The sequence below is a fragment of the Azospirillum sp. TSO5 genome (assembly GCF_003116065.1).
Lineage (GTDB): Bacteria > Pseudomonadota > Alphaproteobacteria > Azospirillales > Azospirillaceae > Azospirillum.
In genome coordinates this window covers 1-46,389 of record NZ_LGQY01000047.1, presented here as the reverse complement: position 1 = coordinate 46,389, position 46,389 = coordinate 1, and the positions used below count along the sequence as shown (strand labels likewise).

General features: G+C 68.6%; 40 protein-coding genes. 14 read left to right on the top strand and 26 right to left on the bottom strand.

The window, feature by feature from the left end:
- Positions 1-141: 141 nt before the first annotated feature.
- Positions 142-1,542 (bottom strand): glucuronate isomerase, encoded by a 1,401-nt coding sequence (gene uxaC, locus TSO5_RS14330; protein WP_109152211.1) that lies wholly within the window; start codon positions 1,540-1,542, stop codon positions 142-144.
- A gap of 297 nt (positions 1,543-1,839) precedes the next feature.
- Between uxaC and TSO5_RS14325 the strand changes: the two genes are divergently transcribed.
- Positions 1,840-2,622, top strand: a complete 783-nt coding sequence (locus TSO5_RS14325; RefSeq protein WP_109073397.1) for a GntR family transcriptional regulator — start codon at positions 1,840-1,842, stop codon at positions 2,620-2,622.
- Positions 2,623-2,650: 28 nt separating this feature from the next.
- On the opposite strand, the gene TSO5_RS14320 is transcribed toward TSO5_RS14325, so the two are convergent.
- Genes TSO5_RS14320 through kduI form a run of 3 tightly spaced genes read right to left on the bottom strand, consistent with a single transcriptional unit; the run spans position 2,651 to position 4,687 of the window.
- Complete coding sequence (locus tag TSO5_RS14320) at positions 2,651-3,022, bottom strand: cupin domain-containing protein (protein ID WP_109152210.1); 372 nt, start codon at positions 3,020-3,022, stop codon at positions 2,651-2,653.
- A gap of 58 nt (positions 3,023-3,080) precedes the next feature.
- Complete coding sequence (kduD, locus tag TSO5_RS14315) at positions 3,081-3,839, bottom strand: 2-dehydro-3-deoxy-D-gluconate 5-dehydrogenase KduD (protein ID WP_109152209.1); 759 nt, start codon at positions 3,837-3,839, stop codon at positions 3,081-3,083.
- 11 nt (positions 3,840-3,850) lie between these two features.
- Positions 3,851-4,687: a 5-dehydro-4-deoxy-D-glucuronate isomerase gene (gene kduI, locus TSO5_RS14310; protein ID WP_109152208.1), complete on the bottom strand. Its 837-nt coding sequence runs from the start codon at positions 4,685-4,687 to the stop codon at positions 3,851-3,853.
- Positions 4,688-4,919: 232 nt separating this feature from the next.
- Here kduI and TSO5_RS14305 point away from each other — a divergent pair, with 232 nt between their 5' ends.
- Positions 4,920-5,390 (top strand): methylglyoxal synthase, encoded by a 471-nt coding sequence (locus TSO5_RS14305; RefSeq protein WP_109152207.1) that lies wholly within the window; start codon positions 4,920-4,922, stop codon positions 5,388-5,390.
- Positions 5,391-5,406: 16 nt separating this feature from the next.
- Here TSO5_RS14305 and TSO5_RS14300 read toward each other — a convergent pair whose 3' ends face one another.
- On the bottom strand, positions 5,407-6,165 hold the full coding sequence (locus tag TSO5_RS14300) for a GntR family transcriptional regulator (protein WP_109152206.1): 759 nt from the start codon (positions 6,163-6,165) through the stop codon (positions 5,407-5,409).
- Positions 6,166-6,400: 235 nt separating this feature from the next.
- Here TSO5_RS14300 and TSO5_RS14295 point away from each other — a divergent pair, with 235 nt between their 5' ends.
- The 4 genes from TSO5_RS14295 to TSO5_RS14280 are packed head-to-tail and all read left to right on the top strand — an operon-like array spanning position 6,401 to position 13,308.
- Positions 6,401-7,681, top strand: a complete 1,281-nt coding sequence (locus TSO5_RS14295; protein WP_158282416.1) for an NHLP bacteriocin system secretion protein — start codon at positions 6,401-6,403, stop codon at positions 7,679-7,681.
- Positions 7,678-9,855 carry an NHLP family bacteriocin export ABC transporter peptidase/permease/ATPase subunit gene (locus TSO5_RS14290; RefSeq protein ID WP_247870758.1) on the top strand — a complete coding sequence of 726 codons (2,178 nt, stop codon included), beginning with the start codon at positions 7,678-7,680 and terminating at the stop codon, positions 9,853-9,855. Before TSO5_RS14295 ends, TSO5_RS14290 begins: the two co-directional genes overlap by 4 nt.
- Before the next feature lie 4 nt (positions 9,856-9,859).
- Positions 9,860-12,757: an NHLP bacteriocin export ABC transporter permease/ATPase subunit gene (locus TSO5_RS14285; RefSeq protein WP_109152203.1), complete on the top strand. Its 2,898-nt coding sequence runs from the start codon at positions 9,860-9,862 to the stop codon at positions 12,755-12,757.
- An 8-nt stretch (positions 12,758-12,765) separates the two neighbouring features.
- Positions 12,766-13,308, top strand: a complete 543-nt coding sequence (locus tag TSO5_RS14280; RefSeq protein WP_109152202.1) for a cyclic nucleotide-binding domain-containing protein — start codon at positions 12,766-12,768, stop codon at positions 13,306-13,308.
- 154 nt (positions 13,309-13,462) lie between these two features.
- On the opposite strand, the gene TSO5_RS14275 is transcribed toward TSO5_RS14280, so the two are convergent.
- From TSO5_RS14275 to TSO5_RS14260, 4 genes are read right to left on the bottom strand one after another with little or no spacing between them, the layout of a single operon-like run.
- Positions 13,463-14,479: an ABC transporter substrate-binding protein gene (locus TSO5_RS14275; RefSeq protein WP_109152201.1), complete on the bottom strand. Its 1,017-nt coding sequence runs from the start codon at positions 14,477-14,479 to the stop codon at positions 13,463-13,465.
- Positions 14,480-14,525: 46 nt separating this feature from the next.
- Positions 14,526-15,626, bottom strand: coding sequence for an ABC transporter permease (locus TSO5_RS14270; protein WP_109152200.1), 1,101 nt, complete (start codon positions 15,624-15,626; stop codon positions 14,526-14,528).
- The gene (locus TSO5_RS14265; RefSeq protein WP_109152199.1) at positions 15,623-16,495 is read right to left on the bottom strand and encodes an ABC transporter permease; all 873 of its coding nucleotides are present in this window, start codon (positions 16,493-16,495) and stop codon (positions 15,623-15,625) included. Before TSO5_RS14265 ends, TSO5_RS14270 begins: the two co-directional genes overlap by 4 nt.
- Complete coding sequence (locus TSO5_RS14260) at positions 16,485-17,297, bottom strand: ABC transporter ATP-binding protein (protein ID WP_199230903.1); 813 nt, start codon at positions 17,295-17,297, stop codon at positions 16,485-16,487. The genes TSO5_RS14265 and TSO5_RS14260 overlap by 11 nt, the downstream gene beginning before the upstream one ends.
- Positions 17,298-17,656: 359 nt before the next feature.
- Between TSO5_RS14260 and TSO5_RS14255 the strand changes: the two genes are divergently transcribed.
- On the top strand, positions 17,657-18,319 hold the full coding sequence (locus tag TSO5_RS14255; RefSeq protein WP_109152197.1) for a MarC family protein: 663 nt from the start codon (positions 17,657-17,659) through the stop codon (positions 18,317-18,319).
- Positions 18,320-18,321: 2 nt separating this feature from the next.
- Here the strand turns inward: TSO5_RS14255 and paaK are convergent, their stop codons facing one another.
- The 14 genes from paaK to aceA form a co-directional block, all read right to left on the bottom strand.
- The gene (paaK, locus tag TSO5_RS14250) at positions 18,322-19,647 is read right to left on the bottom strand and encodes a phenylacetate--CoA ligase PaaK (RefSeq protein ID WP_199230902.1); all 1,326 of its coding nucleotides are present in this window, start codon (positions 19,645-19,647) and stop codon (positions 18,322-18,324) included.
- Between the two features lie 62 nt (positions 19,648-19,709).
- The gene (gene pcaF, locus TSO5_RS14245; RefSeq protein ID WP_109152196.1) at positions 19,710-20,918 is read right to left on the bottom strand and encodes a 3-oxoadipyl-CoA thiolase; all 1,209 of its coding nucleotides are present in this window, start codon (positions 20,916-20,918) and stop codon (positions 19,710-19,712) included.
- A 68-nt stretch (positions 20,919-20,986) separates the two neighbouring features.
- Complete coding sequence (gene paaI / locus TSO5_RS14240; protein WP_109152195.1) at positions 20,987-21,430, bottom strand: hydroxyphenylacetyl-CoA thioesterase PaaI; 444 nt, start codon at positions 21,428-21,430, stop codon at positions 20,987-20,989.
- Positions 21,423-22,940 (bottom strand): 3-hydroxyacyl-CoA dehydrogenase PaaH, encoded by a 1,518-nt coding sequence (gene paaH / locus TSO5_RS14235; protein WP_109152194.1) that lies wholly within the window; start codon positions 22,938-22,940, stop codon positions 21,423-21,425. Before paaH ends, paaI begins: the two co-directional genes overlap by 8 nt.
- A complete protein-coding gene (paaG, locus tag TSO5_RS14230; RefSeq protein WP_109152193.1) occupies positions 22,940-23,746 on the bottom strand; it encodes a 2-(1,2-epoxy-1,2-dihydrophenyl)acetyl-CoA isomerase PaaG in 807 nt (268 codons plus the stop codon). Before paaG ends, paaH begins: the two co-directional genes overlap by 1 nt.
- Complete coding sequence (gene paaN, locus TSO5_RS14225) at positions 23,743-25,434, bottom strand: phenylacetic acid degradation protein PaaN (RefSeq protein ID WP_109152192.1); 1,692 nt, start codon at positions 25,432-25,434, stop codon at positions 23,743-23,745. Before paaN ends, paaG begins: the two co-directional genes overlap by 4 nt.
- Before the next feature lie 42 nt (positions 25,435-25,476).
- Entirely contained in the window at positions 25,477-26,556 is a 1,080-nt protein-coding gene (paaE, locus tag TSO5_RS14220; RefSeq protein ID WP_109152191.1) for a 1,2-phenylacetyl-CoA epoxidase subunit PaaE, read from the bottom strand.
- 175 nt (positions 26,557-26,731) lie between these two features.
- Positions 26,732-27,253 carry a 1,2-phenylacetyl-CoA epoxidase subunit PaaD gene (gene paaD, locus TSO5_RS14215; RefSeq protein WP_109152190.1) on the bottom strand — a complete coding sequence of 174 codons (522 nt, stop codon included), beginning with the start codon at positions 27,251-27,253 and terminating at the stop codon, positions 26,732-26,734.
- Positions 27,254-27,260: 7 nt separating this feature from the next.
- Entirely contained in the window at positions 27,261-28,025 is a 765-nt protein-coding gene (gene paaC / locus TSO5_RS14210; protein ID WP_109152189.1) for a 1,2-phenylacetyl-CoA epoxidase subunit PaaC, read from the bottom strand.
- Entirely contained in the window at positions 28,025-28,312 is a 288-nt protein-coding gene (gene paaB, locus TSO5_RS14205; protein WP_014189511.1) for a 1,2-phenylacetyl-CoA epoxidase subunit PaaB, read from the bottom strand. Before paaB ends, paaC begins: the two co-directional genes overlap by 1 nt.
- 26 nt (positions 28,313-28,338) lie before the next feature.
- The gene (paaA, locus tag TSO5_RS14200; RefSeq protein WP_109152188.1) at positions 28,339-29,352 is read right to left on the bottom strand and encodes a 1,2-phenylacetyl-CoA epoxidase subunit PaaA; all 1,014 of its coding nucleotides are present in this window, start codon (positions 29,350-29,352) and stop codon (positions 28,339-28,341) included.
- A gap of 458 nt (positions 29,353-29,810) precedes the next feature.
- Complete coding sequence (locus TSO5_RS14195; protein WP_109152187.1) at positions 29,811-31,508, bottom strand: methyl-accepting chemotaxis protein; 1,698 nt, start codon at positions 31,506-31,508, stop codon at positions 29,811-29,813.
- 252 nt (positions 31,509-31,760) lie between these two features.
- Positions 31,761-32,324, bottom strand: coding sequence for a DJ-1/PfpI family protein (locus tag TSO5_RS14190; protein ID WP_085092123.1), 564 nt, complete (start codon positions 32,322-32,324; stop codon positions 31,761-31,763).
- A 571-nt stretch (positions 32,325-32,895) separates the two neighbouring features.
- Positions 32,896-34,173 carry an isocitrate lyase gene (aceA, locus tag TSO5_RS14185; protein ID WP_109152186.1) on the bottom strand — a complete coding sequence of 426 codons (1,278 nt, stop codon included), beginning with the start codon at positions 34,171-34,173 and terminating at the stop codon, positions 32,896-32,898.
- A gap of 302 nt (positions 34,174-34,475) precedes the next feature.
- Between aceA and TSO5_RS14180 the strand changes: the two genes are divergently transcribed.
- The 5 genes from TSO5_RS14180 to TSO5_RS14160 all read left to right on the top strand — a co-directional run bounded on the left by TSO5_RS14180 (position 34,476) and on the right by TSO5_RS14160 (position 41,507).
- Positions 34,476-35,918 (top strand): short-chain fatty acyl-CoA regulator family protein, encoded by a 1,443-nt coding sequence (locus tag TSO5_RS14180; RefSeq protein ID WP_109152185.1) that lies wholly within the window; start codon positions 34,476-34,478, stop codon positions 35,916-35,918.
- Between the two features lie 249 nt (positions 35,919-36,167).
- On the top strand, positions 36,168-36,941 hold the full coding sequence (locus TSO5_RS14175) for a ferredoxin--NADP reductase (RefSeq protein ID WP_109073373.1): 774 nt from the start codon (positions 36,168-36,170) through the stop codon (positions 36,939-36,941).
- Positions 36,942-37,300: 359 nt separating this feature from the next.
- On the top strand, positions 37,301-39,082 hold the full coding sequence (locus tag TSO5_RS14170; protein ID WP_109152184.1) for a glycosyl hydrolase family 17 protein: 1,782 nt from the start codon (positions 37,301-37,303) through the stop codon (positions 39,080-39,082).
- Positions 39,083-39,170: 88 nt separating this feature from the next.
- Positions 39,171-39,797 (top strand): LysE family translocator, encoded by a 627-nt coding sequence (locus tag TSO5_RS14165; protein WP_109152183.1) that lies wholly within the window; start codon positions 39,171-39,173, stop codon positions 39,795-39,797.
- 162 nt (positions 39,798-39,959) lie between these two features.
- Complete coding sequence (locus tag TSO5_RS14160) at positions 39,960-41,507, top strand: response regulator (RefSeq protein ID WP_247870757.1); 1,548 nt, start codon at positions 39,960-39,962, stop codon at positions 41,505-41,507.
- A 33-nt stretch (positions 41,508-41,540) separates the two neighbouring features.
- On the opposite strand, the gene dapB is transcribed toward TSO5_RS14160, so the two are convergent.
- Positions 41,541-42,338, bottom strand: a complete 798-nt coding sequence (gene dapB / locus TSO5_RS14155) for a 4-hydroxy-tetrahydrodipicolinate reductase (protein ID WP_109152181.1) — start codon at positions 42,336-42,338, stop codon at positions 41,541-41,543.
- Positions 42,339-42,428: 90 nt separating this feature from the next.
- Positions 42,429-43,373, bottom strand: coding sequence for a zinc ABC transporter substrate-binding protein (locus TSO5_RS14150; RefSeq protein ID WP_109152180.1), 945 nt, complete (start codon positions 43,371-43,373; stop codon positions 42,429-42,431).
- A gap of 88 nt (positions 43,374-43,461) precedes the next feature.
- Here TSO5_RS14150 and znuC point away from each other — a divergent pair, with 88 nt between their 5' ends.
- Complete coding sequence (gene znuC, locus TSO5_RS14145) at positions 43,462-44,262, top strand: zinc ABC transporter ATP-binding protein ZnuC (RefSeq protein WP_199230901.1); 801 nt, start codon at positions 43,462-43,464, stop codon at positions 44,260-44,262.
- The gene (znuB, locus tag TSO5_RS14140) at positions 44,255-45,040 is read left to right on the top strand and encodes a zinc ABC transporter permease subunit ZnuB (protein WP_109152179.1); all 786 of its coding nucleotides are present in this window, start codon (positions 44,255-44,257) and stop codon (positions 45,038-45,040) included. The genes znuC and znuB overlap by 8 nt, the downstream gene beginning before the upstream one ends.
- 315 nt (positions 45,041-45,355) lie before the next feature.
- Here znuB and TSO5_RS14135 read toward each other — a convergent pair.
- Positions 45,356-46,389, bottom strand: a 1,034-nt coding sequence (locus tag TSO5_RS14135; protein ID WP_282183513.1) for an FtsK/SpoIIIE domain-containing protein, incomplete at its 5' end; no start/stop codon positions are given.

The following is a 46,389-nucleotide window of genomic DNA, read 5'->3' as shown; positions in this document are numbered from 1 at the left end:
CCCCCCCCCCCCCCGGGGGAGGGGGTTGGGGGGGGGGGGACGCACAGCGAGGATTCTCGGGATAGGCACGCCGTGCATCCCCCTCACCCCGACCCTCTCCCCGGGGGGGAGAGGGGGACTTGGGCGTTACAGCTCAACCAATCAAAGCTTGTAGGCGTTCTTGGCGAGGCGGTAGGCGAGGTCGACGGCCAGTTCCGCGGCCTCGTCCTCGGCCAGCCGGTGTTCGGCGACCAGACGGGCGAGGAAGCTGCAATCGACGCGGCGCGACACGTCGTGGCGGGCCGGGATCGAGCAGAAGGCGCGGGTGTCGTCGTTGAAGCCCACCGTGTTGTAGAAGCCGGCGGTCTCCGTGATCATCTCGCGGTAGCGGCGCATGCCCTCGGGGCTGTCGTGGAACCACCAGGCCGGGCCGACGCGCAGCGCCGGGTAATGGCCGGCCAGCGGCGCCAACTCGCGGGCGTAGCTGTCCTCATCCAGGGTGAACAGGATGATGGTCAGGTCACGCTCGTTGCCAAAGCGGTCGAGCAGCGGCTTCAGCGCCCGCACATACTCGGTGCCGCTCGGGATGTCGGCGCCCTTGTCGCGGCCGAAGCGCTGGAACACGAGGTCGTTGTGGTTGCGGAAGCTGCCGGGATGGATCTGCATGACCAGACCGTCCTCCAGGCTCATCCGCGCCATTTCGGTCAGCATCTGGGCGCGGAAGAGTTCGGCTTCCTCGGCCGTGGCGCCGCCGCGGCGCACAATGTCGAACAGCTTCTCGGCCTCGGCGCGGGCCAGATCGGCGGTCGCCGCCGTCGGGTGGCCATGGTCGGTCGAGGTGGCGCCGAAGCTCTTGAAATAGAGGCGGCGGTCGGCCAGCGCGGCGAGATAGCCGTCCCAGGTCGCGGTGTCCTTGCCGGTGATGCGGCCCAGTTCGGCAAGGTTGTCGCGGAAGCCCTCGAACTCCGGATCGACGACCGGATCGGGACGGAAGGCGGTGATGACCCGGCCCTTCCAGCCGCTCTCGCGGATCGCCTTGTGGTGCACCAGCGGGTCGAGCGGCGATTCGGTGGTCGCCAGCACTTCGAGGTTGAAGCGTTCGAACAGGGCGCGCGGGCGGAACTCCGGCTTGCGCAGGCACTCCTCGATCTGGTCATAGATGCGGTCGGCGCTGGCGGCGCTCAGACGCTCGGTGACGCCGAACACCGTCTCGAAGGCATGGGTCAGCCACATCGAGGTGGGCGTGCCGCGGAACAGGTGCCAGTTGCTGGCCAGCAGGCGCCAGATGGCGCGCGAATCGGACGAGGTTTCCCCGCCGTCCTTGCGCGGAACACCCAGCTGCTCCAGCGGAATTCCCTGGCTGTAGAGCATGCGGAATGCATAATGGTCGGGCTTGACGAACAGGCTGGCCGGGTCGGGGAACGCCTCGTTCTGGGCGAACCAGGACGGATCGGTGTGGCCGTGCGGGCTGACGATCGGCAGGGCGGCGACTTCGCCATACAGGCGGCGCGCGATGTCGCGTTGCGTCGGGTCGCTCGGGAAAAGACGGTCGGGGTGAAGCATCGGAAGCCTCTACGCTGCAAGAGAAGGACAAAAGCAGGGTGGGGGAAGGCGGGGTCCGTGCGGGGGACCGTCCCTACCGGCTGGCTGTATAATATTAATATATCAGATTAGATTGCAAGCCCAATCGTTCCCATTTCGCGGCATCGGTGCCAATGCGGCCTGCGCCCAGTCGCCGCACCCGATCCGTTTGAGAGGGTGGCGATGGATTTGACCTTGGTGAAGGGGGACGGGTAGATTGACGGGTATGACGAACATCCCACGGGCGGCGGTGCGCTGCCCGGATACATGCCTGCCGGAATGGAGCCATCGGTGAAGAAGGTCGCGACGACAGAGGATGAAGGCGGCCTGGTCTCCGCAACCGTGCGCCGCGCGGCGGCCCCGGCCGCGGCGGTCCGTCCGCCGCGCCGCGCCGCGACCGTGGCCTCGCGCATCTACCGCGATCTGCGGGCGGAGATCGTCTCGCTGAAGCGCAAGCCCGGTGACGCCATCGCCGAGAAGCAGATCGCCGAGGCCTATGGCGTCAGCCGCACGCCGGTGCGCGAGGCGGTGCTGAAGCTGGCCGACGAGGGGCTGATCGAGATTTTCCCGCAGTCCGGCACCTTCGTGTCGCGCATCCCGCTGGACGCCCTGCCGGAGGCCTTCGCCATCCGCAAGGCGCTGGAGGAGGCGACGGTGCGCTATGCGGCGGCGCGGGCCAGCCGCAGCCAGATCGCCGCGCTCCGCGCCAATCTGGAATTGCAGCGGGAGATGCAGGAAACCGCCAACTATGAGGGTTTCCATCAGGCAGACGAGGCGTTCCACGCGCTGATCGCGGAGATCGCCGGCTATCCCGGATTCTGGACGCTGATCCAGCAGACCAAGGTGCAGATCGACCGCTACCGTCTGCTGACCCTGCCGGTGCGCGGCCGCATCGCCGAGGTGATCGCGGAGCATGCCGCCATCCTCGAAGCGGTGGCGGCCAACGATCCCGCGGCCGCCATCAAGGCGCTGGACGACCATCTGGACGACCTGCAGATCTCGATCGCCGACATCCGCCGCGACTATCCGCGTTACTTCACCGCGCCGGGAGATCCGGTCTAAGGGGCCGGTCTGAACCGAGACCGCAGGCTTACGTCGCGTCGGCTTCCGCGGCGTAGGCCACCGGTTCGCCCAGGAAGTCCTCGCGGATCGGCGTGAAGATGTCGAGCAGAACGCCCGGCTCCAGCGCCACCACGCCATGCAGGATGTTGGACGGCACCATATAGCCGTCGCCGGCGTTCAGCCGCTTGGTGCGGCCGTCGATGGTGACGTCGAAGGATCCCTTCTCCACCACGGCGCACTGGACATGGGGATGGCGATGCTGCGCGCCGATGGCGCCGGCCTCGAACTCCACCCGCACCATCATCATCGTGTCGTTGTAGCCGAGAATCTTGCGGCGCACGCCGTCGCCCAGATCCTGCCACGGAATGTCGCCCGCGGTGACGAACACGTCGGTGGTCATCTTTCCCCTCTCCCTGCCGAGGTCCCCTCTCCGGCGGTGAGAGGGGCGTTGTTGCGGATCAGCGTGCCAGCCAGCCGCCATCGACCGGCAGGATGGTGCCGTGGACATAGTCGGAGGCGTCCGATGCCAGGAACACCGCCGGGCCGGCCATGTCGGTCGGCACGCTCCAGCGCCCGGCCGGGATGCGGGCCAGGATCTCGGCGTTGCGCTTCTCGTCGGCGCGGAGCGCGGTGGTGTTGTTGGTCTCGACATAGCCGGGGGCGATGGCGTTCACGTTGATGCCCTTGCCCGCCCATTCGCAGGCCAGCAGCTTGGTGATGCCGGCGACGCCGCTTTTGGAGGCCGTGTAGGACGGCACCCGGATGCCGCCCTGGAAGGACAGCATCGATGCGATGTTGATGATCTTGCCCTTCGCGTTCCGGCCCATGACGTGGCGGCCGAAAGCCTGGCAGAGGAAGAAGGTTGACTTGATGTTGACGGTCATCACCTCGTCCCAGTCGGCTTCGGTGAAGTCGATGGAATCGGCGCGGCGGATGATGCCGGCGTTGTTGACGAGGATGTCGAGCTTGCCCAGCCCGGCGACCGTCTCCTCCATGATGCGGGGAATCGGTTCGATGCTGGTGAAGTCGGCGGCGATGGAGACGAAACGCCGGCCGGCCGCCTCCACCATCGCCTGCGTCTCGACCGGCGGGGTGCGGCCGGCGACCGCGACGTCGGCGCCGGCCTGGGCCAGCGCCACGGCGATGGCCTGTCCGATGCCGGTGTTGGCGCCGGTGACCAGCGCCGTTTTGCCGGAGAGATCGAAGGGGGTCGTCATGGCGGTCGTCCTCAGCGCAGGCGGTCCATGGCGACGAAGTCCATGTCCGTGAAGTCCTGGTTGTCGCCGCCCATCGCCCAGATGAAGGTGTAGTTGCGGGTGCCGACGCCGGAATGGATCGACCAGGGCGGGGAGATCACCGCCTGCTCGTTGGCGACGACGAGGTGGCGGGTCTGCTCCGGCTCGCCCATCAGGTGGATGACGCGGGCGTCATCGGGCAGGTCGAAGTAGAAATACACCTCGCAGCGCCGGTCATGGGTGTGGCACGGCATCGTGTTCCACATGTTGTTCGGCTTGAGCACCGTCATGCCCAGAACCAGCTGCGCGGTGCGCACCACGTCCGGGTGGATCATCTGGTAGATGGTGCGCTCGTTCGACTGGGCCGGGTCGCCGAGATGCACGGCCTTGGCCTGACCGATCGAGATCTTCATCGTCTCGAATCGGGCATGGGCGGGGGTGCTGTTCAGGTAGAACTTGGCCGGCTCGCGGCGGTCCAGGCTTTCGAACGTGACGTCCTTGCTGCCCATCGCGACATAGAGCGCGTCGCGCGGCGCCAGTTCATAGACGGCACCGTCGACGGTGACGCGGCCGGCGCCGCCGACATTGACCACGCCCAGCTCGCGCCGGTCGAGGAAGTTGGGCGAGCCGATCTCCTTCGACGATTCCAGCTTCACCGGGCCGGCGACCGGCATGGCGCCGCCGACCACGAAGCGGTCGATGTGGCTGTAGGTGAAGACGGTCTCGTCCGCCTCGAACAGGGTCGGGACCAGGAAATGGTCGCGCAGCGTCTCGGTGTCGTAGCTGCGGACGGCATCGGGGTGCGAGGCGTGCCGGACGGAGATTTTCATGGGGTGGTCCTTTCAAATCTGTGCAGCCGGCTGTCCGGCAGGTCTGACGCCATCATACTAATATACTAGTAAGCGGAGCAAGGCTTAATGATGGAAATCCGGACATTTCATCAAACGGAGGGTGCGACAAAGATGCCGGGGGCGGTCGAACCGTGGCGGGGCGGGGGCGCCGCGTTGCGCCGGCGGCCAGGGTAATATATTAGTGGACGGTCCTCGTCCGGAGTGTCCAATCATGACTATCCCGCAATCTGGCCAACAATCTGGCCAGCAGCCCCGCAAGCGCATCGCCCTCGTCGCCCACGACGCCCGCAAGGCGGACCTCATCGCCTGGATCGGTGCCAACATCGCGGCGCTGGACGGCCACGCCTTCTGGGCGACCGGAACCACCGGCCAGAAGGTGCGCGACGCCCATCCCGGCCTGGACGTGACCCCGCTGAAGAGCGGCCCGCTGGGCGGCGACCAGCAGATCGGCGCGATGATCGCGGAGGGGCGGATCGACCTGCTGGTCTTCTTCGTCGATCCGATGACCGCCCAGCCGCACGACGTGGATGTGAAGGCGCTGACCCGGCTGGCGACGCTCTACAACATCCCGATGGCCTGCAACGAGGCGACGGCCGACATGATCGTCTCCTCCGCCCATTTCGCCAGCGGCTACGCCCCGCGCGCCGCCTGCTTCACGGCGTACGAGACGCGCAAGGTGTGAGCGCCCCCCGCCATCCTCAGGCAGTGAAATACTGCGGATAGGTCTGCCGGACGTCGGCGATGCCCAGTTGCAGGTCGGTCAGGTGGTGGCGCAGTTCGCCCACCGCGCGGTCGGGGTCGCGGGCGGCGACCGCCTCGACGATGGCGCTGTGTTCGCCCAGCGCCTTGTCCATCCTGCCGGCGGCCGGGAGGGTCAGGTGGCGGTAGCGGTCGATCTGCCGCTTCACCTGCTGGGTCACCGCCCAGAAGCCGGGATAGCCGGAGATCTCCGCCAGCAGCGCGTGGAACGCCTCGTCGGCATCGTGGAAGCCGTCGAAATTGCCGGCCTCCTTCATCTCGCGCTGCAGTTCCAAATTGGCGCGCAGGCGGGCGATCTGGCTGCCGGTCGCCTGTTCGGCGGCGTAGCGCACCGTCGCCTCCTCCAGCGCGCGGCGGATGGCGATGGCCTCCGGCAAGGCACTGATCGGAATGCGGGCGACGAAGGTGCCGGACTGCGGGAACACCTCCACCAGACCTTCGTCGGCAAGCTTCAGCATCGCCTCGCGCACCGGCGTGCGGCTGACGCCATAGGCCTCCGCCACCTCCTTCTCGATCACCGGTTCGCCCGGTTTGCGGCGCAACGAGACAATGTCGTCGCGCAGGTCGCGATAGATGGTGCCCGACACGGTGGCCCCACGATGGGCGGGTCTCGCGGTGGCACTGGCGGGCCGGCGACGACGGCGGCGCGCCGGTGCGGCCACGGCCACCAAATTCGAATCGCCCGCATTGGAATCCATGGTCGTCCCGATCCTGTCCTTCGGCCTGATGCCGCAATTACTAATATATCGCTGCGCTTCCATGGGCGAAAAGCCTTTTGCCGCCGGAAATTCATGGCTGCCCGGCGACAGCTCCTGTGACAGCTTGGGACGGGCGGTTCAGCAGGGTTGCAATGGCCGGGCTGCTTGTTTCACTCTCCACAACCTACCCATACGTATACCCACCTTTGCACCGCCCATTGCGAGCCCGATCCGTATGACCGCAGCGCCGACCACCCCATCGCCGTCGGAAAGGCTGTTCCGCAAGGCGGCGCTCGACCGCCTGTCGTCGCCGGAGGAACTGGACCGGCTGGTCACGCTGACCACGCCGCGGGGCTGGCTGGCACTGACCGCGCTGCTGGGGCTGCTGGCGCTGGCGCTGGTGTGGGCGGTGGTGGGGAGCATCCCGACGCGGGTGACCGGCTCCGGCCTGCTGGTCAGCAGCGGCGGCCGGGTGTTCGACGCGGTCGCCAGCGCATCCGGCGCGCTGGTGGCGCCGCTGGTCAAGCCGGGCGACACGGTGACCGCCGGCCAACTGCTGGCCCGCGTCGACAAGGCGGAGCTTGAACAGACGCTCGACCACGCGCGGGCGGTGGTGAGGGAGCGGGAGCAGGATCTGTCCCGCCGCACCAATCAGCTGGAGCGCGAGGCGCAGGCCCGCCGCGCCAATTTCGCCGCCCGCCGCGCCGCCCTGCGACAGGTGGTGGCCGCCGCCGAGACGCGCGTGCAGTTCCTCGACACCCTGCTGCGCGGGCAGGAGGACATCGCCAGCCGCGGCTTCACCACCCGCCAGCGGGTGGAGGACACGCGGCAGGAGCTGGCCGCCGCCCGCCAGAAGGTCAGCGACGCCAAGAGCCAGCTTCTTCAGATCGACACCGAGGAGCTGGACATGGCCAGCCGGGCCGAGCAGACGCTGACCGAGGGGCGCGACCGCGTCGCCGATGCCCGCCGGCGGGTGGACGAGCTTGCCCTGCAGTTGGAGCAGGACACGCGGATCCTCAGCCCGACCGACGGGCGCGTCACTGAATGGAAGGTGGCGGAGGGCGCCCGCGTCGCCGCCGGCACCCCGGTGGTCAGCATCGAAAGCGGATCGCGCGGCCTGCAGCTGGTGCTCTATGTCCCGCCGGAGCATGGCAAGAAACTGAAGCCCGGCATGGATGTCCGCATCGCGCCGTCGACGGTGCGCAAGGAGGAATACGGCACGCTGGTCGGCCGGGTCGCCGAGGTGTCGGACTTCCCCTCCACCCCGCAAGGCATGCAGGCGGTGCTGCAGAACGACCGGCTGGTGGCGCAGTTCTCCGCCAAGGGACCACCGTTTGCCGTGCGCGTCGATCTGGTGCCGGAGGCCGGCACGCCGTCCGGCTACCGCTGGTCGTCTGGCGCCGGCCCGGCGATGACCATCACCAGCGGCACCCTGGCCGAGGGCGAGGTGACGGTGCGCGAACAGCCGCCGATGGCCTTCGTCATCCCGGCCCTGCGCAAGGCGACCGGCCTGTGAGCGCAAAGCCGCCGGTTCGCCGTCAGAGCAGAGTCCGCACGCCCACCCTGCTGCAGATGGAGGCGGTGGAGTGCGGCGCCGCCTCGCTCGGCATCGTTCTGGCTTATTTCGGCCGCTGGGTGCCGCTGGAGGAGCTGCGCGTCGCCTGCGGCGTGTCGCGCGACGGCAGCAAGGCCAGCAACCTGCTGCGCGCCGCCCGGCGCTACGGCCTGACCGCCAAGGGCTTCAAGAAGGAGCCCGACGCGCTGGCCGACATGCCCTGGCCGATGATCGTCCATTGGAACTTCAACCATTATCTGGTCTTCGAAGGTTTCAAGGGCGATCACGCCTATCTGAACGATCCGGTCACCGGGCCGCGCCGCGTCACCCGCGCGGAGTTCTCCGAGGCCTTCACCGGTGTCGCCCTGGCTTTCGAGAAGGGGCCGGAGTTCGTCGCCGGAGCGAAGCCGCCCGGCCTTGCCGGCATGCTGGGGCGACAACTGAAACGGTCGCGCGCCGCGGTGGGATTCGCACTGGCCGCCAGTCTGGCGCTGGTGCTGCCGGGCATCGCCCTGCCGGCCTTCACCAAGGCCTTCGTCGACGAGGTGCTGATCGGCGGGCAGCGCAGCTGGCTGGTCCCGCTGCTGCTGGGGATGGGCGCCACGGCGCTGCTGCGGGCGGCGCTGACGGCATTGCAGCAGTCGGCCCTGCTGAAGCTGGAGACCAAATTCGCCATGGTGATGGCCAGCCGCTATGTCTGGCGGCTGCTGCAACTGCCGGTGCCCTTCTTCGGCCAGCGCCATCCCGGCGACATTGCCGGCCGCGTCGCCGCCAACGACCGGGTGGCGCGGCTGCTGTCGGGGGAGATGGCGACGGCGGCGATGAGCCTGCTGACGGTGGTCTTTTTCGGGCTGGTCATGCTGACCTACGACGTGGCGCTGGCGGCGGTGACCATCCTGCTGGTGCTGGGCAACGTGCTGTTCCTGCGCGGCGCCTCGCGCGGGCGGGAGGATGCGGGGCGGCGCCTGCTGTCGGAACAGGCCAAGTTGGGCGCCGTCACCATCGGCAGCATCCAGGCGATCGAGACGCTGAAGTCGGCCGGGCTGGAGGGGCAGGCGTTCGAGCGCTGGGCCGGCTATCAGGCGCGGCTGTTGTCGGTGCGCCAGACGCTGGGGGTGCATTCGGCGATGCTGACGGTGGCACCGACCTTTCTCAACGCGCTGGGCACGGCGGCGATATTGGGGCTGGGCGCGGTGCGGGTGATGGACGGGGCGCTGACCGTTGGCGCGCTGGTGGCGTTCCAGAGCCTGGCCGCCAGCTTTTCCGAGCCGGTCGCCAAGCTGGTCGGCATGGGCGGGACGCTGCAGCGGGTGAAGGCCGATCTGCAGCGGCTGAACGACACGCTGGACCATGCGCCCGACCCGCAGTCCGGCCTCGTCGCCGAGGGGGCGGAGATTGCGGACGGGCCGGCGCGGCTGAGCGGGGCGGTGGAGCTGGTCGACGTGTCCTTCGGCTACAGCGTGCTCGACCCGCCGCTGATCGAGGGGCTGTCGCTGGCGCTGGCGCCGGGGATGCGGGTGGCGCTGGTCGGCGGCTCGGGCAGCGGGAAATCCACCGTCGGCCGGCTGATCTGCGGCCTCGTCCAGCCCTGGTCGGGGCAAATCCTGTTCGACGGGCGCCCGCCGGCCGAGATCCCGGTGGGGCTGCGCGCCGCCTCCATCGCCTATGTCGACCAGGACGTCTTCCTGTTCGACGGCTCGGTGCGCGACAACCTGACCCTGTGGGACCGCACGGTGCCGGAGGCGGCGCTGACCCGCGCGCTGGAGGACGCCGCCATCCTGGGCGAGGTCGCCGGACGCCAGGGCCAGCTCGACGCGCCGGTCGCCGAAGGGGGCGCGAATTTCAGCGGCGGCCAGCGCCAGCGGCTGGAGATCGCCCGCGCGCTGACCGGCAACCCGTCGATCCTGGTTCTGGACGAGGCGACGGCGGCGCTGGACGTCGCGACGGAAAAGCTGATCGACGACAATCTGCGGCGGCGCGGCTGCACCTGCATCATCATCGCCCACCGGCTGAGCACGATCCGTGATTGCGACGAGATCATCGTGCTGAACCAGGGCCGGGTGGTGGAGCGCGGCAGCCACGAAGACCTTCTGGCGCGCGGCGGCGAGTATGCCTCGCTGATCGCGGCGGGGTGAGACGATGGACGTTCTGGACAGCCCCGCGACACTGCAGGCCGCCATTCTGGTGGAGGGCGGCAACCACCGGCCGCTGACGTTGGACGACCCGCGTCTAGGCTGGCGGGTGGAAGACGGCTATGTCGACCTGTTCCACCTCGCGGGCAACAGCGGCCGGCGCCGCCACCTGTTCCGGGCGGAAACCGGGGCGCTGCTGTTCGGGGTCGGCAAGCAGGAGGACGCGACCCTGGTGGCGGTCGGCTCCATCGGCTCGCGCCTCAGCGGGGTAGAGCGGGAAACGCTGGCCGGGGCGGAGGATTTCCTGCCCCATGCCGAGGCCTGGATCCTGCGCCTGACCGATGCCGCGACCGGCGGCGAGGCGGTCTGGCCCGACCGGGTGGCGGAACCGGGCGAGCGCTCGCTCGGTCCCGGCGAACGGCTGTATGCCGATCCGCGCCGGCCGCTGTGGCTGACGGTGGCGGAGGGGCATGCCGCATGGCTGGGCGGTCCGGCGACGGCGGCCGGCGAGCCGCCGCTGCCGATGGCCGACCGCGCCTGGATTGAAAGTACCGCCGGGGCCGCCGTTTCGGTGACCGAGGCGTGGCCCGATGCCGCCACTCTGTGGCCGGCCTTCGACCGCTTCCATGCGCTGGTGCTGAACCGCATCGGCAGCCGCGTCGCCGTCCAGGCCGACAGCGAGGCGAAGCGCGCCCTGCGCAGCCGGGACTCGGCACGGGAGTCGCTGGCCCAGGCGCTGGGCGGCCTGTCCGACCTCGTCGATGGGCAGGCGTCCACGGCCGCTCCGGTCCTTGGCGATCCGCTCTCGGGTGCGCTGGCCGCGCTGATGGCGCACATGGGGCTGGAGGAGCCGCTTCCCCGCATCGATGCCGCCGGCAAGCCGGCCAGTGAAATGCTGGACCTGATGCTGGCCGGGGCGCGCTTGCGCGGTCGCAAGGTGATCCTGCGCGACGGCTGGTGGCGGAGCGAAGGGGCGCCGATGCTCGGCTGGCTGGAGGAGGGTAGGGTGCCGGTGGCGCTGCTGCCCACCCCATCCGGCTTCGACATGCTGGTGTCCGGCGGCCGGCGCCGGGTGACGCAGGAGATGGCCGACGTCATGGCGGCGGAGGCGCTGCACCTCTATCGCCCACTGCCGGCCCGCGCGCTGGGTGCGGCGGAGGCGATCCGCTTTCCCCTGCGCGGCCTTGGCGGCGACGGCATGCGGCTGGGGCTGAGCGGGCTGGCGGCGGCGGTTCTGGGGCTTCTGGTGCCGGTTGCCACCGGCTTCCTGTTCGACAGCGCCATCCCGCGCGCCGATACCGGGCAGCTGGTCTTCATCATCGCCGGGCTGGTCGCCGCCGCTATCGGCGGTGCGGCGTTCGACATCGTCAAGGTGATGGCGGTGCTGCGGCTGGAAAGCCGGATCGACGGGGTGATGCAGGCGGCCTTCATCGACCGGCTGTTCGCCCTGCCGGTCGGCTTCTTCCGCCGCTTCACCGCCGGCGACCTCGCCGACCGGGCGCTGGGGTTGCAGACCGTGCGCGAGATCCTGGCGGCGAGCACGGTGACCGGCCTGCTGGGCGCGCTGTTCGGGTCGATCAGCCTGGGGCTGCTGGCGGTCTATGACTGGCGCCTCGCCCTGGTCGCGACAGGCTTGGCGCTGCTGTCGGCGCTGGTGACCGCGGCGCTGTCCTATGGCCAGCTGCGGCACGAGCGGGAGCATATCCGGCGTCAGGGCCGGCTCGACGGGCTGGTGTTGCAGCTGATCGTCGGCATCGGCAAGCTGCGCGTCGCCGGGGCGGAGCCGCGGGCGATGGCGGAATGGGCACGCGGCTTCTCGGCGCAGAAGTCGCGTGCGGTGGCCGCCCAGCGTTACGGCAATGCGCTGGAGACCTTCCACGCTGCCTTCCCGACGCTGGCGACCATCGCGGTGTTCCTGGCGGTGGCGCTGCTGATGGAATCGGACGCCAAGCAGCAGGCGTTGCAGGCGCTCGCCGCCACGCCGGGGCAGGAGGCGCCGGCCGCCTTCACCACCGGCAGTTTCCTGGCCTTCATCACCGCCTTCGGCCAGCTGCTGGCGGCGATGACCGAGATGGCGCACGCCCTGACCAAGAGCCTGACCGTCCTGCCGCTGCTGGAGCGCGCCCGCCCGATCCTGGAGACCGCACCCGAGGTTCAGGCCGGCCGCGACGCGCCGGGCGAGCTGCAGGGCGGCATCACCTTGAGCCGCGTCGGCTTCCGCTACGCCCCCGATGCGCCGCCGGTGCTGCACGACCTCAGCCTGTCGATCGAACCGGGGGAGTTCGTCGCCATCGTCGGCGCGTCGGGCAGCGGCAAATCCACGGTGATGCGCCTGCTGCTGGGCTTCGAGCGACCGGACCAGGGGGAGGTGTTCTTCGACGGGCGCGCCGCCGAACGGCTCGACCTCGCCGCCGTGCGCCGGCAGATCGGCGTGGTGCTGCAGAACGGGCGGATCACGGCGGGCAGCCTGTTCCAGAACATCGTCGGCACCGCGCCGCTCGGGCTGGACGATGCGTGGCATGCGGCGCGGCTGGTCGGGCTGGACCGCGACATCGAACAGATGCCGATGGGCATGCACACGGTGCTGATGGACGGCGGCAGCACCCTGTCGGGCGGCCAGCGCCAGCGGCTGATGATCGCCCGCGCCCTGGTGCATCGCCCGCGCGTCCTGCTGCTGGACGAGGCGACCAGCGCGCTCGACAACCGCACCCAGGCGGTGGTGACGGCGTCGCTCGCCAAGCTCAGCGTCACCCGCGTGGTGATCGCCCACCGCCTCAGCACCATCCGCGACGTCGACCGCATCCTGGTTCTGGACGCCGGGCGGCTGGTGCAGTCCGGGCGCTATGAGGATCTGATGGCGGTGGACGGACCGTTCCGCACTCTCGCCAGCCGGCAGTTGCTTTAGGGGGAATGATGCGCAAGGTGCTGTATATTCTGGGCAATCTCAGCGACGAGGACATCGAGTGGATGGCCCGCGCCGGCCGGCGGCTCGATCTGGCCGGCGGGCAGGTGCTGGTGCGTCAGGGGGAGGCGTCGGACTCGCTCTACATCGTGCTGGAGGGCCATGCCACCGTTGACGTCGCCGGGGTCGGGACGGTGGCGCGGCTGGGCAGCGGCGAGGTCATCGGCGAGGTGTCCTTCGTCGATTCGGCGCCGCCCTCGGCCACCGTGTCGGCGGACGGGCGCTGCATCGTTCTGGCGCTGGCGAAGCGGGAGATCGAGGCGCGACTGCGCAGCGACGGCGGCTTTGCCGGCCGCTTCTACAAGGCCCTGGCGATCTTCCTGGCCGACCGCCTGCGCGGCACCGTCGACCGGCTGAAATACGGCAAGGGCCAGACGATGGACGCCGGCCGGATCATGGAGGACGAGCTGGACGAGGGGCTGCTCGATCAGGTCTCGCTCGCCGGCGCGCGGTTCGAGCGGATGCTGCGCACGCTGATGGCGGCGCGGGGGTAGGGGGCGCGGGAAGCGCGGCCCCCTCCCTAACCCTCCCCCGCTCACGCGGGAGAGGGGACTGCCGCCGCTTCGCATAAGGCACCCTCTCCCGCTTTAGCGGGGGAGGGTCGGGGAGGGGGCACGCGAGGCGCCAACTCCCCAACTGACAACCGTCTTACAGCTTGGCCGCCGCGTCGAACACCGCGTGGCTGTAGGCGCCTTCCGGCTTCTTCGAGATGACCGGGGTGGAGGCGCCCGACATCAGGATGTCGACCGTGCGGTTGAAGTCGGCCGGGTCGAGATAGCCGGTGCCCTTGGCGCCGCCGTCGATCAGCTTGGCGACCTCCTGCATCATGGTGGTCTGGTGCTCCTCGGTCTGGGCGCCGGTGGTGTCGTTCTCCAGCACGATCTTGACCGCCTCGTCCTGGTTCTTGGCGGCGTATTCCCAGCCCTTGGCCGAGGCCTTCACGAACTTCGCCAGCTTCTCGACCATCTTCGGGTCGGACAGCGCCTTCTCCGTGGCGTAGAGGCCGTCCTCCAGGGTGGCGACGCCCTGGTCCTGATACTTGAAGACGGTCAGCTCGTCGGCCTTCATGCCGGCTTCGATCAGCTGCCAATATTCGTTGTAGGTCATGGTGGAGATGCAGCTGGCCTGCTTCTGCAGCAGCGGATCGACGTTGAAGCCCTGCTTCAGAACCTTGACGTCCGGGCTGGAGCCGGAGGTGGAATAGCCCAGCTTGCTCATCCAGGACAGGAAGGGATATTCGTTGCCGGAGAACCAGACGCCCAGCGTGTGGCCCTTGAAATCCTTCGGGTCCTTGATGTTTGCGTCTTTGCGGCAGGTCAGCATCATGCCGGACTTCTGGAACATCTGGGCGATGTTGACCAGCGGCACGCCCTTTTCCCGGCTGGCCAGCGCCGACGGCATCCAGTCGACGATCACGTCGGCGCCGCCGGCGGCGATGACCTGGGTCGGGTTGATGTCGGGGCCGCCGGCCTTGATGGTGACGTCCAGCCCGGCGTCCTTGTAGAAGCCCTTGGCCGCCGCGACGTAATAGCCGGCGAACTGGGCCTGGGTGACCCATTTCAGCTGGAGCGTCAGCGGATCGGCGGCGGCGGCCGGCGCGCCCCAGCCGGCGAGGCCGGTGAGCGCGGTGGCGGCGAGCAGGACGGCGGAGGCAAGGGTCTTCATCGCGTTCGATCCTCTTCTGGCTGGAGTTTGTCTTGGCTTGAGGCGGTCAGCGTTTGCGGAAAGACGGGTGCCAGGCGGTGACATGCCGCTCCGCCAGTGCAAGCGCACCGTAGAGCAGCGATCCGGTCAGGGCGGCGACGGCGATGGTCGCCCACACGATGTCCAGATTCATCCGGGCGACCTGGGTGGAGATGCGGAAGCCCATCCCCACCACCGGCGTCCCGAAGAACTCGGCGACGATGGCCCCGATAAGTGCCAAGGTCGAGTTGATCTTCAGTCCGTTGAACAAAAAGGGCAAGGCGCAGGGAAGCCGAAGCATCGCCAGCGTGCGCCAGTAGCCGGCGCCGTAGGAGCGCATTAGGTCGAGCTGGATGCGCTCGGCGGATTGAAGACCGGCCAAGGTGTTGATGAGCATGGGGAAGAAGGTCATCACCACGATGACGGCGGCCTTGGACTGCCAGTCGAAGCCGAACCACATCACCATGATCGGCGCGATGCCCACCACCGGCACAGCGCTGGCGAGATTGCCCAGCGGCAGCAGCCCGCGCGCCAGGAAGGGCACCCGGTCGGCCAGGATCGCCACGAGGAATCCGGCGCCGCAGCCGATCAGGTAGCCGCGCAGGACGGAGATCAGCACCGTCTGGCGGAAATCGTCCCACAGATCGGCGGCATTGGCGGCGAAGGCGGTTGCCACGAGACTCGGCGGCGGCAGCAGGATGGTCGGCACCTGAAAGCCGCGGGTCAGGATTTCCCACAGCATGACCAGCGCCAGCCCGAACAGGGCGGGACCGGCCAGCCGCGCCGGGCCGCTGATCCCCGCCAGCAGGGCCAGCACCCGCCACAGCAGCAGCGTCGCGCCGGCCACGGAGAGCCAAAGCCCGCCGGCCTGGGAGAGCGCGTAGCCCTGGCTCAGCAGCAGGAGCGGCGTTGCGTAGGCGGCGGCGACTCCGGCTAGTAGAAGCAGGGCTTCTCCCAGAGCGGAAGTGGGCAGGCGCCTCGCCAGAATGGTTGCGACGGTCAGCGCGAAGAGAGCCAGCGCCACCGGTATCTGCGGCAGATACAGGGCGGTGCCGTCGAGCGTGGCGAAGGGCAGCAGCGGTGCGGCCAGCATCACCAGCGGCCACGGGGACATGGCGGGGCGGCTCATCGCGCGCCTCCCCGGCCGCCCGGCACCAGCACCCGTTCGGCGAGGCCGACGGCGGCGACCAGCGTGACGCTCAGCAGGGCCGCCATCACCAGCGCGCTCCAGATCTGCACGGTCTGGCCGTAATAGGAGCCGGACAGCAGCCGGGCGCCCAGTCCCGCCTGTCCGCCGGTCGGCAGCTCGGCGACGATGGCGCCGACGACGCTGGCGGCGACCGCGATCTTCAGGCTGGTGAACAGGTAGGGCAGGGAGGCCGGCAGGCGCAGCAGGCGGAAGGTCTGGGCCGTTCCGGCGCTGTAGGTCCGCATCAGGTCCAACGTCAGCGGATCGGCGGAGCGCAGCCCCTTCACCATGCCGATGGTGATCGGGAAGAAGCAGAGATAGGCGGCGATGATCGCCTTGGGCAGCAGCCCGGTGAAGCCCATGTTGCCGAGGATCACCACGATCATCGGCGCAATCGCCAGGATCGGCACGGTCTGGGACGCGATGACCCAGGGCAGCAGGCTCGATTCCAGCGTGCGCGCCTGGACGATGCCCGCCGCCAGCGCCACACCCAGAACCACTCCCATGCCGAAGCCGGCCAGCGCCGCTCCGGCGGTGACGCCGGTGTGGTAGAGCAGGTTGCGGATGCTGGTCACCGGATAGCCGGTCAGGGAGTTGTAGAGGTCCAGCGCCACCTGATCCGGCGTCGGCAGGATCGGGCGCTTCATCGCCAGCGTGGCGCGGATCAGGTCGGCGGTGGTCCAACCCTGGCCGGCGCGGTTCAGCGCATCCGTCGCCATGGGCGCGTTCAGCCAGACCGCACCGGCGTACCACAGCACCAGCACCGCCAGCGCCATCACGACGACGGGGAGCGCGCGTTTAGTCGTCATAGCTGTGGCCCTCCATCAGCCCTTCGCGGACGCGGTGGGCGATGCGCTGGAACTCCGGGCTTTCGCGGATGTCCAGCGTGCGCTCGCGCGGCAGGTCGCGGTCGCAGTCGATGACGTCGAGGATGCGGCCGGGGCGCGGGCTCATCACCACGATGCGGGTGGAGAGGAACACCGCCTCGGCAATCGAGTGGGTGACGAAGATGCAGGTCTTGCGGGTGCTCAGCCACAGGCGGGTGAGCTGCAGATTCAGATGGTCGCGTGTGATCTCGTCGAGCGCGCCGAACGGCTCGTCCATCAAAAGCAGGTCGGGGTTGAAGGCGAGCGCGCGGGCGATGGACACCCGCTGCTGCATGCCGCCCGACAACTGCCAGGGAAATTTGCGCTCGAAGCCGGAGAGGCCGACGAGGTCCAACTGTTCGCGGGCGCGCTGCTGCCGGTCGGCCTTGGGCAGGCCCATGATTTCCAGCGGCAGCATGACGTTGCGCTCCACCGTCCGCCACGGGTAGAGCGCCGGGGCCTGGAAGACGTAGCCATAGGCGCGCTTCAGCCGTGCCTGTTCCGGCGTCATGCCGTTGACCGTCACCTCGCCGGAGGTCGGCTGTTCGAGGTCGGCGACGACGCGCATCAGCGTGGTCTTGCCGCAGCCGCTGGGACCGATCAGCGAGATGAAATCGCCCTTGGCGATCGACAGGCTGACGTCGCTCAGCGCATAGACCGGATGATCGGCGGCCTGATAGGTCAGGGTCAGGTTGCGGATGTCGACGATGGTGCGCGGCGCGGGGTCTGCGCCCGGCGGAACCAGAGTGAGCGGTGCGGGCTGGGCGGCTGGCACGGCGGTCGTCCCTTCGCGTTGTCGTCTGTCGCGGGGGACGGGAGCAAGAAGCGGACCAGATGGGATGGGGTTGAGTATTCAGCGGGTAGAGCTTTGTTTTTACAAAGAGAAAACTTGTCCATCGAGACAGGAACTGACGGTGTGGACAGTGTTCGGGCAGGTGTGCTTTTCGTAAGGCGCACAATTTTCGGGCTGAGGCTGTCCCGGTGGTGAATTTTCGGGCAGTGGAGGAATGCCCTCTCCCGGGGCGGGAGAGGGCGTGTCTTCCCCTTGCCAGTCCTGCCCCGTCCCCGCTAACTGTTGGGACGGCCGACAAATGCACGGGTCCCATGCTCGACAGTTTCCTGCTTGCCTTCACCGCCCTGTTCTCCATCGTCAATCCGCTGGCGATGGCGCTGATCTTCAGTCAGGTGACGGCGGACAGCAGTCCGCGCGACCGGGCGCGGCTGGCCGGGCTGGTCAGCATCTATTCGGCCATCGTCATGCTGACCGCGCTGTGGGCGGGTGCCTATGTGCTGAACTTCTTCGGCGTGTCGATGGCGGCGTTGCGGATCGCTGGCGGCTTCGTGGTGGCCGAACGGGCGTGGGCGCTGCTGACCGCGCCGGAACGGCACGAGGCGCGCAAGCAGGAACAGGCCGCCCCGACCGGCGACAACGACCGGCTGGCGGAATCGGCCTTCTTCCCGATGACGATCCCCTTCACCACCGGGCCGGGCACCATCTCGGTCGCCATCGCGCTGGGCTCCACCCGCCCGACGCACGGGGCCGGCGGGCTGATGGAGTTCTTCCTGGGCATGTCGGGGGCGGCGCTGGCGATCGCCGCCCTGGTCTGGCTGTCCTACCGCTCCGCCGACCGCATCGTCGCCTTCCTGGGTCCGACGCGGGTGCGGGTGCTGACGCGGCTGTTCGCCTTCCTGCTGTTCTGCGTCGGCGTCCAGATCCTGCTGACCGGTGTTCTGGACGCCTTCCCGCTGCTGTCGCAGAAGGGCTGACCTCAAGCCTTCGGACGCAGGTCCTGAACGCGCTTGGCCTTGCCGATGGAGCGCGCGATGCCACCGGGTTCGACGGCCTCGACGCGGGTGCTGATGCCGATCAGCGATTTGATCGAGTGCTGCAGGTGCTTGGCGTGGCCGTCCCATTCCGACGGGTGGATGTCCTCGTGCATCTCCACCCGGACGGCGAGGTTGTCCATGTGGCCGTCGCGGCTCACCACCAGCTCATAGTGCGGGGCGAGCGCCGGGATCTTGCAGATCAGCTCCTCGACCTGGGTCGGGAAGACGTTCACGCCGCGGATGATGAGCATGTCGTCGGAGCGGCCGGTGATCTTGTCCATCCGCCGCATGCCGCGCGCCGTCGGCGGCAGCAGCCGGGTCAGGTCGCGGGTGCGGTAGCGGATGACCGGCATGCCCTGCTTGGTCAGGGTGGTGAAGACCAGCTCGCCGTAGGAGCCGTCGGGCAGCACCTCGCCTGAGTCGGGGTCGATGATCTCGGGATAGAAATGATCCTCCCAGATCACCGGGCCGTCCTTGGTCTCGACGCATTCCGACGCCACGCCCGGACCCATCACCTCCGACAGGCCGTAGATGTCGACGGCGTGGATGTTGAAGGTGCGCTCGATCTCCTCGCGCAGCGCGCCGGTCCAGGGCTCGGCGCCGAAGATGCCGACGCGCAGGCTGGTGCTGCGCGGGTCGATGCCCTGGCGGCGCATCTCGTCGGCGATGTTCAGCATGTAGGACGGCGTGACCATGATGATGGTCGGCTTGAAGTCCTGGATCAGTTGGACCTGCTTTTCGGTCTGGCCGCCCGACATCGGGATGACGGTGCAGCCCAGCCGCTCCGCCCCGTAATGGGCGCCGAGGCCGCCGGTGAACAGGCCGTAGCCGTAGGCGATGTGCACCCTGTCGCCGCGCGTGCCGCCTGCGGCGCGGATGGAGCGGGCGACGACCTCCGCCCACACGTCGATGTCGCCCTTGGTGTAGCCGACCACCGTCGGCCGCCCGGTGGTGCCGCTGGAGGCATGGACGCGCACGATGTCCTCCATCGGCACGGCGAACATGCCGAAGGGATAGGCCTGGCGCAGGTCGTCCTTCACGGTGAAGGGGAACAGCGCCAGATCCTTCAGCTCCTTGAAGTCGTCGGGATGGACGCCCTTCGCCTCGCACTTGGCGCGGAAGGGCGCGACGTTGGCGTAGGAATGGCGGAGCGACCATGCCAGCCGCTCCGTCTGCATCGCCACGATCTCGTCACGGCTGGCGAACTCGTAGCGGTCCATGCCGGCTTTCGCGCCCTGGTTAACGCCGGTATCGGTCATGATGGACATGGTGCGCTTCTCCCCTTCGTACTGATGCCCGGCGCTTGGCGGCCGGTGATGCCGATTTTTGTTCAGACCCGCTCCACCATCATGGCGATGCCCTGGCCGACGCCGATGCACATGGTGCAGAGCGCGCGGGTCGCCTTGCGGTCCTCCAGTTCCATCACCGCGCTGGCGACCAGACGGGTGCCGCTGGCGCCAAGCGGGTGGCCCAGCGCGATGGCGCCGCCGTTGGGGTTCACATGCTCGGCATCGTCGGGCAGGCCCAACATGCGCAGCACGGCGAGGCCCTGGGCGGCGAAGGCCTCGTTTAGCTCGATCACGTCGACGTCGCCGATGGAGAGGCCGAGGCGGGCCAGCAGCTTCTGCGTCGCCGGGGCCGGGCCGATGCCCATGACGCGCGGCGCCACGCCGGCCACCGCGGTGCCGACGACGCGGGCGCGCGGCGTCAGGCCATAGCGCTTGACCGCGTCGGCCGAGGCGACGATCACCGCGGCGGCGCCGTCATTGACGCCCGACGCATTGCCGGCGGTGACGCTGCCGCCTTCCTTGCGGAAGGGGGTGGAGAGCTTGGCCAGCGTCTCCAGCGTGGTGTCGGGGCGCAGATGCTCGTCGGCGGCGACGATGGTCGGCTCGCCCTTGCGGCGGGGGATGGAGACGGGGACGATCTCGCGGGCGAGGCGGCCCGATTCCTGGGCGCGGCCGGCGCGCTGCTGGCTGCGGACGGCGAAGGCGTCCTGGTCGGCGCGGGAGATGGCGTAGTCGGCGGCGACGTTCTCCGCCGTCTCCGGCATGCTGTCGATGCCGAACTTCGCCTTCATCAGCGGATTGACGAAGCGCCAGCCGATGGTGGTGTCGAAGATCTCCGCCTGCCGGGAAAAGGCGCTGTCGGACTTGCCCATGACGAAGGGGGCGCGGGTCATGCTTTCGACGCCGCCGGCGACGATCAGCTCGGCCTCGCCCGCCTTGATGGCACGGGCGGCCATGCCGATACTGTCCATACCGGAGCCGCAGAGGCGGTTGACCGTGGTGCCGGGCACGGCGACCGGCAGGCCGGCCAGCAATGCTGCCATGCGGGCGACGTTGCGGTTGTCCTCGCCGGCTTGGTTGGCGCAGCCGAGGATCACGTCGTCGACGGCGGACCATTCGACGCCGGGGTTGCGCTCCATCAGGGCCTTCAGCGGCACCGCGGCGAGGTCGTCCGGGCGCACCGGGGCCAGCCCGCCGCCGTAACGGCCGAAGGGGGTGCGGACGGCATCGCAGATGTAGGCTTCACGCATGGTTCGCTCCAGAAACTATCAGATGGGGATCGTGACCGTGGCCGCCAGGGGCGTTGCCTTCGTTGGCTTCAGGCCACCGGAATCACGGTCCCCGCGATGCGTGCCGACTGGCCGCGGAACAGGCCGACCACCGTGCCGTCCTGGTTGGTGACGGTGACGTCGTAGACGCCGGAGCGGCCGCGCTTGTGCACCTCCCGGCATTCGGCGGTCAGCACGTCGCCCAGCTTGGCCGGAGCCGGGAAGGTGATGGAGCAGCCCGCCGCCACCGTCACCTCGTTCGCCGCGTTGCAGGCATAGGCGAAGGCGGTGTCGGCCAGCGTGAAGGTCATGCCGCCATGGCCGATGTCGTGGCCGTTCACCATGTCCTTGCGCACGGTCATCGCCATGCGGGCATAGCCGGGAGCGATTTCCAGCAGCTCGATGCCATGGGCCTGGGCGCAGTGGTCGCGCTCGTACATGCCGCGGCCGACCGCTTCGGCGAGGGATTGGGGATCGGTGTGGGTCTCAGCCATGGAAGCGGTTTCCTCCGGAGATTTTACGGCGCAGCAGGGCGGAGGCGCGGTAGCGGTCCTCGCCGTAGGTGCGGGCCAGCGCGTCGAGCACGGCCAGCACATGGGGCAGGCCGACGCGGTCGGCCCAGGCCAGCGGACCCAGCGGGTAGTTCACGCCCTTGGTCATCGCGATGTCGATGTCGGCGGCGCTGGCGACGCCCTGCATCGCCGCGTCCGCCGCCTCGTTGGCGAGCATGGCGACGGTGCGCATCACCACCAGACCGGGGGCGTCGTCGATCACCGACACCGCTTTGCCCAGCGCCTGAAACAGCCCGGCGGCGGCGGCGAGCGCTTCGGACGGCGTGCCGTCGGCGGGGGCCAGCGCCACGCGGGTGGCCTTGGCGTAGTCCAGCGCGAGGTCGAACAGCACCAGCGGAGCGATGCCGTCCTCCGCCGCACGGGCGGTGGCGGTGCGGCCGTCGGTCAGCGCCAGCGTGACGCCATCGGCGACGAGCACGCCGGTGCCGGCGGTCTCCTCGACGGCGATGCCGGCCTCGCGCAGCAGCCCGACCAGGGACGCTGCGGGGCCGAGGTCGCCCTGCACGGTGACACGCTGCGGCTTGGCGGCCGGTTCGGCGTTGCGCGGCGCCGGCTTGGCGGCGCCGGGGCTGTGGTCGTAAAAGCCGCGGCCGGTTTTGCGGCCGAGACGCCCGGCCTCGACCAGCTCCTGCTGGATCAGCGAGGGCTGGAAGCGCGGGTCGCCGAAATAGGCGGCGTGGACGGAGCGGGTGACGGCGAAGTTCACGTCATGGCCGATCAGGTCCATCAGCTCGAACGGCCCCATGCGGAAGCCGCCGGCCTCGCGGGCGACGGCGTCAATGGTGGCGGGATCGGCGGCCTGTTCCTGCACCAGCCGCAGCCCTTCGGCGTAGAAGGGGCGGGCGACCCGGTTGACGATGAAGCCGGGGGTGGAGCGGCAGCGCACCGGGCTCTTGCCCCAGTCCTTCGCGGTGTCGAACAGCGTGTCGAGCACCGCGGCATCGGTGGCGAGCCCGCTGACGATCTCCACCAGCGCCATCAGCGGCGCCGGGTTGAAGAAATGCAGGCCGGCCAGCCGTTCCGGCCGCTGAACCCCGGCGCCGATGGCGGTGACCGACAGCGACGAGGTGTTGGTGGCGAGAATGGCACCCACGCCGACGATGCCCTCAAGCTCCGCGAACAGGCGGCGTTTGACGTCGAGGTCCTCGACAATGGCCTCCACCACCAAACCGGCGGGGGCGAGGTCGGACAGGCCGTTCACGGCACGCAGCCGGTCGACGGTGGCGTCGCGTTCCGTCGCCGTGCGCTTGCCCTTTTCGACCAGGGTGGTCAGGGCCTTGGCGATGGACTCGACAGCGGCCTGCGCGGCGCCGGGGCGGGTGTCGACCAGCAGGACCGGGTGGCCGGCCTGCGCCGCGACCTGGGCGATGCCCTGGCCCATGGCGCCGGCTCCGACCACCGCGACGGTGACGGAGGGATCGAGCGCCGCCATCACCGCCCCTCGAACTTCGGCGCGCGCTTCTCGACGAAGGCGGCGACGCCCTCGCGATAGTCATGCGTGCGGCCAGCCTCGCGCTGGAGGTCGCGTTCCAGATCCAGCTGGGTGTCGAGGTCGTTGGCTGAGGAGGCGTTGAGCGCCTGCTTGATGAGGGCGAGGCCGCGCGTCGGCTGGGTGGCGAGCTGGCGGGCGAGCGCGCTGGCCTCCGCCATCAGCTTGTCGTCGTCCACCGCCTTCCAAATCATGCCCCAGGCTTCCGCCTGCTCGGCCGTGACCTTGTCGCCCAGCATGGCGAGGCCCATGGCGCGGGCATGGCCGACCAGACGCGGCAGGGTCCAGGTGCCGCCGCTGTCGGGGATCAGCCCGATCTTGCAGAAGGCCTGGATGAAGCTGGCCGACCGCGCCGCCAGCACGATGTCGCAGGCCAGCGCAATGTTGGCGCCCGCCCCGGCGGCGACGCCGTTGACGGCGCAGACCACCGGCATCGGCAGGGCGCGCAAGGACCGGACCAGCGGGTTGTAGTTGGTCTCGATCGACACGCCGAGGTCGGGGCCCTGGGCGCCCGGCGCGACCGCGCGGTCGGACAGGTCCTGCCCGGCGCAGAAGCCGCGCCCGGCGCCGGTCAACAGCAGGCAGCGCACGGCCTTGTCCTCGCGCACCTCGCCGACGGCCTCGCGCAGCTCCTCATGCATCGCCGCGGTGAAGCTGTTCAGCCGGTCCGGACGGTTCAGCGTGATGGTGGCGACGCCGTCGGCGATGTCGAGAAGGATGGTCTTGTCAGTGGTCTGCCGGTCGCTCATTGGGCGGCCTCCAGAACCGGAACGCGGCTCTGCACCACGCGGAAGCGGTTGGCGACGAAGGCGAGGTCGCACAGCGCCGCATTGGCCGCCGGGTTGGCGCCGGTGCCGTGGAAGTCGCTGAAGGCCGCGGACTGGTTGACAAAGACGCCGCCGGTCAGGTTGACCGACAGGGCGACGCCGGCCTCGACGCAAAGGTCGGTGGCCTGCTCGATCAGCTGCGGGTCGGTGCTGTAGAGGCCGGTGGTCAGCGCGCCCTTGGTCCGGGTCAGGCGGGCGGCGCGCTCCAGGCTGTCGGCGGTGCTGTCGGACCTCACGATGATGGAGATCGGGCCGAACAGCTCATGGCCGTACTTGTCCTCGTCGGCCGCATCCATGGTCAGGATCAGCGGCGTGCGGATGCGGGCGTCGGGGAATTTCGGATGGGTGATGGCGCGCGAGGGCAGCACGACGGTGCCGAGCTTGGCGGCTTCATCGATGCGGGCCAGCGTGGCGTCGGACTGGATGGCGCCCAGCACCTCCACGGCGCGTTCCGGGTCGGACAGGAACTTGTCGACGCCGCCGGCGAGCGCGGAGACGACCTGATCGAAGCTCATCCGCTCCGGGCCGGCCTGGATGCCGTCCTTGGGCACGAAGATGACCTGGGTTGTCGTGCACATCTGGCCGGAATAGAGGCTGAGCGTGAAGGCGAGGTTGCGCACCATGCCCTTGGGATCGTCGGTGCCGTCGATCACCACCGTGTTGACGCCGGCCTTCTCGGTGTAGACCTGGGCCTGACGGGCGTTCTGCTCCAGCCAGTCGCCGAAGCTGGTGGAGCCGGTGTAGTCGATCACCGCCACTTCCGGCCGCAGGGCCAGATCCTTGGCGACGGTGTCGCCGATCGCCAGCGTGACGAGGTTGGGGTCGAGCCCGCACTCCGCCAGCACTTCGCGCGCGATCTTCACGGTGATGGCGAGCGGCAGGATGGCGGTGGGGCCGGGCTTCACGATCACCGCGTTGCCGGTGACGAGGCTGGCGAACAGGCCGGGATAGCCGTTCCAGGTCGGGAAGGTGGCGCAGCCGATGACCAGCCCGACGCCGCGGCCGACCACCTCGAAGCGCTTGTCCATCACCAGCGGCGGGTTCTTGCCCTGCGGCTTCTCCCAGCGCGCCGTCGGGGTCTGGTCGGTCATCGCCTTCCAGCCATAGGCGACGGCCTCCAGCCCGCGGTCCTGGGCATGCGGGGCACCGGCCTGGAAGGCCATCATGAAGGCCTGCCCGGTGGTGTGCATCACCGCGTTGGCGATCTCGAAGCTGCGGGCGTTCAACCGCTTGAGGATTTCCAGGCAGACGCCGGCGCGGCCGTTCGGCCCGGCCTTGCGCCAGCCCGGCATCGCCGCCTTGGCCGCCTTCACCAGTGCATCGACGTCCGACACCGGATAGGTAATGCCGAGGTCGAAGCCGAAGGGCGAGCGCTCGCCACCCACCATGCCCCCCTTGGCGCCGGTGACGCCCGGCTGGTCCAGTTCGAAGGGCTTGTCGCGGTAGGCCGCGAAGGCCGCCTCGCCATCCGCCGCCGCCGTCTCGCCATAGGCGCGCGGGCTCGGCATTTCGGGGAAGGCCGACCAATAGGCGCGGCTGCGGCAGGCCTCGACGGCCTTCTGCAGCGTCGCCTCGTGCGTCTCGAACAGACTCTGCGGGGTGGTGGTCATGGCGGGGCGTTTCCTTTTTCTCGTTGATTAGGCGGCGTCGGATCAGGCGGCGTCGAAGTCGATGACGACCCGTTCGGTCAGCGGGCGCGACTGGCAGGTCAGGACATAGCCGGCCTCGACCTCCCACGGCTCCAGCGAGTAGTTCTCGGCCATCTCCACCTTGCCTTCGCGGACCTTGGCGCGGCAGGTGCAGCAGACGCCGGACTTGCAGGAATAGGGCAGGTCGGCGCCATGCCGGTGGGCGGCGTCGAGGATGCTCTCGCCGTCATAGGGCAGCGTGAATTCCTTGCGCTTGCCGTCCTGCAGGATGGCGATGGTCGCGGCGTCGGTGGGGGTGTCGGTCGCCACCTTCCTGACCGTCGGGCGCGCCGGGGTCGTGGTGCCGAACAGTTCGACGTGGATGTTGGCAGGCGGCGTGCCGCAGGCGGCCAGGGCGTCGCGCACCTCCTCCACCATCGGCTGGGGGCCGCAGAGGAAGGCCGCGTCGATGTCTTCCGCCTTCAAGGGACCGGCGCAGAGTTCGTGCACCAGACCGGCGCCGATGCGGCCACCCAGCAGCCCGGCCTCTTCCGGCTCGCGGCTCAGCACATGGTGGATGACCAGCCGGCCGATGTAGCGGTTCTTCAGATCCTCCAGCTCTTCCCGGAAGATGATGGAGGAGACGGTGCGGTTGCCGTAGACCAGGACGAACCGGCTCTTCGGCTCCTGCGCCAGCACGGTCTTCAGGATCGACATCACCGGGGTGATGCCGCTGCCGGCGGCGAAGGCGACATAGGTGCGCGCCGCGTTCGGGTCGATGGGGGTGTGGAAGCGCCCCATCGGCGTCATCACCTCCAGCACCGCGCCGGGCGCCAGCGACTGGTTGGCGTGGGTGGAGAACAGGCCGCCATCGACCTTCTTCACCGCCACGCGCAGTTCGCCCTCATCCACGCCGGAGCAGATGGAGTAGGAGCGCCGCACCTCCTCGTTCCCGATGTGGGTCTTGAGGGTCAGGTACTGGCCCTGGACGAAGCGGAAGCGATCGGCGAGATCGGCCGGCACGTCGAAGGCGATCGACACGGTGTCCGCGGTCTCCCGGCGGCACTCGCGGATGGTCAGCGGGTGGAAGCTGGGGGTGGTCATGGGCTCGGGATCCTTGTGGAGCGGATGCGACGATGCCCCCTCCCTAACCCTCCCCCGCTCTCGGCCGGCCGGAGGCCGGTCCGATTGCGGGAGAGGGGACTGCCGTCGATCTGGCGCGTGCTCCCTCTCCCGCAAAGCGGGGGAGGGTTGGGGAGGGGGCATCCACCGAAAGCACTCAATGGCATTTGAACACGTCGAACGGTTCGAGGCAGGCGTTGCAGGCGTGCAGCGCCTTGCAGGCGGTGGAGCCGAAGCGGCTGATCTGGCGGGTGTCCTGCGATCCGCAGCGCGGGCAGGCGATCACCTCGTCGGGCGCGGTCAGCGACCGCTTGCCGGATGCCGGCGGCGGGACGATGCCGACCTCGGCCAGCTTTTCGCGGCCGGTGTCGCTGATCCAGTCGGTCGTCCAGGGCGGGGCGATCACCACCGAGACGCGGGCGTCGAGCTTGGCACGGGCCAGCGCGGTTTCCGCCTCCAGAACGATGACATTGGTGGCGGGGCAGCCGGAATAGGTCGGCGTCAGCGCCACCGACAGCCGCCCTTCCGCGTCGGCGGACACCGCGCGGACAATGCCGAGATCGACGATGCTCAGCACCGGAATCTCCGGATCCATCACCCCGGCCAGCGCGTCCCAGGCGGCCTTTACGACCGCATCGGCGCCCGGTTCCGGTCCCCAGCAGCCTGCTGCATCCGGCATCTCGGCCTCACCAGGTCGCGTCGGGATAGGCGCGCGGCAGGAACTGCATCTCGGCCAGCAAATAGCCGAGATGCTCGCTGTGCTCGCCGCGGCGGCCGCCCTTCTGCATCCAGCCGTCGGCCGGGCGGTCGAGCGTCGCCTCCTCCAGCACCGCCTCGACGCGGGCGGTCCAGGCGGCCTTCATCTCGGCCGGGTCGGGGACGATGCCGGCGGCGACCAGCGCCTGTTCGGCCTCGTCACGCTCGAACATCTCGCCGGTGTAGGGCCAGAGGCGACCGAGCGCGTCGGCAACCTTGGCGTGGCTGACGTCGGTGCCGTCGCCCAGCCGCACCAGCCAGTCGCCGCTGTGGCGGACATGGTAGCGCACCTCCTTCACCGCCTTGGCGGCGATGCCGGCCAGCGTCTCGTCCTTGGAGGCGCAGAGCCGCTCATACAGCCCCACCGACCAGGCATCGTGCAGAAACTGGCGGACGATGGTGTGGCCGAAGTCGCGGTTCGGCTGCTCGACCAGAAGGTGGTTGCGGTAGTCGAAGACGTCGCGCCGGTAGGCGAGGCGATCCTCGTCGCGGCCCTTGCCCTCCAGCTCGCCGGCATAGGTCAGCAGCATGCGGGCATGGCCGACGAGGTCGAGCGCGACGTTGGTCAGCGCGATGTCCTCTTCCAGCTCCGGCGCATGGCCGCACCATTCCGACAGCCGGTGCCCCAGCACCAGCGACGTGTCGCCCAGCCGCAGCGTGTATGCGAACAGGGCCTCTTTGAGATCCATGCTCATCAGATGTTCTTCACGTCTGCAGGGATGTCGTAGAAGGTCGGGTGGCGATAGACCTTGTCGTCGGCCGGATCGAACAGGCTGGCCTTCTCCGAGGGGTCGGAGGCGGCGATGCTGGCGGCGGGGACCGCCCAGATGCTGACGCCCTCGCCGCGGCGGGTGTAGACGTCGCGGGCGTTGTCCAGCGCCATGCGGGCGTCGGCGGCGTGCAGGCTGCCGACATGCTTGTGCGACAACCCGTTCTTCGGCCGGATGAAGATCTCGAACAGCGGCCAGTCCTTACGATCCATGGTCTCGTTCCCTCGGAATTCTTTGGTCAGCCGGCCTTCTTCAGGGCGCGCTGCTTGCGTTTGGCGGCATGGGCGACGGCGGCCTCGCGCACCCAGGCGCCGTCGTCCCACGCCTTGCGGCGGGCCTCGATGCGCTCGCGGTTGCAGGGGCCGTTGCCCTTCAGGATCTCGTTGAACTCGGTCCAGTCGATGGCGCCGAATTCGTAATGGCCGGTCTCGGCGTTGAAGCGCAGCTCCGGGTCCGGGATGGTCAGGCCCAGGAACTCGGCCTGCGGCACCGTGGCGTCGACGAAGCGCTGGCGCAGCTCGTCGTTGGAGAAGCGCTTGATCTTCCAGGCCATGTTCTGGGCGGAGTGGGCGGACTGGTCGTCCGACGGGCCGAACATCATCAGCGACGGCCACCACCAGCGGTTTAGCGCGTCCTGCGCCATCCGCTTCTGCTCCCGCGTGCCCTGGGCCAGCGCCAGCATCAGCTCGTAGCCCTGGCGCTGGTGGAAGCTCTCCTCCCGGCAGATGCGGACCATGGCGCGGGCATAGGGGCCGTAGGAGCAGCGGCAGAGCGGCACCTGATTCATGATCGCAGCGCCGTCGACCAGCCAGCCGATGGCGCCGATGTCGGCCCAGGTCGGGGTCGGGTAGTTGAAGATGCTGGAATACTTGGCTTTGCCCGACAGCAGCTGGCCGACCAGCTCGTCGCGCGACACGCCCAGCGTCTCGGCGGCGCTGTAGAGATAGAGGCCGTGCCCGCCCTCGTCCTGCACCTTGGCCAGCAGGGCCACCTTGCGGCGCAGAGTCGGCGCGCGGGTGACCCAGTTGCCTTCCGGCAGCATGCCGACGATTTCCGAATGGGCGTGCTGCGAGATCTGGCGGACCAGCGTGCGGCGGTAGCCCTCCGGCATCCAATCGCGCGGTTCGATCTTCTCTTCGGCGTCGACGCGCTCCTGGAAGCGGCCCTGGAGAGCGGCGTCCTGTTCCGTCACCAAGCGGGGAGACGGTTGAGCGCCCTGCTCGGTCTTGGCATCCAAACCCTGCGTGTACATCGGCATCCCCGAGATGGATCGCGTGTCCAGCGAACATTTTCTGAAAGCAAAATATGATACAGATCAAAGACTGTAAAGCGGATTTGTGTGTCGCTTTTGGGGTGGGGTGGCAGGTCTCAAAAATTCTTTTGAAAATCAGAAACTTGCCTTCGCGATTCAGCGCATGTCTTTGGTCTCGCTCGACCGGATGAGGGCGTGCGTGGGCCTGCACCGATACACAGTCGATGCGGATTTTAAGTTTTTGTGCGATGCAGAAGAGGCAAGACGAAGGGGGAGGGGCGCTGCCGGGCTCATAACCGACAACGGCGCTCTGGTTTGGGCGGCGGAGTGGCAAGAGTCCGCCACGTCCGCATGCGCCCTCTGCCGGCCCCCTATCTGTCCGACGGGTGTCCGGCTTGCTTTACGGTATTTGCGACGGCCCTCGGGCTCGCCGTAGGCAGAGGAGAATCGATGGGGGCTTACGACGCCCGCAATGCCCCCAGGAACCCGTCCACCTCCTGCCGCATCCGACCGGCATCGCCGGTGACGGTGTCGACCGACCGCACCATGACGCTGCTCGCCTGTTCGGCGGACGCGGCGGCGGCGGTGACGGCGGCGATGTTGTCGGAAACCGTGCGGGTGCCGTCGGCGGCGTCCTGGATGTTGGCGGCGATCTCGCCCACTGCGGCACTCTGCTGTTCGACCGCGGCGGCGACCTCGCTGGCGATCTCGTTCAGGCGGGCGATGGTGCGGGTGACGGCGCCGATGGTGTCGACCGCGGTGCCCGACGCGCTCTGGATTTCGGCGATGCGCGCCTGGATCTCGGCGGTCGCCTTGGCGGTCTGGCCGGCGAGCTGCTTGACCTCGCTCGCCACGACGGCGAAGCCTTTGCCGGCCTCTCCGGCGCGGGCCGCCTCGATGGTGGCGTTCAACGCCAGCAGGTTGGTCTGGCCGGCGATGCCGGAAATCATGTCGACCACCTTGCCGATCTCCTCGGCGGCTTCGGCAAGGCTGCCCATCACGGCGGTGCTGCGTTCGGCATCGCGGGTGGCGTCGGCGGCGATGCCGGCGGAATCGGCGACCAGCTGCGAGATGCCGGCGAAGCTGGCCGACAGTTCGGCGGTGGCGGCGGCGACGCTGTCGACATTGGCCGAGGCACGGCCGGCCGCCGACGACACCGCGTCGGAATGGCGCGCCGTCTCGGCGGCACCCTCGGCCATCGCTGCGGCGGCGGCGGTCATCTCGGTGGTGGAGGCCGACAGCGCCTCGACAAGGCGCTTCACCGTCGCCTCGAAGCCGTCGGCGAGCGTGCGCAGTTCGCGGCGGCGTTCCTCGGCGGCGGCGGTCTTCAGCCGCTCCTGCTCCTGCTGCAGGCGTTCGGTGTCGAGCATGGTGTCGCGGAAAACGCGGGCGGCGGTGGCCATGCGGCCGATCTCGTCGCGGCGGCCCTCTTCGAAACTGGCGGTGAAATCGCGGGCGGCCAGCCGTTCCAGCGAACTGGCGACATCGAGGATCGGGCGGGAGATGCCGCGCACCAGCACGGCGCCGAAGCCGAGCGCCAGCAGCGTGCAGAGCGTCACCCCGCCCAGCACCATGCCGTGAGCGCTGTTGTAGACCGCCGCGCCCTGGTCGGCGACGGCGCCGGCGTCGACCATCGTGCCCTCGACCAGCGCGTCCAAAGCCTCCTGCACGCGGGCGAAGGCGACGGCGCTGGGGCGCTTGAAGACGCTGACGGAGGATTGGGCGTTCCCGTCGCGCGAAAGGCCGCGCACCCGTTCGGCGGCCGATGCGTAGGTGGTCCAGGCCTCGTCGAACGCCGCCAGCCGCGCCGCACCCTCGCCGCCGGTGAAGCGGGATCCTGCGGCCTGACGGCGCGCCGTCACCTCGGCCACCGCGTCGGTCCAGCCCTTTTCGGCCTGGTTCACCTGCATCTCGTTGGTGGCGAGCGCATAGGCGGCTTCGGCGATGCGATGGCTCTGCGCGGCGGAGGTCAGTTGACCGGCCAGCTGGGTCGCAGGCAGCGAGCGGCTGCGCATCGTCTCCGCGGCATTGTTTAGGATTTCCAGCCGGCTGAGCGTGAACAGTCCGAAGGCGGCGGCCATCACCACGGTGCCAAGCACGGCGACGATGATCTTGGCGCGGATGGTGAGACGTCCGAATACACGAATTTTAGCCAATTTGTCCGCACCCCCGCCAAGCTTCCGGCAAGAAGACATCCCGCCCGAAGGAATTATTCGACCCTCAATCTTACTAATCCGAACGTTTAAAATTATCAACGCGGAAGGTGAGTGAAATGGTCGGAGATCGCGGGGAACCGGGCAATGGTCACAGTCCGGGGAAGGACGCGGGCGGGGAAACGGCCCCAAAACGAAACGGCCGCCGCACCCGGTTGGTGCGGCGGCCGTTTCGGGACCGGCTGAGGATGGAGATCAGGCGGCCTTGCGAACGGAACCCAGCTCGGTGAACAGCTTCACCACGGCTTCGACGAACTCGTTCAGCTGGTCCTGGCCCAGGGCCGAGACCGTGATGTCGTCGACGACCAGAGCCTCTTCGCTGATCCGGCCACCGGCGGCGGTCAGGTCGGCGCGGTAGGCTTCCGGGGCGGCCAGCAGGCGGCCGCGCAGCTTGCCGGGGATCGCCAGCAGCTGGATGCCCTGGTCGATGGCGGCGATCGGCTTGCCGGCATCCAGGAAGTGGCCGACGATGCGGCGGGTGTGGGCCGACTGCTGCAGCTTCGCCACGCTGCGCTCACCGCCCGGCAGCAGCAGCATGTCGAAGTCGGCGCCGAGCGCCTCGCTCAGATGCTTGTCCACCGGGAAGTAATGGCCCCAGGACTTGCCGTGCCAGCCGTTGACCAGACCCGTCTCGGTGGAGATGGTCCGCAGCGTCGCGCCGGTCTTGATCAGGGCGCGTTGCGGCTCGGTCATCTCCGCTTCTTCGAAGCCGTTGGAGACGAGGATGGCGATGGACTTTCCTGCGAGCGATTGATCCATACTGTCTTGTCCTTTCATCGTTTCACCAAAGAACGCCGGAGCATCTCCGATGGCATGTCCGCCAGGGGAGAACCCGCCGGGGCAAGTGGCGGTCGGGAAACGGTCATCGCCGCGCACGGGAATGCGCGGCGGCCAGTTCCGCCCGCCGGTGGCCCAAAGTCGGGTGCCGGCGTGTGGGACCTTTACGTCCCGGATCGGTTTGTTTTCAGCATGCGGACTTAATTGGTCCCGATGCGGTCCCAAGTCAACAAGGGATTCCGCGGCGCACCCAAGACCGGGGCGGCCCTGAAACCGGCCATCGCAGTGGATTTGTCCGCATTTTCCAGCCCAGTTCAAGACTTTCGGGCCAGCCGGGCCGTACCACCGGTTGATGCCATGCAGGGCTGCCATACCATGGAGGCGTGGCTTCACCGACGGATTATCGCCGATGACCCTTGCCGGATCCGTTCGGGCATAAAAAAGCGGCCGGGGGGAAGGCCCCCGGCCGTCGGCAAGTCAAAGCATCAGCCGTTCGAAAAGATCCAGCTCGCACACTGGATCACGGACCAATCCCGATGATCGGAACCTGCGATCAATGGAACTGGTCAGCCTCGGTGGAGTCCTTGTACGCGGTGGTCGAGGAGGTGCCGCCGGAGATCGCCGTGGCGACCGCGTCGAAGTAGCCGGTGCCGACTTCGCGCTGGTGCTTGGTGGCGGTGTAACCGTCCTTCTCGGCCGCGAACTCGGCCTGCTGCAGTTCGGAGTAGGCGGCCATGCCGCGCTCGGCGTAACCCTTGGCGAGCGTGAACGCCGAGTAGTTCAGGCTGTGGAAGCCGGCCAGCGTGACGAACTGGAACTTGTAGCCCATGGCGCCCAGCTCGCGCTGATACTTGGCGATGGTGGCGTCGTCCAGGTTGGCCTTCCAGTTGAAGGACGGCGAGCAGTTGTAGGCCAGCATCTTGCCCGGGAACTGCTTGTGCACGGCCTCGGCGAAGCGGCGGGCTTCGTCCAGGTTCGGCTTGGAGGTCTCCCACCACATCAGGTCCGAATACGGCGCGTAGGACAGGCCGCGGGCGATGCAGTGATCGACGCCCATGCCCTTCTTCAGGCGGAAGAAGCCCTCGGTGGTGCGGCCGCTGTCGAAATCGATGAAGGGATGGTCACGCTCGTCGATGTCCGAGGTGATGAGCTGCGCCGACTCAGCGTCGGTGCGGGCGATCACCAGGGTCGAGGTGCCGCAGACGTCGGCGGCCAGACGGGCGGCGTTCAGCGTGCGGATGTGCTGCTGCGTCGGGATCAGAACCTTGCCGCCGAGGTGGCCGCACTTCTTCTCCGAAGCCAGCTGGTCTTCCCAGTGCACGCCGGCGGCACCGGCCTTGATCATCGACTTCATCAGCTCGAAGGCGTTCAGCGGGCCGCCGAAACCGGCCTCGGCATCCGCGATGATCGGCGCGAACCAGTAGGTGTCGCCCTTGCCCTCGGAGGTCTGGATCTCGTCGGCGCGCTTGAAGGTGTTGTTGATGCGCTCGACGACCGCCGGGACCGAGTTCACCGGATACAGGCTCTGGTCCGGGTACATCTGGCCGGCCGTGTTGGCGTCACCGGCGACCTGCCAGCCCGACAGGTAGATGGCCTTCAGGCCGGCCTTGACCGCCTGCATCGCCTGGTTGCCGGTCAGCGCGCCCAGCGTGTTGATGTAGGGCTCGGTGTTCAGCAGCTCCCACAGGCGGCGGGCGCCCAGCTCTGCCAGCGTGTACTCGATCTTGACCGAGCCGCTCAGACGCTTGACGTCGTCCATGGTGTAGTCGCGGCGGATGCCCTCGTAACGGGCGGCGTGGATGGCGGCCTTGGTCTTTTCATCGAGCGACATGGGTCAGGTTCCTTGTTGTCCGGTGCGCCCGGTTGATCGGCGCGGAACTGGGGTCTCGGGGCGGGCCTTTTGTCGGTCCCTGCGGCTGTTGTGCAGCGGCGTTTCCTCCCGCCGGTTTCATCTGCACTTTTCCGTCTTCGGGGCCGCTTGCGCTTTACAGCGCGGCCGTGAACCAAGACTTAAACCTGCCCTGAGTGCGTTGCAATAAGCCCTTGTTTGTAAAAAGGTCCGTTTGTAAACTGCCGTCTTCACAAAGCTGTAAATCGGTAAATCTTGTAAAGCGGAGAGGCGCGGTGGCGACTATGGAAAAGAAGGCGATGCTGGGTCCGAAGGTCCGCCGCCTGCGCCGCGACCACGCCCTGACCCAGGCGCAGATGGCCGAACAGCTGGGCATCTCCCCCAGCTATCTGAACCTGATCGAGCACAACCAGCGCCCGGTGACGGTGCCGCTGCTGCTGAAGCTGGGCCAGCAGTTCGGCGTCGATCTGCAGGCATTCGCCGAGGATGAGGAAAGCCGGCTGGTGGCGGGCTTGCGCGAGGTGTTCTCCGACCCGCTGTTCGACGGCTCCGACATCAAGAACCAGGATTTCCGTGAGCTGGCGGCGGTGGCGCCGACGCTGGGGCAGGCGGTGGTGGCGCTCTATCGCGGCTTCCGCGGTGCGCGCGACGATCTGCAGGCCCTGGCGGAGCGGGTGGCCGACCGCGAGAAGCTGCATCTGGTGCAGGCCACCGGCTTCCCGCAGGACGAGGTGCGCGACCTGTTCCAGGCCCATTCCAACCATTTCCCGGAATTGGAGGCGGCGGCGGAAAGCCTGTGGCAGGACGGCAAGCTGGAGCGCGGCGACCTCTATCGCGGGCTGGTCGACTGGCTGAACACCCAGCACAGCGTCCGCGTCCGCCTGCTGCCGTCGGAGGTGATGGGTTATGCCGTGCGGCGCTTCGACCGCCACAGCCGACGCATCCTGCTGTCGGAGATGCTGGCGCCGTCGGGCCGCACCTTCCAGCTGGCCTGCCAGATCGCGCTGCTGCGCCACCGCGACCTGCTGAACGGCATCGTCGACGCCGCCAACCTGTCGGACGACGAGGCGCGGCGGCTGACCCGCATCGGGTTGGCCAACTATTTCGCGGCGGCGGTGCTGATGCCCTACGACCGCTTCCACGAGGCGGCGACCCAGCTGCGCTACGACATCGAGATCCTGCGGCGGCGCTTCGACGCGTCGTTCGAGCAGGTCTGCCACCGGCTGACCACGCTACACCGGTCGGGGGCCAAGGGCGTGCCCTTCTTCTTCATGCGGGTGGACAGCGCCGGCAACGTGTCGAAGCGTTTTTCCGGCGCCGGTTTCCACTTTGCCCGCTTCGGCGGCGGCTGTCCGCGCTGGATCGTCTATGAGGCCTTCCGCACGCCGGGCAAGATCCACAGCCAGATGGCGGAGATGCCGGACGGCACCGCCTATTTCTCCATCGCCCGCACGGTGGTGAAGGCGGGCGGCGGCCACCGCAGCCCGCCGCAGCAATTCGCCGTCGCTCTCGGCTGCGATGTCCAGCATGCGGCTCAGGTCACCTATGCGGACGGGTTCGACCTGTCCAACACCGACGCGGCGACGCCGATCGGCGTGAATTGCCGGCTCTGCCCACGGCTGGACTGTTCTCAGCGGGCGTTTCCGCCGCTGAATCATCGGCTTATCGTCGATGAGAACCTGCGCGGCCTCTCCCCCTATCTGTTCGCGCCGCCCAGCGCAGAATAAGGAGCGGAATAGCGGGCGAATTGACCGGGATCAATGTTGTACGGCGTCGTTTGTGTTGTTTGCCGGAAAGCCCGTCATTCGACTGGTAGAAATCCGTGGCCTTTGACCGGGTTTGTTGATAGGTTTCGACCGTTGCGTCGCGGCAGCTCCGCTCGCGTCCTCGCGCACCGGCCACCTGAACGCAGCGTCCCGGACTTTGGTATTGAACATTGCCAACCGAGTTGGCCTCGACAGGTTTTGGAACGCCCCATGAGCAACTTGATCAAAGAGCGCGTGCTGACCGTTCACCACTGGACCGACACGCTGTTCAGCTTCACCACCACGCGCGATCCGTCCTTCCGCTTCCTGCCGGGGCAGTTCACCATGATCGGGCTGGAGGTCGAAGGCCGGCCCCTGCTGCGCGCCTACAGCCTCGTCAGCGCCCATTACGAGGAGACGCTGGAGTTCTTCAGCATCAAGGTGCAGGACGGCCCGCTGACCTCGCGCCTGCAGCACCTGAAGGAAGGCGACACGCTGCTGGTGAACCGCAAGGCGACCGGCACGCTCATCACCGACAACCTGCTTCCCGGGCGGAACCTGTATCTGCTGAGCACCGGCACCGGCCTGGCGCCGTTCCTCAGCATCATCAAGGACCCGGAGATGTACGAGAAGTTCGACCGGGTGATCCTGACCCACGGCACCCGTACCGTGGCGGAGCTGGCCTATGACGACCTGATCCACCACAGCCTGCCGGAGAACGAGTTCTTCGGCGAGCAGGTGAAGGAAAAGCTGCTCTATTACCCGACCGTGACGCGCGAGCCCTTCCGCAACCAGGGCCGGCTGACCACGCTGATGGAAACCGGCAAGCTGTTCACCGACCTGGGCCTGCCGGAACTGGACGCCGAGAAGGACCGCGTGATGATCTGCGGCAGCCCGGCGATGCTGGCCGAGACCACCGCGATGATGGAAAAGCGCGGCTTCGTCATGGGCACCAACGGCGAGCCGGGCGGATTCGTCATCGAGAAGGCGTTCGTGGAGCGGTGAGATTGGGGGGTGTCGTCTTACGAATGCCCCCTCCCCAACCCTCCCCCGCGTTCCGCGAGAGAGGGAGTAAGTGCAAGAGCGGCGGCAGTCCCCTCTCCCACAAAAGGTGGGGGAGGGTTAGGGAGGGGGCCAAGGACTTCCCCACAAAGTCACACTTCCCGCCGGAATAAACTCCCCCTCCCGCCGGTTTACCATTCCGTGACGAAGGCACGTCACTCAATCCTTGACCGACTGGGCGCGCTTCCTCCGGGGGGCGCGCCCATTTTCTGTCCGCACCCGGTGAATAAAATCGCCGTCTGGCCTGTTGGTGCGACGGTCACCGTTCAAACCGTCAAGCCTTTGGTGTAGACATCCCGCCCATGCGCCTGATCCTCATCCTCGCCGCGATGATCGTCGCCGGCCTCGCGAATCTCGCCGTCTGGTCCCTGCCCAACCGCCCGGTGCCGCTCGATCCGCCGCCGGGGGGCAAGCTGCGCAGCGTGTCCTTCGCGCCCTTCCGCGACGGGCAGAGCCCGCTGACCGGCGTCCTGCCCTCCACCGCACAGATCGAGGAGGACATGGTCGCCCTCGCGCCGCAGGTGGCCGGCATCCGCACCTACACCTCGCTGGAAGGCTTGCAGGTGGTGCCGGAACTGGCGCGCAAGCATGGTCTGCAGGTCACCATGGGGGCGTGGCTGTCCTCCCGGACCGACAAGAACGAGGCGGAGATCGCCTCGCTGATCGACCTCGCCAACCGCTATCCCGACGTCATCACCCGCGTCATCGTCGGCAACGAGGTGCTGCTGCGCCGCGAGCTGACGCCGGAGCAGGTCGCCGGCTACATCGACCGCGTCAAGGCGGCGGTGAAGCAGCCGGTGTCCTATGCCGACGTGTGGGAATGGTGGCTGAAATACCCGCAGATATCCTCCCACGTCGATTACCTGACCATCCATCTGCTGCCCTATTGGGAGGACGTGCCGGCCGGCGTCGAGGGCGCGACCGAGCGCATCCGCCAGAGCTACCGCACCATCGCCCACCGTTTCCCCGGCAAGCCGATCCTGGTCGGCGAGACCGGCTGGCCGACGCAGGGCCGCTCGCGCGGGGCCGCCGTGCCGGGGCTGGTCAACAAGGCGAAGTTCGTCAACGCCTTCGTCCGCATGGCCGAGCAGGAGGGCTTCGATTACAACGTGATCGAGGCCTTCGACCAGGAATGGAAGGCGAAGCTCGAGGGCACGGTCGGCGGCCATTGGGGCCTCTACAACGCCGATCGCACGCCGAAATTCTCGCTGGCCGGGCCGGTGGTCGGCAATGTCGCGTGGCCCTGGCTGTTCGCGGTGTCGAGCGGGCTGGCGCTGGTGCTGCTGGGCGGGCTGGCGCTGCTGCGCCGCCATCTGCCGGGCACCGGCTGGGTGGCGCTGATCCTGCTGGCGCAGGCGCTGTCCACCCTCTATGTCCGTGCCGCCTTTGTGGCGGAGCATGGCAAGCATTACTGGCAGGACACCACGCTGGCCGTGGTCATGCTGGCGCTGACCGCCGCGCTGGCGCTGGCGGTGCTGCTGACCGCCCACCGCACGTTGGCGAGCGGCGGTCTGGCGCGCGAGCCGCTGGTCGGCCTGCGCCACGCCCGCCCGGCCCTGACCCGCACCGAGCGGGTGGGGCGGTGGAGCGCCGTCGCGCTGGGCGCGGTGGCGCTGGTCTGGTCGCTGCTGATCGTCTTCGACGGCCGTTATCGCGACTTCCCCAACCCGTATCTGCTGATCCCGGCGGTGGCGCTGCCGGCGCTTGGGCTGATCCGCGCCGCCCGCCGGCCGGTCGGGACGGAGACGCGCAACGCGCTGGGCATCGCCAGTCTGTTCCGCCCGGCCGTCCCCACCGCCGACGGCGAACCGCGCGGCCTGTGCGGCGCCGTCCGCCGCCTGCCGGTCGAGTCGGCCCTGGGCTTCTCCTTGCTGCTGGGGGCGCTGCTGACGGTGCTGGCGGAGGGCTTCGTGCCGCTGGAATCGCTGATCTACGGCCAGCTTCCCTTCATGGAGGCGCTGCACGAGGTCGATTGGACGCGGCCGAACTGGGAGGCGCTGGGCTGGGCGGCCCTGCAGATCCTGCTGGCTCTGCCCTTCCTGGCCGGGGTGTGGAGCGCCTGGCGTCCGCTGCGGCGGATTTGACGCCAGTCGGCCGCCAGCCAGCCATTGCGCCGGCCGCCGCGCTGTGGATTGATGGACGGGTCCTTGGCTCTACCCGGAGACCCGTCCGATGTCCCCCGATCTGTGGCTCGCCTTCGCCGCCGCCTCCGCCATCATGCTGATGATCCCCGGACCGACGGTGCTGATCGTCGTGTCCTATGCGCTGGGCCATGGGCGGCAATCGGCGATGGCGACGGTGGCGGGGGTGGCGCTGGGCGATTTCACCGCGATGACCGCCTCGATGCTGGGGCTGGGGGTGTTGCTGTCGACCTCGGCGGCGCTGTTCACCGTGCTGAAATGGATTGGCGCCGCCTATCTGGTCTATCTCGGCATCAAGCTGTGGCGGGCGCCGGTCAAGGGGGTGGAGACGGTGGCCGACGAATCGGCGGTGCGGCCCTGGCGCATGATGCTGCACACCTATGCCGTCACCGCGCTGAACCCCAAGAGCATCGTCTTCTTCGTCGCCTTCCTGCCGCAGTTCCTCGACACCGGCCGGCCGCTGACCGGGCAGATGGTGGTGATGGAGGCGACCTTCCTGGTGCTGGCGACGCTGAACGCCGCCGGCTATGCCCTGCTGGCTTCGGCGGCGCGGCGCGCGGTGCGGAGGCCGTCGGTGCAGCGGGCGGTCAACCGGGTCGGCGGGTCGCTGCTGATGGCGGCCGGGCTGCTGACCGTCGCCTGGAAGCGGACGGCCTGACGCCGACGCCGGTTTGTTGACAGATCGTGATGGCTTCATCGAAAATTGTTGGCGCATTGGGAGATGCACGCGCCGGTAAATTTTCGGAATGCCGGCCGAGCGAATCGAACCGCGGGGGCGGTGATGGCCGACGGCTGCGACAGGGGCGGGAACGGCGACGGCATGGATGATCGCCGGCGGGAACCGGCAAGCGATGTGCTGGAATTCGCCGCCGAGACCGAAGACGCCGCCGATCATGATGGAGACGGCTGGCGGCGCAATCCGCCCTGGCTGATCCTGATCGTCGACGACGACCACGAGGTCCATGCCATCACCCGCGTCGTGCTGGGCGAAATGAGCTTCGAGGAGCGGCCGGTCCGTTTCCTGTCGGCCTACACCGCGCGGCAGGCGCGGTCGCTGCTGGTCGAGCATCCGGGCATCGCCGCCATCCTGCTGGACGTGGTGATGGAGACCGACGATGCCGGTCTGAAGCTGGTCCGCCATATCCGCGAGGAGATGGGAAACCGGCAGGTCCGCATCATCCTGCGCACCGGCCAGCCGGGGCAGGCGCCGGAACGGCAGGTGATCGCCGCCTACGACATCAACGACTACAAGGCGAAGAGCGAGCTGACGGCGCAGAAGCTCTACACCGCCGCCGTCGCAGCATTGCGCTCCTACCAGCACATCGCCACCATCGAGCGCGGCCGGCAGGGGCTGGAGCGGGTGATGGAGGCGGCCGATCATCTGGCCGGGCTGCGCTCGCGCTCGCAATTCCTCGCCGGGCTGGTCGGTCGGGCGGCGGCGCTGCTGACCGATGTCCAGTCCGCCATCCTGTGCGGGATGGGGGAGGGCGACCAGCCGTCGATCCTGGCGGAGGCCGGACTGCCGGCCGACCTGCCGGCGGAGGTTGCGGCCGACATCGTGGCGGCGCTGGGCGATGGTCAAGCGCGCTGGGGGAGCCGGCATGGGGTGACGGTGTTGCGCAGCCGCGATGCGGCACCGCTGGCGCTCTGCCTGCTCGGCGGCCCGTTCGCCGAGGGCGACCGGCCGCTGGTGGAGTTGCTCTGCACCAAGGCGGCGGTCGGGCTGGACAATCTGCGGCTCTATGAACGGCTGAACCAGGCGCAGATCGCCACCGTCCATGCGCTGGGCAAGCTGGCCGAATACAAGGACGAGGTCACCGGCGACCATGTGAAGCGGCTGGGCCGCTGGGCCACCGCCATCGCCCGCGAGTTGTACGCCCGCAATGCCTTCGCGGAGGAGCTTGACGACTGGTTCTGCGACACCATCGGGCTGGCCAGCGTGCTGCACGACGTCGGCAAGGTCGGCATCCCCGACGCCATCCTGCGCAAGCCGGGCCGGCTGGACGAGGCGGAGATGGCGGTGATGCGCGACCATGCGTCCATCGGCGGCAACATCCTGCGCGACGCCTGCGGCGGCGACCGCCGCGGCTATCTGTCGATGGGAGCGGAGATCGCGGAGAGCCATCACGAGAAGTTCGACGGCAGCGGCTATCCGCAGGGGCTGGCCGGCGACGCCATTCCGCTGGCCGGCCGCATCGTCGCCGTCGCCGACGTGTTCGACGCGCTGCTGCACCGTCGTCCCTACAAGAAGGCGTGGGACATCGGCGAGGTTCTGGAGTTGCTGCGGGCGGAGGCCGGCAGCCATTTCGACCCGCGCGTGGTCGACGCCTTCCTGGCGGTGCTGGAGCGCGAGGGGGCGGGGGTGTAGGACCTGCCGCCCCTGTCGCAAGCGCTATTGGGGTCAGACGCCCAGCACGTCGCGCATGCTGTAGAGGCCGGGCGTCTTGTCCTGCGCCCACAGGGCGGCGCGGACGGCGCCCTTGGCGTAGATCTGGCGGCCGGATGCCTTGTGGGTCAGCTCGACCCGCTCGCCTTCGCTGGCGAAGATCACGGTGTGGTCGCCGATGACGTCGCCGCCGCGCAGGGTGGCGAAGCCGATCTCGCCGCGCGGGCGGGCGCCGGTGTGGCCGTCGCGCACCTTCTGCCAGACATCCTCCAGCGCCACCCCGCGTCCGGCCGCTGCGGCACGGCCGAGGCCGAGCGCGGTGCCCGACGGCGCATCGACCTTGCGGCGGTGGTGCATTTCCAGGATGTCGATGTCGAAGTCGTCGTCCAGCGCGTGGGCGACCTGCTCCACCAGCGCCAGCAGCAGGTTGACGCCCAGCGACATGTTGGGCGACTGGACGATGGCGGTGTGGGTGGCGGCGGCGGCGATGGCCGCCTGCTGCGACGGGTTCAGGCCGGTGGTGCCGACGACCAGCACGGTTTCCGACTGGGCGGCCAGCGCGGCGTGCCGCTCCGTCGATTCGGGGCTGGTGAAGTCGATCACCGCGTCCGCCTCCGCGAACAGGGCGACCGGGTCGTCGATGGCGGTCACGCCCAGTGGCTCCAGCCCGGCCAGAATGCCGATATCCTTGCCCAGCGCCGGGCCGCCCACCCGCTCGGTCCCGCCGGCCAACGTGCAGCCCGCGGTCGCCGCGATCTCGCGCACCAGCATCTGGCCCATGCGCCCCGCGCACCCGACGACACCGATCTTCATGACGCCCGTCCTCCGTTCAGCTCTGCCGGCCAGATCTTCCGGCCGTACCTTCCCGCCCTCCCAGCGGTTTAGCACAGGCCCGGCCGGGGCTTAAGCACCAAGGCAGCCGCGCAGCGATGCGGCGAGATTGCGCATCAGGGTGGGGTAGAGCGCCTCGCCCTCCGGCAGGTCGGCGCCCTCGGGGTCGAGCACGCCGGTCTTGGCCTTGGTGCCCTCGACCACCGTGCGGACCAGCGTCGGTTCGAACTGCGGTTCGGAGAAGACGCAGGCGGCGTTCAGCCCGGCGATCTTGGCGCGGATGGCGGACAGCCGCTTGGCCGAGGGACGACGGTCCGGGCTGACGGTGATCGATCCCACCGCCGACAGGTCGTAGCGCGCCTCGAAATACTGGTAGGCGTCGTGGAAGACGACGAAGGGTTTGTCCTTCACCGGTGTCAGCGTGGCCTTCAGCTCCGCATCCAGCGCGTCGAGCGCCTGCAGCGTGCGGTCGGCGTTGGTGCGGTAGGCCTCCGCATCGGCCGGGTCCTTGGCGGCCAGCGCGTCCGCCGTCGCCGTGACGATGGCGCGGGCGTTGGCGGGATCGAGCCAGATGTGGCTGTTCAGCTCTTCATGTTCGTCGGCATGGCCGTGCTGCTCATGGCCATGGTCGTGGGCTTCCCAGGCGCCGCCCTCGCGGGCTTGCAGCAGGGTCAGGCCTTTCAGGTCCATCAGGGTCAGCCGCGTCGCCTTCGGCGCGTTGGCCTGCAAGGGCTTTTCCAGGAAGCCCTCCAGTTCGGGACCGACCCAGACCACCAGATCGGCAGCGGACAGCGCCTTCGCGTCCGACGGCTTCATCGTGTAGCTGTGCGGGGAGGCGCCGCCACGGACCAGCAGAACCGGCTCGCCCACCCCGTGCATGACCGAAGCGACAAGGGAATGGATCGGCTTGATCGACACCACCACCTTCGGCGCCTCTGCCCAGGCCGGTAGGGCGGTGGTGGCGACGAGAGCGCTCATTGTGCCGGTCAAAAGGGTGGACAGCGCGAATCGACGCATGGGAGGGATCCTCTCGACTTGCTGGACAGGTCGCTGGTTTCAGCGCATAGGGAAGTCACGCTCAACTGGTGTCACGTTATAACATAACATGTCAACACCCGCTCTTTCCCGGGATGCGTCCGCGCTGGTCGCCGGCCCGCTTGCCTGGACCGAGGATCTGACCGTCCGTTTCGGCCGCCGCACCGTGCTGGACCGCGTCAACGTCGCCGTCCAGCCGGGGGAGGTGGTGACGCTGATCGGCCCGAACGGCGCCGGCAAGACGACGCTGGTCCGTGCCGTGCTGGGGCTGGTGGCGCCCGACGGCGGGCGGGTGCTGCGGCGCCCCAACCTGCGCGTCGGCTACATGCCGCAACGGCTGTCGGTGGATCGCACACTGCCGCTGACCGTGCGCCGATTCCTGGCGTTGTGGCGGCCGGTGACCGCCGACAAGGTGGAGGCGGCGCTGGAAGAGGCCGGGGTGACGCGGCTTGCAGACTCGGCGGTGCAGACGATTTCCGGTGGCGAGATGCAGCGGGTGCTGCTGGCCCGCGCCCTGCTGGGTGAACCGGACCTGCTGGTGCTGGACGAACCCGACCAGGCTGTGGACGTGCATGGGCAGGCGGAGCTGTTCAACCGCATCGCCCAGGTGCGGCAGCGGCGCGGCTGCGGCGTGCTGCTGGTCAGCCACGACCTGCACACGGTGATGGCGCGCACCGACCGGGTGATCTGCCTGAACAGCCATGTCTGCTGTTCCGGCCGGCCGGAGGATGTCAGCCGCCATCCGGAATATCACGCGCTGTTCGGCGGCCATGCCCGCGATCTGGCCGTCTATGTCCATCACCACGACCACGCCCATGCCGAGGATGGCAAGGTCGTGCATGACCATGACGGGGATTGCTGCCATGGATGAGTTCGTGATCCGCGCCCTGCTGGCCGGCGGTGGCATCGCCCTGCTGGCCGGGCCGCTGGGCTCCTTCGTGGTGTGGCGGCGCATGGCCTATTTCGGCGACACGCTGGCCCATTCGGCCTTGCTGGGCGTGACGCTGGGCTTCCTGCTGGGCGTCAATCCGATGATTGGCGTGATGGTGGTGTGCGTGACGCTGGCGCTGGCGCTGGTGGCGTTGCAGAGGCGGCGCAATCTCGCGGCCGACACGCTGCTGGGCATCCTGTCGCACGGCTCGCTGTCGCTGGGGCTGGTGGCGCTGGCCTTTCTGGAGACCTTGCGCGTCGATTTGATGGCCTATCTGTTCGGCGACATCCTGTCGGTGACCGATGGCGACCTGATGGCGATCTACAGCGGCGGCGCGGTGGCGCTGACCGGCTTGGCGCTGCTGTGGCGCCGGCTGCTGGCGGTGACGGTGGACGAGGATCTGGCGCGGGTGGAAGGCATGCCGGTCGACGCCCTGCGGCTGGCCTTCATGCTGCTGATCGCACTGGTGATCGCCATCGCCATGAAGATCGTCGGCATCCTGCTGATCACGTCGCTGCTGATCATCCCGGCCGCCTCCGCCCGCCGCTTCGCCCGCACGCCGGAAGGGATGGCGGTGCTGGCCTCGGTCCTGGGCATTCTGGCGGTCATCGCCGGGCTGCTGGCGTCGCTGAACTGGGATTTGCCGGGGGGACCAAGCGTGGTGGTGGCCGCCGCCGCCCTGTTCCTGCTGGGATCGCTTGTGCCTGTGCGGCGTTGATGTGCGGCGCTGACCGCAATTAGGGAAAGAATACGACTGCGTGAGTTTCCCGTTTGCGGACGTGCCCGCCTGCGCCATAGTCCGCCGGCGGACGCAGTGGCGGATGGGCCGCCACTGCCGCCGTACCAACGGAGGGCTGGAGGATGGAGAAGATCCTCACTCTCCTGATCCTGGTGCTGGAGATCGTCAAGCGGCTGCTTGACCTTCTGATGCACTAAGATCGGGCGGGCGGGCCGGGGAGTACCATTCCTCGGCCTGCCTACCCCCGATATTGGTGCGGCACCCGCCCGCTGTCAACGGGGTGCCAGAAAACACTCATTCGTCGATATTGCGCGCCAACACTTCGCGTTTGCCGGAGTGGTTGGGCTTGCTGACCACCCCTTCGGTTTCCATCCGCTCGATCAGGCGGGCGGCGGAGTTGTAGCCGATGCGCAGCTGGCGCTGGATGAAGCTGGTCGAGGCCTTGCGCTCCCGGCAGACCACCGCCACCGCCTTGTCGTAGAGGTCGTCGCCCGATCCGCCGCCGGTGCCGGGCAGGCTGCCGTCGTCGAAGGATTCCTCGCCCTCCTCGTCCTCCAGGATGGCGTCGACATAGTTGGGCTCGCCCTGCGCCTTGAGGAACCTGACGATCTGTTCGACCTCGTGGTCGGAGACGAAGGGGCCGTGAACGCGGGTGATGCGGCCGCCGCCGGCCATGTAGAGCATGTCGCCCTGGCCCAGCAGCTGTTCGGCGCCCTGTTCGCCCAGGATGGTGCGGCTGTCGATCTTCGACGTCACCTGGAAGCTGATGCGGGTCGGGAAGTTGGCCTTGATGGTACCGGTGATGACGTCGACCGAGGGGCGTTGCGTCGCCATGATCAGATGGATGCCGGCGGCGCGCGCCATCTGGGCGAGGCGCTGGATCGCCGCCTCGATGTCCTTGCCGGCGACCAGCATCAGGTCCGCCATCTCGTCGACGATCACGACGATGTAGGGCAGCTCGGTGAGGTCGAGAGGCTGCTCCTCGAACAGCGGCTTGCCGGTGTCGGGGTCGAAGCCGGTCTGGACGCGGCGGGTCAGCGACTCGCCGCCCTCGCGCGCCTCGCGCAGGCGGACGTTGTAGCCCTCGATGTTGCGCACGCCCAGCTTGGACATGTTGCGGTAGCGGTCCTCCATCTCCCGCACCGTCCATTTCAGCGCGACCACCGCCTTCTTGGGATCGGTGACGACGGGCGTCAGCAGGTGGGGGATGCCTTCATAGACCGACAGTTCCAGCATCTTTGGGTCGATCATGATGAAGCGGCAGCGCTCCGGCGGCAGCCGGTAGAGCAGCGACAGGATCATGGTGTTGATCGCCACCGACTTGCCCG

What these genes read in the sequence shown, in the direction of transcription:
- paaN (WP_109152192.1), bottom strand. Translation starts at nt 25,434, where the DNA reads ATGACCACCACCCCGCAGAGTCTGTTCGAGACGCACGAGGCGACGCTG.
- TSO5_RS14325 (WP_109073397.1), top strand. Translation starts at nt 1,840, where the DNA reads ATGGAGCCATCGGTGAAGAAGGTCGCGACGACAGAGGATGAAGGCGGC.
- paaI (WP_109152195.1), bottom strand. Translation starts at nt 21,430, where the DNA reads ATGGCTGAGACCCACACCGATCCCCAATCCCTCGCCGAAGCGGTCGGC.
- paaC (WP_109152189.1), bottom strand. Translation starts at nt 28,025, where the DNA reads ATGAGCATGGATCTCAAAGAGGCCCTGTTCGCATACACGCTGCGGCTG.
- paaG (WP_109152193.1), bottom strand. Translation starts at nt 23,746, where the DNA reads ATGAGCGACCGGCAGACCACTGACAAGACCATCCTTCTCGACATCGCC.
- znuB (WP_109152179.1), top strand. Translation starts at nt 44,255, where the DNA reads ATGGATGAGTTCGTGATCCGCGCCCTGCTGGCCGGCGGTGGCATCGCC.
- znuC (WP_199230901.1), top strand. Translation starts at nt 43,462, where the DNA reads ATGTCAACACCCGCTCTTTCCCGGGATGCGTCCGCGCTGGTCGCCGGC.
- TSO5_RS14190 (WP_085092123.1), bottom strand. Translation starts at nt 32,324, where the DNA reads ATGGATCAATCGCTCGCAGGAAAGTCCATCGCCATCCTCGTCTCCAAC.
- TSO5_RS14255 (WP_109152197.1), top strand. Translation starts at nt 17,657, where the DNA reads ATGCTCGACAGTTTCCTGCTTGCCTTCACCGCCCTGTTCTCCATCGTC.
- paaH (WP_109152194.1), bottom strand. Translation starts at nt 22,940, where the DNA reads ATGGCGGCGCTCGATCCCTCCGTCACCGTCGCGGTGGTCGGAGCCGGC.
- TSO5_RS14160 (WP_247870757.1), top strand. Translation starts at nt 39,960, where the DNA reads ATGGATGATCGCCGGCGGGAACCGGCAAGCGATGTGCTGGAATTCGCC.
- paaK (WP_199230902.1), bottom strand. Translation starts at nt 19,647, where the DNA reads ATGTCCATCATGACCGATACCGGCGTTAACCAGGGCGCGAAAGCCGGC.
- TSO5_RS14295 (WP_158282416.1), top strand. Translation starts at nt 6,401, where the DNA reads ATGACCGCAGCGCCGACCACCCCATCGCCGTCGGAAAGGCTGTTCCGC.
- TSO5_RS14265 (WP_109152199.1), bottom strand. Translation starts at nt 16,495, where the DNA reads ATGACGACTAAACGCGCGCTCCCCGTCGTCGTGATGGCGCTGGCGGTG.
- aceA (WP_109152186.1), bottom strand. Translation starts at nt 34,173, where the DNA reads ATGTCGCTCGATGAAAAGACCAAGGCCGCCATCCACGCCGCCCGTTAC.
- TSO5_RS14165 (WP_109152183.1), top strand. Translation starts at nt 39,171, where the DNA reads ATGTCCCCCGATCTGTGGCTCGCCTTCGCCGCCGCCTCCGCCATCATG.
- dapB (WP_109152181.1), bottom strand. Translation starts at nt 42,338, where the DNA reads ATGAAGATCGGTGTCGTCGGGTGCGCGGGGCGCATGGGCCAGATGCTG.
- TSO5_RS14175 (WP_109073373.1), top strand. Translation starts at nt 36,168, where the DNA reads ATGAGCAACTTGATCAAAGAGCGCGTGCTGACCGTTCACCACTGGACC.
- uxaC (WP_109152211.1), bottom strand. Translation starts at nt 1,542, where the DNA reads ATGCTTCACCCCGACCGTCTTTTCCCGAGCGACCCGACGCAACGCGAC.
- TSO5_RS14300 (WP_109152206.1), bottom strand. Translation starts at nt 6,165, where the DNA reads ATGGATTCCAATGCGGGCGATTCGAATTTGGTGGCCGTGGCCGCACCG.
- paaD (WP_109152190.1), bottom strand. Translation starts at nt 27,253, where the DNA reads ATGCCGGATGCAGCAGGCTGCTGGGGACCGGAACCGGGCGCCGATGCG.
- paaB (WP_014189511.1), bottom strand. Translation starts at nt 28,312, where the DNA reads ATGGATCGTAAGGACTGGCCGCTGTTCGAGATCTTCATCCGGCCGAAG.
- TSO5_RS14170 (WP_109152184.1), top strand. Translation starts at nt 37,301, where the DNA reads ATGCGCCTGATCCTCATCCTCGCCGCGATGATCGTCGCCGGCCTCGCG.
- kduI (WP_109152208.1), bottom strand. Translation starts at nt 4,687, where the DNA reads ATGAAAATCTCCGTCCGGCACGCCTCGCACCCCGATGCCGTCCGCAGC.
- kduD (WP_109152209.1), bottom strand. Translation starts at nt 3,839, where the DNA reads ATGACGACCCCCTTCGATCTCTCCGGCAAAACGGCGCTGGTCACCGGC.
- TSO5_RS14275 (WP_109152201.1), bottom strand. Translation starts at nt 14,479, where the DNA reads ATGAAGACCCTTGCCTCCGCCGTCCTGCTCGCCGCCACCGCGCTCACC.
- TSO5_RS14305 (WP_109152207.1), top strand. Translation starts at nt 4,920, where the DNA reads ATGACTATCCCGCAATCTGGCCAACAATCTGGCCAGCAGCCCCGCAAG.
- paaA (WP_109152188.1), bottom strand. Translation starts at nt 29,352, where the DNA reads ATGTACACGCAGGGTTTGGATGCCAAGACCGAGCAGGGCGCTCAACCG.
- TSO5_RS14150 (WP_109152180.1), bottom strand. Translation starts at nt 43,373, where the DNA reads ATGCGTCGATTCGCGCTGTCCACCCTTTTGACCGGCACAATGAGCGCT.
- TSO5_RS14280 (WP_109152202.1), top strand. Translation starts at nt 12,766, where the DNA reads ATGCGCAAGGTGCTGTATATTCTGGGCAATCTCAGCGACGAGGACATC.
- TSO5_RS14180 (WP_109152185.1), top strand. Translation starts at nt 34,476, where the DNA reads ATGGAAAAGAAGGCGATGCTGGGTCCGAAGGTCCGCCGCCTGCGCCGC.
- TSO5_RS14320 (WP_109152210.1), bottom strand. Translation starts at nt 3,022, where the DNA reads ATGACCACCGACGTGTTCGTCACCGCGGGCGACATTCCGTGGCAGGAT.
- pcaF (WP_109152196.1), bottom strand. Translation starts at nt 20,918, where the DNA reads ATGCGTGAAGCCTACATCTGCGATGCCGTCCGCACCCCCTTCGGCCGT.
- paaE (WP_109152191.1), bottom strand. Translation starts at nt 26,556, where the DNA reads ATGACCACCCCCAGCTTCCACCCGCTGACCATCCGCGAGTGCCGCCGG.
- TSO5_RS14270 (WP_109152200.1), bottom strand. Translation starts at nt 15,626, where the DNA reads ATGAGCCGCCCCGCCATGTCCCCGTGGCCGCTGGTGATGCTGGCCGCA.
- TSO5_RS14285 (WP_109152203.1), top strand. Translation starts at nt 9,860, where the DNA reads ATGGACGTTCTGGACAGCCCCGCGACACTGCAGGCCGCCATTCTGGTG.